Origin of the sequence: Tenacibaculum lutimaris (genome assembly GCF_003610735.1) — a bacterium.
Lineage (GTDB): Bacteria > Bacteroidota > Bacteroidia > Flavobacteriales > Flavobacteriaceae > Polaribacter > Polaribacter lutimaris.
In genome coordinates, this window is record NZ_RAQM01000008.1 from 115,344 (window position 1) to 173,014 (window position 57,671).

The following is a 57,671-nucleotide window of genomic DNA, read 5'->3' on the forward strand; positions in this document are numbered from 1 at the left end:
ATATGAACTGGCAGAAGCAGCAAGAAGACGTTATTTCTTCGGAAGAGCTTTCGGCGGAACTCAAGAACCTCCAATTTATAAAGTACAGGATGAAGGCTATATATCATATGGAAAAGCATACACAGTATTCATGGCATTGAGAGACTTAATAGGGGAACAGCAAGTAAATAGAGTATTAAAAACTATCACAGATCGATATCGATTTGAAAATTCTCCCAAAGCACATACTATTGAGCTATTAGATGAATTATATAAAATAGTTTCAGAAGAAAATCATCATTTGATAGATGATTGGTTTAAAAAGGTAATAACCTATGATTTGGCTGTAGAAAAAAGTATGTACAAACAGCTACCCAATGGTACCTATGAGGTTACTGCAACTATAAAAGCAAAACGAATTGAAACATTAGAAAATGGAGAAACTAAAGAAATAGGGATTAATGAACCAATTAAAATAGGAGCTTTTACAATCCATCCATCACTTGTAAAAGATGATAATACTATGCTGTACTATAAATCCAGTCGAATAAACAAAGAACTCACTGAAGTTAGGTTTATAATAAATAAAAAACCTAGTTATATTGCTATAGATCCTTACGGAACAAGAAATGATGAAAATTTAAGAGACAATATATTTAGTTTTTAATAACAAAAACCGCCTTAATTAAGGCGGTTTTTGTTATTAAGTGATGCTTTTATGCATTTAAAAAGTCTTTTAACTCTTGATAAGAGCTAATTTGTATAGCTTTCTTTTGTTTATCTATAACGGATACTATTTGTGATGGAGTTTCAACGGTTACCTCTAAAACATCTTCAACAACATCTAAAAACTTAACAGGATGGGCTGTTTCTAAGAAAATCCCGAATTCATTTTGTAACCCATATTCTTTCAACCCTAAATAACCAACAGCTCCATGTGGGTCGGCAATATAGGTTGAGGTTTGATAGATGTTTTTCATGGCTTCACGAGTTTCATCATCAGAAAAAGAAAAAGACGAAAAAGCGGTTTTTAAAGCTTCTAAATTATTGTTGAATAATTCTTGGATTCTAATAAAGTTACTAGGGTTTCCAACATCCATGGCATTCGATATAGTTGCTTTAGAAGGTTTTGGTTGATAATCTCCACTTTGTAAGTAATTAGGAACGGTATCGTTTACATTGGTAGCAGCCACAAAATGTTTAATAGGCAATCCTAATTTTTGTGCCATAATACCAGCACAAATGTTTCCAAAGTTTCCACTAGGCACCGAAAAGACAAATTCTTTATGTTGTTTATAAACTTGTTTATAGGCAAAGAAAAAATAAAACATTTGTGGTAACCAACGTGCAACATTTATGGAATTTGCTGAGGTTAACGTACGATTAATTTCCGCATCTAAAAAAGCAGTTTTTACCATGTCTTGACAATCGTCAAAAACACCATCTACTTCTAAAGCTTTAATATTTTGTCCTAAAGTTGTGAGTTGCTTTTCTTGAATATCACTTACTTTTCCACTAGGGTAGAGTATAACCACATCTACACCTTTAACTCCTAAAAATCCATTAGCAACAGCACCTCCTGTATCTCCTGAAGTTGCCACCAAAACTGTAACCTGTTGATTTTTATCACGGTTAAAATAACCTAAACAGCGCGCCATAAAACGAGCACCTACATCTTTAAAAGCCATGGTTGGTCCGTGAAATAATTCTAGTGTACCAATATTATCTTCAATGGGTACTACAGGAAACTCAAAATTGATTGTTTCTTTAATGATTTTTTGTAATACGTCTTTAGGAATTTCATCACCTACAAATTTTTGAATGGCTTCATAAGCAATTTCTTCATTAGAATACTCACCAATATTATCAATAAATTCTTTTGATAGTGGCGTAATATTCTCGGGGAAGTAAAGCCCTCTATCAGGAGCTAATCCGTTTACTACAGCTTCTTCAAAGCTAACTTTAGGTGATGTATGATTGAGACTATAATAGTTCATAATTTCGTATTTAGTGTTGTTCTAAAATTTTGATTCCTTTTGTATTAATTTTTGAAAGAATCATGTTAAAATCAATTTGTTTGTCTTGGTATGTGTTTTGAATTGCTTTGTAAACATTCTCAGCAGTTGCATCTCCTTTACATAAAGCAAAAATAGTTGGACCTGAACCTGAAATTCCTGCTCCTAAAGCACCTGCTTTTAAAGCCTCTTTTTTCACTAAATCAAAATGAGGAATTAGTGTTTTTCTAGCTGGCTCAACGATAATATCAATTAGGGAATCTGCGATTAATTGATAATCATTGGTGTGTAATCCACTAATTAATCCGCCTACATTCGCCCATTGGGTAACCGCATCTTTTAGCGGAATCTCTGTTGGTAGCACATCTCGAGCATCTTTTGTTTTTACTTCAACTTGTGGATGAATAGCTACCACTCTTAAATCAGCAGGAACAGGGATTTTTACAATACTCAAAGGCTCATAACTGCGTACCAACGTGAATCCACCATAAATAGCAGCAGAAACATTGTCAGCAATAGGGGTTCCGCAAGTAGCTTCTTCACCTAGCATAGCAAATTGTGTCAATTCAAGAGGGGAGTAGATGCCTCCTAACAGCTGATTTACACCAAAGGCAGCCCCTGCAGCACTGGCTGCACTACTTCCTAAACCACTTCCAGGAGTATATCCTTTGTGAATGGTAATATCGATACCAAAATCAGCAGGGTGTTTTTCTAGCATAGCTAAAGCAACTACTCCCGCAGCATTTATTTGTGTGTCTAAAGGTAAATCTGCTCCTGTTATTTGAGTGATTTTTATACCTTCTACATCCGTTTTTGTAAAAGTCATAGTATCTCCAACAGTTTCGAGAGCTAAACCTAAAGCGTCGAATCCGCAAGAAACATTAGCGACAGTTGCAGGTGAAAATATTTTTATATAATTCATTTTTTTGCGATTAAAAACAAGTCGGTATCACCACCTTCTTGATATAGTTTGGTGTAATTTTCTAAAATTTTTAATTCTTGTTCTTCTAGAGCTTCAATCAAATATGATGGTTCATGATAATGTATAAACATGGAGTTTTTTCCATCTGAACTAGTAGTTATACGAGAATCTTTTTCGTAATCACCAATCATGGTACTGATGTATAAAAGTCCATTAGAATTCAACAAAATTGAAGCTTCTTCAATAAGTTTTAAAACGTTGTCTTTGGTAAGATACGGAAAACAAAATCCGAAGATAATAACATCAAAACCTTGCTGTAAACTGTTAATTTCTCTACAATCCATCACTTTAAAGGAAGCTTTCGGATTGTTTTGTTTTGCCAAATTCACCATATTTTCTGCTGCATCAATTCCTAACACAGAAAGTGTAGGGGTTTGATTTAAAAGATAGTGAGTAATCTTTCCAAAGCCACAAGCTACATCCAACACATTTTTATGAATTGGTTTCATATGCTTCAGAAGTAAGTCATAACTGTGATTATATACTGTATCATTAGCAAACTTATCTTGATACTCTTGAGCTACGGTATTGTAAATCTGTATGATATTTTGATAACGCTTTTCCATACATTATTGATTTCCAATTCGTATTACATCAGCAAAAATCCCTGAAGCAGTTACTTCTGCACCAGCACCAGCTCCTTTTATTTGTAGTGGATTAACAGGATATCTATCCGTAAAAAATAATACGATATTGTCGCTACCTTCTAAATTATGAAAAGGATGGTCAAAAGGAATGTGTTGCAAGCCAACACTCGCTTTTCCATCATTAAATTCAGCAACATATTTTAAACGACAGTTTTTGTTGGAAGCTTCTTTATATATTTGTTGAAAATGGCTCTCAAATTCAATTAATGAAGTATAAAAATCTTCATTATTCGTAGTTTTTATACTCTTTTCAGGTAAAAAAGCATTGTTTTCGATGTCTGAAAGTTCTAATTCATAACCACTTTCACGTGCAAGAATTAATATTTTTCGAGCCACATCTACACCACTTAAATCAATTTTCGGATCTGGTTCAGTATATCCTTGTTCCTGTGCTTGTTGTACAACATCGTGAAAAGAAATATTCTCATTAAAGTTGTTGAACACAAAGTTTAACGATCCTGATAGCACTGCTTGTATTTTATGTACTCGGTCACCAGAAGCAATTAAGTTTTTAAGCGTGTCAATAATTGGTAAACCAGCACCTACATTGGTTTCAAATAAAAATGGAGTATTGTACTTATGAGATATATGCTTTAGTTTTTTGTAATTGTTCAGTTCAGAAGCACAAGCAATTTTATTACAAGTAACCACCCCTATATTATTGGCTAAATAACGCTCATATACTTCAGAAACTTGTTGATTAGCAGTATTGTCAATAAAAACTGAATTACGAAGGTTTAATGCTTTTATTCTTTGGAAAAAAAGGTCTAAAGAACTTGCTTCTCCGTTTTGCAATTGTTCTTTCCATGATTTTAAACTGATGCCACTTTCATCAAAAACCATTTTTTTAGAATTGGAAACTCCCACAACACGTACATTCAATTTCAACTGTTCTTTTAAGTATTTTTTTTGTTGATGTATTTGTGCTAAAAAGCGTTCACCAACATTTCCTACACCTGTAACAAATAGGTTCAGCTGTTTTACTTTTTCCTCAAAAAACTGTTCGTGTAAGGTATTCAACGCTTTTTTGGCATCTGAACTGTTGATAACTGCAGAAATGTTCTTCTCTGAAGCACCTTGGGCTATGGCACGAATATTTACGTTGTTTTTGCCTAAGGAACTAAACATTTGTCCGCTTAAACCTTGATGGTTTCTCATTTTATCACCTATCAAAGCAATAATGGCTAATCCTTGTTCTACAATAATTGGATCTATTTTATGACGCTCTATTTCTACAGCAAAAGCTTCATTAATTTTTAAAGCTGCTTTTTCAGCATCTTCATCATAAATTCCCACACAAATAGAGTGCTCTGAAGAAGCTTGTGTAATAAGTACCACATTGATATTGTGTAGCGATAAAGTTTCAAACAATCGCTTAGAAATGCCAGAAACACCTACCATGCCGCTTCCTTCTAGAGTTAATAAGGTAATATTCTCAATATGAGAAATACCTTTTACAGGCTTTCCATTTTCTGTAATTTTTGAAATGAGTGTTCCCGAATTTTCAGGGGCAAAAGTGTTTTTTATTCGAATAGGAATCTCTTTTTCCAACACAGGTTGAATCGTAGGAGGGTAGATAACTTTTGCACCAAAATGCGACAATTCCATGGCTTCTTGATACGAAATATGTGGAATAGGAAATGCTTGCTTTACTAGATGCGGGTTTGCAGTGTACATACCACTAACATCTGTCCAAATTTGTAATTCTTCAGCATTTATAGCAGCAGCATAAATAGCGGCAGAGTAATCAGAACCACCACGACCTAAGGTAGTTGACTTTCCTTCTTTCGTTTTAGCTATAAATCCAGGTAAGAGTGTTATTTGGTGTTTATTAGTTGCAAAAAACTCTTGACAATTAGCGTTAGTTAATTGAAAATCTACTTGTGCTTTATCAAAATCATTAGAAGTACTAATTAACTCTCTACTATCTTTATACACAACATCCAGTTCTTTACTAGCGATGTTTGCAATAATATAAGAAGATAGTAATTCCCCAAAACCGCTAATGGTAGCTAGTGTTTTAGGTGTAATTTCATTTAGTAAAAAACAACCTTCTAACAAGGTTTTTAGCTGTTTAAATAATGAGTTAATGTGATTTTTAACTTCTTCTTGCTGATTTTTAGGTACTAATTCATGAATTACCTCAAAGTGTACTAATTCAACTTCTTTAAAGTTTTCGAGATAATTAGCACTATTTTGAGCAGCTTGTTCTGCTGATGCAATCAATTTATTGGTAGTTTTTCCAAAGGCAGAAACCACCACAATTAGTTGGTTGTTTGCTGAAGCATTGGCAATGATTTGTACTACTTTTTCTATGTTTTGAGGGTTGGCTACTGACGAACCACCAAATTTTAAAACGTTCATTTTAAAAAGGATAATAAATTAAAAATAAGATTTTTTAAGCTATTTATCTGTTTTCAAGTCTTTTGAAAAAATAAATATATACGGAATGATGATATGTATAGAAATAACCCCTAAAGGGTTGTAGTAGTAATTGTAGTTGTTGTGCCAACAAAAGAAGCCGTAATACTTACAGCTGGAATAGAGATGATATTTCTTTTGTTGTTAAACATTAGTGTAAAATTATAAATTATTTTTAAAAAACAAGTACATATGTTCTTTTTTTACGAAAAACCTCTTTGTATAGTACACAAAATACAACTATATTGCTAAAAAAAATAAGAATAATAAAAATTACTAAAACTTGTTTTATCCCAAAATATTAAATGGATAATAGTAGTTTTTGTTCTCTTATAACACGTAGTAGGTAATTATAGAAAATGAGAGTCTTTAAATACAGAGGAGGAAATTTTGAACGAGATTTAGACTCTCTTGAAAGAAACTATTATTGGGCACCTAAATTTGATGATTTAAATGACCCTTTTGAAACTTTAATAAATACTGACCCTTTCAAAGTTCAATCTAGAACCTTTGCTAAACTATTTGGCAAAGAAAAATCGGAACAGTTTTCAGAAGTAGAAAAAGCTCTTCACAATCTATTTGATGTCAAAAAAAAAGGAATAGGAATATACTCTTTGTCTAAAACTTTTAAAGACGAATTACTTTGGGCACATTACGCAGATAGTCATAGAGGTTTTTGTATCGAATATGATTTGGAATTATTAGCAAACAGTTACAAATCTTTTGAAACCTTTTCATTTCCTGTTATCTATAATAAGAAACCGCCAGAATACGGAATACGAGATATAAATAACACTAAATCAGAACAAATCGTACAGAAATTAGCTGGCTACAAATCTAAAAGGTGGCAATACGAACAAGAACATAGAATTGTTACTGGCTTTTACGGAGAACACCCTTATGAACCAAGTTGTTTGAAGTCAATATATTTTGGTTTAAATATGAACGAAAAGGAAAAAGAATTAATGATTGATAGATTAAAAGGTAGGAATGTCCAATTTTATCAAATAATCCAAAAACATAATTCTTATGAATTTGATGCGGTTAAAATAAATGATTTAACTAAAGAAAAATATACATACCTAAAGGAAATACCTGAAGAAATAACTAAAGGCAAACCAATCAATTTCGTTATTAATAGTAAGCTCTATATTAGAGATATAAAGGGAATGGTAGAAATAGAGTTAGAGTCCAAAGTGAATAGAAAACAATTGGATTGGATTGCTCAACTACTAAAAAAGGATATATTCAGGAAAGTTGAAAGACTATTTGTTTCATATACAATAAAGGACGGTTCAAAAGGAGAAGGATATTGGGCTATGAGTACTTATGAAAAAGACAAATTAGAATCTAAAATAAACGGACTTACTCTTGAGCAAGAAAAGTCTCTTGTAAATATCTTGACTAATGATAAAAGAAAAAGCTTGGGAAAGTGGATTGATGAAACACCATATGTTAGCAGTGGAATTATTCTTGTAGAGGAAAATAAAGATTTATTTTTCGAGACTATTTATCATGATGGGAGTAAGTCTTCTACTAAAGTCACATCTACAAAACTAAATGGTGATTATAGATACGATGATTGCGAACCAAATATTCATGGTGAGTATTTTATAGTGAGCAATGATGGAAAATTAAATTTTTGTTCCAATGACGGAATATTTAGAACAATAAAACCTTTTGATAAAAATAACTACCTACAACACCGTGTATAGCTCATTGCGGCTGAATTCCTAATCGGAATTCATTGCAATTTGCTATCTTTCGGTTATGGCGGAAAATCATAGCTGATTTTCCGCAACGAGCCATACACAAACACGTTGTAGCCAATTAAATAGAAGAATAAATGGTCATATTAATAATTTTGATTCTTTCTATCCCTATCTATTTTTTATCCAAATGGATTTTAAAAAAGAGGAACTTTGGAAATGATAAAAACAGAAAATATTTAGCGATAATTCCAGCTGTAATTTTTAGTCCAATATTATATGTTGGATTAATTTATTTGTGGTTTTTTTCGGTTTCTTATTACCCAACAAAAGATTTTAACAAACAAGAGTGGGAATCGAATCCACAAGAGAGATATAAAATGTCAGAAAACATAATCGACAGTAAAATATTAATTGGAAAAACAAAAAAGGAAATAGTTAAACTACTCGGTAATGATTATTACTCTTATACTGAAAATCATATCGCATATGGACTTGGGTTTGTTCCTGGGCTATTCAATATTGACCCTGATGTTTTAGATATTTACTTTGAAAACGAAAAAGTGATTAAAGTTGGACAACATGAAACATAAAAAATAGCTAACCTAAGATGTAAAACTGTAATTGGATATATTTTCATTACAACTTATCCAACTCACTTACTATAAGATCACATCCTTTTTCTATTTCCTCGTCAGAAATAGTTAGGGGAGGAGTAATACGAATGGCTCTTCCTTCAAAAAGTAACCAGAATAAAATCAACCCTTTGTCTAAACAGTTTAAAATTACTTGTGAAGCTTCTTCAGGAGTATCCACTAATAAAGCAAGCATCAAACCCTTTCCTCTAATTTCTTTAACTTTTGGGTGATTTTTAAATTTATTACGGATTAACGTTTCTTTTCGTAAACTTTCTTCCATTAAGTTAGAGGAAGTAATCTCTTGTACCGTAGCTAAACCAGCACTTGCAATTACTGGATGTCCACCAAACGTAGTAATATGTCCTAATTTCGGGTGTTCTTTTAAGCAATCCATCACTTCAAAAGAAGCAATAAAAGCTCCGATTGGCATTCCGCCACCTAAACCTTTACCAGTGATAATAATATCTGGGGTAACGTTGTAATTTTCAAAACCCCAAAATGTTCCTGTGCGTCCAATACCTGACTGGATTTCATCTAAAATTAATAAGGCTCCAACTTCTTCACAGCGTTGTTTTACTTTTGCTAAATAATTATTTTTAGGCTCGATAAATCCAGCACCTCCTTGAATGGTTTCTAAAATGACTCCGGCAGTTTTTGAAGTGATTTTTTCTAAATCTAATTCGTTGTTATACTCAATGAATTTACTTCCTGGAATTAACGGGCGAAAAGCTCTATTTTGTTGTTCTGCACCACAAACGCTCATTGCTCCTTGGGTATTTCCATGATAAGCATTTTTAGCGGCAATAATTTCGCTTCTACCGGTAAAGCGTTTAGCTAACTTTAAAGCGCCTTCGGTAGCTTCAGTACCAGAGTTTACCAAATAAACAGACGAAAGGTTAGGAGGTAAAGTTGCTGCTAAAGCTTTACATAATTCTAACTGTGGTTTTTGAATGAACTCACCATACACCATTACGTGTGTATACTGCGCTAACTGATTTTTTATGGCTTCATTAACCTTCGGATGATTATGTCCTAAACTATTGGCAGAAACTCCAGCTACGAAGTCTAACATAGCTTTTCCGTTGCTGTCATAAATATAACTACCATTCGCATGTGAAATTTCAATAGCTAGAGGATGCGGAGTAGTTTGTCCTTGGTGTTTTAAAAAATCGTCTTTCACAGGAATTATTTTAATTCTTTAAGATTTAGTTTTTTTCGTTCTTTAGTCTCTTTTTTAGAAGATTCTTTTAAAAAGTTTTCTTTGGCTTCTTTTACAACATCTAATTCCTTTTTTTCTCTTGTAGGAGGAGTGCTAGTGGTGTCTTTTACAAAAATGTCTTCTACAGTTAAGGGTTGTTCATCACCACGCCACAAAAAACCTTTAAATTTATGTTCTTCTGAAGGGAATTCAGAAGGGGGATAGGTAGTTCCTTCCGACTTTTTAAAGTATTTAGTTTGCGCTATTTGTCCGTTTTCTAAAATAAATTCAATATCACTCGCTATTTCTTTGGTAATGGTTTCAAGCTTATGCGTTTCATCGTTATTATTAAAATATAACGATTCAGCATTACCAATAACCATCATCGTGCGTAGCTCATCATCTTCAAATTTTCCGTAAATATTTCTTCCTTTTATTTGGTTAAAATTTTCTTTGTGAATTGAATCTTGCTGAATCATAAAAGCATTTTGAAGCACTTTTAAGGAATCTAACTTATTGGTTTCTTTATTAGTTAATAATTGAATGCTATCGCCTGTAATTTGGCTGTTTTTAGACCATAAAATAGGTCTTTTAAACATTCTTGTCAATCCTGTTTCTTGGCTGGTATGAATGGAATCGCACTTTCCTTGTAAGTCAGATTTAAATATTTTTACGTTGTTAAAAATACGGGCAATTCGTTTTTCAGGTTTTCCTGTAAGTAAAATTTTATCACCAGCAACGTGCATTGAATCTTTTTCAAAAACAGAAATAGCAACGGCTCTATCAATAATGAATAAAGAATCTTTTTGTTCGTATAACTCAGCATAGTTTCCTTTAGCAACCATGTTCTGAACAGTATCTACCACCTTTATATTGTTGGTCGCAGAAGCAAATCCGTTACGTTTGTCATAGTATAAACTATCGGCAGAGACTGTACGTTCTTTTAAAAATAACTTGGCATTTTTTACGAAGTAAGAAATATCGGTATTTGTGTCGTAAAAACCTCTTTCAGAATATACTTTGGTACTGTCTTTTAAATTGGTAATGGTACTTGGCCCATATAAGTAGGCTAGTTGTGTGTTTGTATAATAATCTAAATGGTCAGATTCTAGGTGATTTTCTGGATTTACAACTGTTACTTTAGATTGCGCAGTGAATTTTTTATCTCTTAAAAGATAGGTTCCTTTTACACTTTTTAGGGTGTTTTTGGTATCTCTAATTGTCCCTCCGTTAGGATAATGTAGTACTTGGTTAACTCTGTCAAAATGAAGTGTATCAGTTTTTAACGTCATTTCTTTATCGTTAATTTCTACATTACCCCAAGATTTCGCTTTTTTCGTATTTCCGTTATAAGTAGCAAAATCACTGTATTGAATAATTGTGTCTCCTTGTTCAATTACTACTTCACCAATGGCTTTAAACAAGTTTTTATCCTTATATAGTAAGGCTCTTTGGCAATCTAACGTAGCGCCTTCGTGCGACATTTTTACCTTACCAATTAACAGTGTAGCTCCAGGATACTTGCTTTCATCAGCAGTACTTAATTCGGTAGAAAGGATTTTGATTTTTTTTGTTTGAGAAAAACTTACAACAGAGAATAATATAAAAGCTAGTAGAAATAGTTTTTTCAAAATAATACGATTTAATGCACAAAAATAATGAAAAGAACATGCCAAAAATCTTAATAAAGAAATAAAATTATCAAGATAAATAAAAGGCTGTCTTTTAGTAAATGGTTAATTTTGTAGCAAATTAAAAAAATATAAAGATATGAGCGCTCATTTTGATTTATCAAAAGAAGAGATGAAATCTTACGGATATAAAATAGTTGATATAATTGCTGAACATTGGGATACTTTAGACAAGCAAAAACCTGTTGCTAGTGCTACTAGAAAAGAAATGGATAGTATTTTTTTACAAGAAGCACCTGCAGAAGGCATGCCTGCTGAAAAAGTGTTAGACTTTGTGATGGATAATGTAATGCCTAATAGTACAGTTGTTTCGCACCCTAAAGCTTTTTCATTTGTACCAGGACCTAGCAATTTTATTAGTACTATGGCTGATAGTTTAGCTACTGGATTCAATATTTTTTCTGGTGGATGGATGGTTTCTCCTGCGGCTGCTGAGTTAGAAATTGTAACGATGAACTGGCTATTAAAAATGTACAATTTTCCTGTAGAAAAAGGAGGGGGAATTTTTACCAGTGGTGGTTCTATGGCAAATTTAACAGCTTTAGCTACAGCAAGACGTTTAAAGTGTGGAGATGATTTTTCGAAAGCTGTTATTTATTTGTCAGATCAAGCACACTCTTCAAATATTAAAGCAATTCGCGTTTTAGGATTTAAGAAAGAACAAATTCGAATTTTACCTACTGATATTGAATTCAGAATTAGTATCAACAAGTTAAAAAATGCCATAGCAAAAGACAGGTTAGAAGGATTACAACCGTTTTGTTATATCGCTTCGGCAGGAACAACCAATACGGGTACTGTAGATCCTTTAAATGATATTGCAGATATTTGTGAAGAAGAAAACCTTTGGTTTCATATTGATGGAGCTTATGGTGGAGCAGCAATTTTATCTGAAAAAGGAGCTAAAGCATTACGAGGTATTGATAGAGCAGATTCGTTAACAGTAGATCCGCATAAATGGTTTTATCAACCTTATGAAATAGGTTGTTTATTAGTGAAAGATTCTTCTTGGTTAAGCAATACGTTTAGTGAAAAACCTGAGTATTTAAGAGATATTGAAGGAAATGAATCAGAAATTAATTTTTATGATTATGGAATTCAGTTAACAAGACGTTTTAGAGCATTAAAGTTTTATATGTCTATTAAAACCTACGGATTAAATACTTTTAAAGAGGCGGTAAGTTATAATATTCAATTAGCTGATGATGTAGAAAAGATGCTGCGTAAAAGTAGAAATTGGGAAATTATTTCACCAGCTACGTTGGCAGTTATTAATTTTAGATATAATCCTATTGGGTTAAGCTTATCAGAAAAAGAATTAGATGAGTTAAATCAGAAAATATCTCAAAAGATAATGGAATCTAGAGAAGCATTATTAGTTACTACAATACTTAATAAGCAAGTAGTATTAAGAATGTGTTTAATAAATCCGAAAACTACGATGGATGATATTAAAAAAACTTTAGAGCTGTGTCATCAATTTGGAGAAGAAATTTTAAATGGCAAGAAATAAAATAAAAGGGAAGTTGATTAACTTCCCTTTTTAATTTGAGTTTTTTTCAAACTGAGCCTGTATAAACTCTTTTGATTTTCCTTTTGTTATAGAAGCTGTTTGCCATTTATCATTTAAAATCATCTTACCTACATAAGCTATTTGACCAATATGATAAGGAAAATGAGCCATTTGCCTAGTAATACTTTCAATTAGTTTAACCTGTTTATTTCTGATAAGAATAGGTTGATTGAAATTTTCTTCATTTAATGAATTTAAAGCAGAAAAAAGACAATTCCAACCCTTTTCCCATTGAGCAATTAATTCATTTTTAGATAAGTCATGAGTTTCAAATTCAGCATCTCTATCTCTCCAATCTTTTTCACCATCAGAAGTAAAAAAGTCTGTCCAACGAGATAACATGTTTTCAGATACATGTACAATAATAGCAGCAATGCTATTACTTTCTTCATTGTACTTCCAGTGTAAGTCCTTTTCTTCTAGTTGTGCAATCGTTTTATCAGCTACCTCTTTATACGATTTAAACTGTGCTGTGATATTATCTAAATATTCTTGTACCATCATAAAAAAAGGAGCTCTTTCGAACTCCTTCAGAATTTATCTGTTAATTGTCTGTTTTCTGTCTGGTCCAACTGAAACTATCTTTACAGGTACACCTGTTTCCTTTTCGATAAACGCAATGTAATCTAATAAGTTTTGAGGTAACTGATCAGCAGAAGACATTTTTGTTAAATCATCCTTCCAACCTTTAAACTCAGTGTAGTTTACAGATACATTTTCAGGTTCGATATTGTATGGAAAGTGAGAAATTTCTTCTCCTTTATAGTTGTAAGAAGTACATACTTTTAAAGTATCGAAGCCAGATAACACATCACCTTTCATCATCATTAACTGTGTTACTCCATTTACATCAACAGCGTACTTTAAAGCAACTAAATCTAACCATCCACAACGACGAGGACGACCTGTAGTAGCTCCAAATTCATGACCAACTTTAGCCATTGTAGCACCATCTTCATCAAATAGCTCAGTTGGGAAAGGTCCTGAACCTACACGAGTAGTATAAGCTTTAAAAATACCGAAAACCTCACCAATTCTGTTAGGAGCAACTCCTAAACCAGTACAAGCACCAGCAGCAGTGGTGTTAGATGAAGTTACGAATGGATAGGTTCCAAAATCAATATCTAATAATGATCCTTGAGCACCTTCAGCTAAAATAGTTTTACCTTCTTTAATAGCTTTGTTTAAAAACTCTTCAGAATCGATAAATTGTAATGTTTTTAATTTTTCAATACCTCTAGAAAACTCAGCTTCTAACTCATCTAAATCGTAATCAATTTGTACATCGAAGTATGCTAACATACTTAAATGCTTTTCAGTTAAAGCTCTATACTTATCTTTCCAGTTGTCTAATTCTAAATCTCCAACACGCATTCCGTTTCTACCAGTTTTGTCCATGTAAGTAGGACCAATTCCTTTTAGTGTAGAACCGATTTTTGCTTTTCCTTTTGAAGTTTCAGACGCAGCGTCTAATAATCGGTGTGTTGGTAAAATTAAGTGTGCTTTACGAGAAATTAATAATTTAGAAGTGTAATCAATGTTATGCTTATCTAAATTTTCTAATTCTTTTTTAAAGATAACAGGGTCAATAACCACTCCGTTACCTACTACATTTAAAGCTGTTTTATGAAAAATTCCTGAAGGAATTGTGTGCAATACGTGCTTGTTTCCGTCAAAAATTAAGGTATGACCTGCGTTAGGACCTCCTTGAAAACGAGCAATAATATCGTAGTTTTTTGTTAATACGTCTACAATTTTACCTTTTCCTTCGTCTCCCCATTGTAAACCAAGTAATAAATCTACTGCCATTTAGTGTGTTGTTAAGTGTATGTTTTTATTTGTTGTTTCTTTTTGTTCCGTAGAAATAAAGTGAATGATTGTGAATATCAATATCAAAAACATCTTCAATAGTTTTTTTGATAATTTGAATTCGAGGGTCGCAAAATTCTTTTACCTCACCAGTGTCTGTAAGAATTACATGATCGTGGTTTTTATCGAAGTAACTTTTTTCGTAACGCGCCATAGATTGTCCATCAAACTGATGTTTACGAACCAACCCACAATCTAATAACAAATCCATCGTATTGTATAGCGTAGCTCTGCTTACACGATAGTTTTTGTTTTTCATTTTAATATACAAAGATTCAATATCAAAATGCTCATCAGCATCGTAAATCTCTTGTAAAATAGCATAACGTTCTGGTGTTTTACGATGCTTGTTTTCTTCTAGAAAAGAAGTAAACACTTTTTTTACAATTTCTTGATTTTCTGCTGAATTACTCATTTATTTTAAAATTTTACTCACTAGGTGAGATATACGATTCAAATATTTGTACTTATTAAAATGTATCTTTAATAAAAATCACTTACGCTTATTTGCGATTTGAATTAAAGGGCAAATTTACGTTTATTTCTTGATAAAAAAACAACGATATTAAAATGATGTTTACAAAGTATTAACACGTTCAACTTTTTGTACACCATCAACTTTTTTCATGTTACCTATTAGCTTCTCTAATTGGTTTTTATTTTTTACACTTAACGATAGTTTTCCGTCAAAAACGCCATTATCTCCAGAGATGTTAATACTATGGATAAAAACATCCATACTGTTAGAAATTATCTTGGTAATGTTATTAACAATTCCTTTATTATCAATACCTGAAAGGTGTAAAATAGCAGTAAATTCTTGCTTGGTAGAATCAATCCATTTTGCTGGCATAATTCTGTATGCATAATTTGACTGTAAAGAAATTGCATTCGGGCAATCGTTTTTATGAACTTTAATTCCTTCATTAATGGTAACGAAACCAAAAACTTTATCACCAGGAATTGGAGAACAACATTTTGCTAATGTATAATCTAACGTTTGTTCTTCCTTACCAAAAACTAAAGCGTCGTATTTGTTTGTTACTTCTTCTTTTTCTAAAATTTCTTTGGAAGGAGTACGACGGAAAGTACTTTTGATAAAGCCCATAAAACTACTACTTCTCTGAGCAACAAACTGTTTAAGTTGAGTATTATCTATAGCACCATTACCAACACGGTAAAATAAATCGAAGCTAGTTTTTAATCCGAAATAACTGGCTAGTTCATGAATAACCTTCTCAGTAGCATTAATCTTTAAATGACGTAATTTTCGTTGTAAAATAGCTTTTCCTTCTTCAGCTATTTTCTTTTCTTCTGCTTTTAAGGCAGATTTAATTTTAGCACGAGCTCTGGCAGTTATTACAAAATCTAGCCAACGTACATTTGGTTTGTTATTAGATGCAGTAAGAACTTCAACTTGGTCACCACTTTTTAATTCATGACTTAATGGAACTAATTTTCCATTTACTTTTGCACCACGACATTTTAAACCTACATCGGTATGTACAGAAAATGCAAAATCTAATGCAGAAGCTCCTTTAGGAAGTGATTTTAAGTCTCCTTTAGGTGTGAATACATAAATTTCTTTAGCGTAGAGGTTAAGTTTAAAATCTTCAACAAAATCAACAGCATCTAAACTTTGATTCTCTAAGCTTTCTTTTAAACGGTTTAACCAACCTTCTAAACCATTTTCTTTAACGCTGCCTTGTTTGTATTTAAAATGAGCTGCGTATCCTTTTTCAGCAATCTCATCCATTCTATCTGAACGAATTTGTACTTCAACCCATTTTGCTTGTGGACCTATTACAGTAATATGTAAGGCTTCGTATCCGGTAGATTTTGGTTGAGAAATCCAATCGCGTAAACGAGCAGGGTTGGGTTTGAAAAAGTCTGTTACAATCGAGTATATTTTCCAAGCATCAAACTTTTCATCTCCGGAAGAAGGATGGTAGATGATTCTAATAGCAAACTTATCGTACACTTCATCGAAAGTTACGTTTTGTTTGCGCATTTTTCTACGAATAGAGAAAATAGACTTAAAACGACCTTTTATTTCATATTTAAAACCTTCTTTATCTAAAGCTTCTTTTAAAATACCAGTAAAGCTATCAATATACTTTTGTTGGTCTTCTTTGCTCTCTTTAATTTTAGTTAAAATGTCTTGGTAAACATCGGGTTCAGTATACTTTAAACCTAAATCTTCTAATTCAGTTTTAATATTATATAAACCTAAACGATGCGCAAGAGGAGCATAAATGTATAAGGTTTCAGATGCTATTTTTACCTGCTTATGAGGAGGCATCGAATCCATAGTTTGCATGTTGTGTAATCTATCAGCAATCTTGATAAGAATTACACGAACATCATCATGCAAAGTGAGTAACATTTTCCTGAAATTCTCTGCTTGTATAGAGTAATCTTGCTCTTGTTTTAAGTTAGATATTTTAGTTAAACCACTAACAATACGGGCAATGTTTTCTCCAAACAAACGCTCCATGTCATCAATAGTGTAAGGAGTATCTTCAACAACATCATGAAGTAAAGCTGCAGCAATAGAAGTAGCACCTAGGCCTATTTCATCAGCAACAATTTTAGCAACGGCAATAGGATGATAAATATATGGCTCTCCTGTTTTTCTACGCTGTTTAGAATGTGCTTCTACAGCAATATCAAAAGCTTTACGAATCAGTTTTTTATCGTCTTCAGATAAAGTTTGATACGTACCCTTTAATAAGTTTTTATACCTACTAGCTATCTCTTTGTTCTCTTCTTCTATCGTTACATTATAACTCATACACTAAAAGCTCTTGTTTGTTTTATTATGATCTAAAATAAAAGTAGTGCAAAGATTTATATTGAGCAAGTTTTAAGAGTAAATGTTTATAGTAAACTTATTACTTTTATAAGCCCAAAAACAAAGGAAATAGAAAAATATATTAAAGGATAAGAGATGAAAAAGTACGTTCTAAATTTTATAGTATTACTACTAACTTTTCAAATGTATAGCTTTCAGGAGGTTATTAAGGGAGAGGAGGTTGTAAAGCCGTTACAAGAAATAACAAAAGAAGAAAAACAAGAGCAACTTAGTCATCCAAAAAGTTTTATTCCACCAACATACAAACAAAAAGAAGTTTTTTCTATTAAAGAGGTTCCTAATCCGAAAAAGAATGGTGCTAACGGATTTATCTCTGACCCTAATAATTATATTAAAGCTCTTGAAGAACATGAGTTAAACTTGAAACTATGGGAGTTAGAACAAAAAACAACAGCTCAAATAGTCATAGTAATTGTTAAAAGCATAGGACAAGAAGTACCTAAAAATTTTGCTGTAAAATTATTTGAGGATTGGGGTATAGGAGATAAAGAGGTAGATAATGGTTTGTTAATTTTAACTGTGATAGATTAACGAAGAACAGAGTTTGAAGTAGGGTATGGTTTAGAGCCTATTTTAACGGATATCGTTTGCCATAGAATAGGAACTGATGAAGTTGTTCCTTATTTTAAACAAGGTGAATTTGGGAAAGGAATGTTAGCAGCTGTTTCTAGAGTTGAGGAAATAATAGATAATCCTGATGTTATTGATGAAATTTATGCTCAGAATATTAATTATTACAATGAAAATGAAACTAGCTTTTTTAAGAATCCATTTTTTATATACCTGTTTTTTTATTTGATAGTTAGCTTGTTTATAGGAGGTTGGTTTGTTATTAAAGCAAGGTCAATAGATGTGTCAAAAGAAGATTTGTATGACAAGTATCAAGATATGAGTAAACTAGGTTTAGGATGTTTACTTTTTCTATTTCCTTTGCCCTTGTATTTTATTAATAGATATGTAAAGTCTAAGCTTAAATTGTATCGTTTTTCTCCTCGTTTCAGTAAAAAGAACGGAAAACAATTTTATTTAAAAAGTGAATGGGCTGAAAACGATTTTTTAGAAAAAGCGCAAATTCTCGAAGAGAAAATTAAATCGAAAGAATATGATGTTTGGGTAACAGAAGATGAAAGCGATATTTTAATTCTCGAATATGAAGGTTCTAGTAGAAAATATACAAATTGCAAACAGTGTAGGTATAAAACCTTTGGAAGAATAAGCACAAAGATTATACATAAGGCTACTTATGATTCTAGTGGTGAAAAACGAGAAGATTATTTATGTAAGAATTGCAACTATCAAGAAAGCAAAACTATTATAATCCCAAGATTAGAAAGATCTAGTAGTTCTTCTTCTAGTTCAGGAGGATCATCATGGTCATCATCCTCATCGTCATCAAGTTTTGGAGGAGGAAGTTCAGGTGGTGGTGGAGCAGGTGTAAGCTGGTAAAACCATTTATTATTAAAATAATCTTAAAATTAGAAACATCTAGGTTTTTTCCTGTAAAAATATTTACAGAGATACTATAAATTTGTGATATAATTCAGAGGAGCTGACTTTAAAAGACAAGTCCCCCCCTGAAATATCATTTAAAGATGATATTCGAACCTCCAGCATTTAAAAAAAGCTGGAGGTTTTTTTCTTCAGGCAACCTTTTTTCAATTTTACTAGTCTATATATTTGTAAGGCAATAAAAACTATAAAAAGAAATTGAAAATTATTTCACTGCATAACAAACAAGCGAAGCTTATAAAAAAGGCAACTGAGCAGAACAGAGAAGCTCAACAGCAATTGTTTGAACAGTACTCACCCAAAATGTTAGGAGTTTGTAGACAATATGTAAAAGATTTACATCATGCAGAAGATTTGATGTTACAAGGTTTTTTTAAGGTTTTTACCAACTTACAAAAATTTAAAGGAGAAGGAAGTTTTGAAGGGTGGATTCGTAAAATTATGGTGAATACTTGTGTAAGTTATTTACAAAAAAAGAATCTTATTCAACTATCTGATGAGGAATTCGTTTTTAACGATGCTGCTACCGAAAGTTTAGAAAATACTTCGGTAGAAGATATTCAAAAACTCATAGATACACTTCCAGAAGGCTATAAGTTAGTATTTAATTTATATGCTATTGAAGGTTATAAACATTCAGAAATAGCCAAAAAGCTGCAAATTTCTGAAAGTACTTCAAAGTCGCAGTTGTTTAAAGCTCGTAAATGGTTGCAAACGAATTATTGTAAAATGAATCAAATTAAAGATGTCAACAAATAAAATAGATAAACAAATTGCTGATAAACTCAAAAATAGAGAGTTGTCACCTTCATCATCAGCTTGGGAACGTTTGAATTCTCAACTAGACGAACATCAAAATCAAAAGAAAAGAAATTGGTTTTTATATGTTGGTTATGCGGCAAGTTTAGCTTTGTTGTTGAGTGTAGGATTTTCTTTTTTTCTAAATTCTGATACTGAAAAATCAATAGAAACAATTGTTGAAACTTCTATAGATACCTTAAAAATGAATGATGTTAAAATGAAGGAGTTGATAAACGACACTGAAGAAGCTATTGTACAGGTTGAAGAAAAAAAAGAAGAAATTTTACCGAAGAAAGTCAACCAAATTCCAATTATAGATGATAAAACGGAAGTTGTTATTAGTCAATCTAAAGAAGAATTAGAGTTTAAACCAATTCAAGAAAAAAGTTTACCAAAAGAAATTGTAATAGCTTCTGTAGATAAAACTTCTTCAATAGAAGTTAAAAAGAATGATAATTCAAGAATAAAAGTAAATAGTGACGATTTATTGTTCGCTGTAACCCATAATTCAGAAGAAATTAAAGAATATTACGCAAGACATAAAGTGAAACGTGAAGATGTGTTAAAAACGATAGAGGATGAATTGAAAAGATCTGATTTTAAAATTAATCCTAATACGATTTTAGCAGAGGTAGAAAGAACAATTGATGATGAAGAGTATAACGGAGACTTCATGCAGAAACTAAAACTAAAAATATCAGACATTGCAGTAGCAATTGTTGATAGAAATAAATAAAGCGCTTACCAATTATCGATAATTAAATCACCAAAATTATTATCAGTTTAATTTAAAATTACAAAAATGAAAAGAATACTATTATTAGTGTTGTTTGTAACAACTATTGCCCATTCTCAAGAAAAAGTATTTGAAAAAGAAGTAAAAAAAATATCAAATACTATCGATAAAATCACACAACAACACAAAGACTCGTTAAAGTTGAAAATTAAAGATATTAACGCTCAATTAGAAAGTAATAAAATAACGCTTGATGAAGCTGTGAAGTTAAAAAAAGAAGCGGCTCAATATCATGCAGAACAAATTGAAAGAGAAGTTTCTGTTCAAGAACAAAACCTACAACAATTAGTACAAGATAAAATTGATGGAAAAGTATTAAGTAGTGAAGAAGATACCAATGTTGGTACTTTTAGAATTGCAGGAGCAGAGTTTAAATTAGATCTTTCTAAAGATGAAGTTGAAAAAGAAAAAAGAAGAAGAAAAAAAAGAACAACCTCACAAATAGTGTTTGCGCTAGGTGTAAATAATGTATTAACGAACAATGAGTTTAGTTCGTTAAATGATTCTGAGTACAAATTTTGGCAATCACATTTTTACGAATTAGGATTTACATTTAAAACACGTTTTACTAAAGAACCATCTAAAACGTATTTTAAATATGGGGTTTCTTTTTTGTGGAATAACTTAAGAGCAGAAAACAATCGATATCATGTAGTAAATGGAGATGAAACAAATTTGAGTATTCACCCTGATCAACTTTCAGAAAGTAGATTACGTCATGTACAAATGACATTTCCTATGCATTTGGAGTTTGATTTCTCTAAAAACAAAAAGTATTCTGATGGCGAAGTAGTAGATAGAACTCATAAAGCTTTTCGTTTAGGAGTAGGTGGTTTCTTCGGATTTAAATTAGGAACTCGTCAGTATTTAGAATATAGAAATGCCCAAGGAGTTATGATTGAAGAGGTTCAAAAAGATAACTTTAATATGAATACAATCAATTACGGATTAAGTGCTTTTGTAGCATACAAAGGTTATGGATTATATGCTAAGTATGATTTAAATCCGTTATTTAAAGATACAGATACAAGAAATATTTCATTAGGAGTTCGATTTGATATTAATTAAATAAAGAAGGGGAGGAATTTAAATTTCTCCTTTTTTATTTTTTTCCCATTCTTTACGTAAATCGGTAGAAAGTTTTCCTGTTCCGTCATGTTTCCATCCAGGAGGTTTTATAAAGTATAAAAGCCTTTTTCCAACAGAAGTTTTGCTTTTAAATACATCAGTAAACATATTATACCATTCAATAAAAGCAACTTTTATAGGATTATACGTATTGATATTTGTTACCAAACCATACACAGGTTTTTCAACTTCAGGTTCAAAAGTACCAAAGAGTTTATCCCAAATAATAAAAATTCCAGCATGATTTCTGTCTAAATATTGAGGATTGGTAGCATGATGCACTCGATGATGACTTGGTGTATTAAAAATAGCTTCAAACCATTTAGGCATTTTGTTAATAAGTTCGGTATGAATCCAGTATTGATATAGCAAACTAATACTCATTTGAGTTAAAATCATTAATGGATGAAACCCTATAATAGCCAATGGAGCCCAAAATATGAATGTATAAAAACTTCCTGACCAAGTTTGTCGTAAAGCGGTGCTTAAATTATATTTTGTTGAAGAATGATGTACCACATGGCTAGCCCAAAACAAACGACTTTCGTGTGCTATTCTGTGATTCCAATAGTATGCAAAATCTTCAGCAAATAATAAGATAATCCACGACCACCAGGCAAATGGAATGGTGAATAAACGATATTGATATAAAAACAGAAATATCCCTAAAATAATTCCTTTAGTAAGCAATCCTATAAAAACATTACCCAATCCCATAGTAATTGAAGTCGCAGCATCTTTAAATTCGTAATCTTCTAATTTTACTTTAACAGTTAAAATAACTTCAATAATTACTGTTAAAATAAAGAAAGGAATAGCATAGTGAATTAGGTTAGGGATTTCAGGAATTTGCATAGTATAAGGTCGTTTAGTTACAAACATACATAAAATCATGAAATTTTTTATAAGTTAAGAGTTTGTTTATGCAGTAAAAAGCAGTATATTTGCAAGCTTAAAAATAAATTTTAAATAATTTAATTATGAATCATTACGAAACTGTTTTCATTTTGAATCCCGTTTTATCTGAAACTCAGATAAAGGAAGCAGTAAAGAAGTTTGAGGACTACTTACTTTCTAAAGGTGCAGAAATGATTTCTAAAGAAGATTGGGGCTTAAAGAAGTTAGCTTATCCAATCGAGAAGAAAAAAAGTGGATTTTACCACTTATTTGAGTATAAAGTAGCAGGTGAAGCAATCGCTCCGTTTGAATTAGAGTTTAGACGTGACGATAGCGTTATGCGTTATTTAACTGTAAAGTTAGACAAGCATGCTGCAGCTTGGGCTGAAAAGAGAAGAGAACGTGTTAAATCTGCAAAAAAGTAAGAAATGGCATCTATAGAACAACAAGCAAAAGGAAATAAGCAAGGGGAAGTACGTTACTTAACTCCGCTTGATATTGAAACTAAGAAAGAAGCTAAATACTGTCGTTTCAAGAAAAACGGTATTAAATACATCGATTACAAAGATGCAGACTTCTTAATGTATTTAGTAAACGAGCAAGGTAAAATTTTACCAAGACGTTTAACAGGAACATCATTAAAATATCAACGTAAAGTGGCTCAAGCTATCAAAAGAGCACGTCACTTAGCTTTAATGCCATACGTTGGAGATATGTTAAAATAATAAAGAAGTAGAAACATGGAATTGATATTAAAACAAGACGTAGAAAACTTAGGTTTTAAAGACGATATCGTAACTGTTAAGAATGGTTACGGACGTAACTACCTAATACCTCAAGGATATGCAATTTTAGCTACTTCTTCAGCTAAAAAAGTATTAGCAGAAAACTTAAAGCAACGTGCTTATAAAGAAGCTAAATTAATAGAAGACGCTAACAAAGTAGCTGAAACTATTAAAGGTTATGAAATCAAGATAGCTTCTAAAGTAGGTTCAGGAGATAAATTATTTGGTTCAGTTAACAACATTGATGTTGCAGAAGCTTTAGTAAAAGCTGGTACTGAAATCGATAAGAAATTTATCAAAGTTACTGGAGGTAACGTAAAAAGATTAGGGAAATACAACGCTGCTGTACGTTTACACAGAACAGTTGTAGCTGACATCGTATTTGAAGTAGTTGCTGAATAGTAACTAAATTGTTAAATACCTGTTAATAAAGTATAAATCCGCTCAGTCGAGCGGATTTTTTTATTTCTTAAATTTGAGATGTAACATAAACAAAATCAGTACTATTATGAAAAAATTATTAGTATTCTCTTTTGTTTTTTTGAGTTTATCCATCTTTTCCCAGATAACTACATCAAAAATAAAAGGAATTGTAACAGACAGTCAAGGAGAACCATTGTTTGGTGCTAACATTGTAGTTTTGCATGAACCTACGGGTACTATATCAGGAGCTGTTGCTCAAGAAAATGGTAGGTACACCATTCCTAATTTAAGAGTAGGAGGACCTTATAAAGTAACATTTAGTTATATTGGGTTTGAATCTCAAGAGGTAACTAACGTTTACTTAACGCTGGGTAAGACCACCAATATAGATGGTATACTGGCTGAAGATGGAGAACAGTTAGAAGAGGTTGTTATATCATCAACCAGAAGTACAGTTTTTAATAATGATAGAACAGGAGCTCAAACTAGTGTGAGTGCTATTCAACTAAAAACCTTACCTACTATTTCACGTTCAGCAGCAGATTTTACTCGTTTAGAACCAACTGCTAGTGGAAATTCCTTCGGAGGGAGAAATGACCAGTTTAATAACTTCTCTTTAGACGGTTCTATTTTTAACAACCCATTTGGGTTAGATTCTCCAACACCAGGAGGACAAACAGGATCTCAACCAATATCACTAGATGCTATTGAGCAAATATCAGTATCTACTGCACCTTATGATGTAACATTATCAGGTTTTACAGGTGCTTCAGTTGATGCGGTTACTAAAAGTGGAACAAATGAATTTACTGGTACAGTATATGGTTTTTTTAGAAACCAAGATATGACAGGTGGCAAAATAAAAGGACAAGATGTTGTAAAACCTAAGTTGAGTCAAAGTCAATATGGAGCTAGTTTAGGAGGACCTATAGTAAAAGATAAATTATTCTTTTTTGCCAATTTTGAAAAAGATGATCGTGAAGATTTAGGTACTGCAGGATGGGTGCCAAACACTGGAAGTGGAGCTATTAATGAATCAAGAGTATCAGAGTCAGATTTAATGGCGGTTAAAAATGCTCTGTCTGCTTTAGGATATGATACAGGTGCTTATGAAGGGTTTACTTATGGTTCTGAATCTACCAAAGGAATTTTTAAGTTAGATTGGAATATTAATGATAAGAACAGATTAGCTTTAATTTACAATTTTTTAAGAGCATCAAAAGAAAAACCAGCGCACCCAACAGCTTTAGGTAGTAGAGGTCCAAGTTTTCAAACACTACAGTTTGAAAAATCTGGATATGAAATTAACAATAACTTAAATTCATTTCAGTTAGAATTAAACTCAAATTTATCAGAAACAACAACTAATAAATTACAAGTAGGTTATACTCATTTTGATGACTATAGAAATCCTATGTCGGCACCAGCTCCAGTAATTTCTATTCAAGATGGGAATGGTAGTAATTATATCATAGCTGGTCATGAACCATTTTCTATAAATAATAGACTAGATCAAAAAGTTTTTCAACTAACTAATAACATGAACTTTTTTCAAGGAGATCACACGTATACCGTTGGTTTTTCATTTGAAAAATTTGAGTTCAAAAACTCATTTAATTTAATAAACTATGAGTCGTTTAACTTTGGAATATTTCCATATTATGGATTATTCAGTCCGTACCCAGATGTAGCGACTTTTCTTTCTGAAGCACAACCAGGAGGTGTAGTGGAGCAATATTTAGCTGCAACACAAAACGCATACAATACATTTAATGCTAATGGAGCAGGAAATGATGGTGGTTGGAAGTTATCTGAACTAAACGTAGGTCAATTAGCTTTTTATGTACAAGATGAATGGGAAATGAATGATAAGTTTAAATTAACTTATGGAATTCGTTTTGATAAGCCTTTATATTTTAATACTTCAAGTCTAATTCAAAAATTTATAGATACTGATAATGGTGCAACAAGAGATAATTCAGTAACGTACTATAATCCTAATACAGGTAAAGAGCAAACATTACTTTCAACTAAAATGCCTACAAATCAGTGGTTAGTTTCACCTAGAGTTGGGTTTAATTGGGATGTGAAAGGAGATAACACAATGCAACTCCGAGGAGGGTCTGGAGTTTTTACAGGACGTTTGCCTTTTGTATGGATTGGAAATCAAGTAAGTGGTGCTGATGATGGCTTTTTTCAATTGGTTGATCCAGACTTCAAATTCCCACAAGTTTGGAGAACTAATTTAGGATTAGATTATAAGTTTGAAAATGGAATTATAGCAACAACAGACATTTCATATACTAAAGACATTAATGGTGCACATGTACAAAATTGGGGGCTTAGAGAACCAAGTGGAACTTTAAACACTTCTTTTGACAATAGAGGAGTATATATGTCTGGGGATAAAGGTAATAATGCATATGTGTTTACAAATTCAGACAAAGGACGTATTTGGAATGCTTCTCTAAAATTGCAAAAAACCTTTGACAATGGATTATATACAAGCATAGCTTACAACTATTTAAATGCTAAAGATGTAAATTCAATTGAAGCTGAAATTACTGGTGATGCATTTGATTTTAATCCTGTTGTGGGTAATGCAAACAACGATGTGTTGGCGTATTCTAAATACGGAGATACACATAGAATTATAGGAGTTGCTTCTAAAAAGTTTACGTATGGAGGTGATAAATTTGCTACTACTATTTCTACTTTCTTTGAATATGCTAAAGGAGGAAGGTTTAATTATACATATGCAGGAAATATAAATGGAGATTCTTCTATCCAAAATAATGATTTATTATACATTCCAACATCAAGTGAAGTACAACAAATGCAATTTGTAGTTAGTGGTCCAAATGGAGAAACAGCTCAAGAGCAAGCAGATGCTTTTGAAGCGTATATCCGTCAAGACGATTATTTAAGTGATAATAGAGGGCAATACATGGAGCGCTATGGAGCATTGGCTCCGTGGAGAGGAAGATGGGATTTAAAAATCTTACAAGATTTTAATTTCAATGTATCAGATAAAAAACAAAATACAATACAATTAAGTATTGATATATTAAATGTTGGTAACTTAATCAATTCTGATTGGGGAGTAGTTCAACAACCAAATAACTTATCTCCATTAGGTGTAAGATTCCCAGATGTAGACCCTATGAATACAGATCCAGCTAACTATATTCCTGACTATACTAAGGAACCAACTTATACATTTAATACTACTCAAAAAGAAACGTTTGGTTATGATTCAAGTCTATTATCTCGTTGGCAAATGCAGTTAGGTTTACGATATATTTTCTAAATAAAAACTTATAAATAACTTAATTTAACCATGAAACAGCTTTTAAAGTTAAAGGCTGTTTTGTGATTTTAGGGGGTTATTTTTATAGAAAAGGGGATTTTCCTATGATAATTATAAAATATTTCAATGATATTTGTAGTGTAAATAAAGATAGGGGACTTTAATTACAACGTTTTAAAATATAGTCTTTGAGGGGTTGATTATATTTTAAAAAAGCTCTGATCCAAAAAAGGTCAGAGCTTTTAATTTTTATTATAACGTAATGTTTTCTTGATTTCTAAGAATATCTTCAATAGTTTCCCTCTTTCTTATTAAGTAATCTTTTCCTTTATAAATCATTACTTCAGCAGGTTTGTATCTAGAATTGTAGTTAGATGCCATAGAAAAGCAATAAGCTCCGGCATTATGAAAACATAGAATATCTCCTTCTGAAATTTCATTAATCCTTCGGTTTGAACCAAAAGTATCAGTTTCACAAATATAACCTACCACACTATAAAAACGTTCTCTTCCTTTTGGATTAGAAATGTTTTCTATTTGATGGTATGAGTTATAAAACATTGGACGAATTAAATGATTTAAACCACTGTCAATGCCAGCAAATACAGTAGAAGTAGTCTGTTTAATAACATTTACTTTCGCTAAAAAATAACCAGCTTCACTTACCAGAAACTTTCCAGGTTCAAACATTAAGGTAACATCCTTACCATAATCTTTACAAAATTGATTAAACCTTGTAGATAATTTTTCTCCTAACTCTTCTATATTAGTAGAAATATCATCTTTTTTGTAAGGAACTTTAAAACCACTACCAAAATCTACGAAGTCTATATCTTCGAATTGCTTAGCTACGTCAAATAAAATCTCAGAAGCACGTAAAAAAGTATCAATATCTAAAATATCAGAACCAGTATGCATATGTATTCCATTAATATGCATTCCTGTATTTTCAACAACTCTTTTTATATGAGGTACTTGATGAATTGAAATACCAAATTTAGAATCAATATGTCCAACAGATATTTTACTATTTCCACCAGCCATAACATGGGGGTTGATACGAATACACACAGGTATTGTTGGATGTTTTTGTCCGAATAATTCTAAAATAGATAAATTATCAATGTTAATTTGAACACCTAACTTAGCTACATCTTCTATTTCTTGAAGAGAAACCCCGTTAGGAGTATAAATAATTTCATGAGGTTCAAATCCAGCTAATAAACCTAATTTAACTTCTTGAATAGAAACTGTATCTAATCCACTATTAAGCTTATTAAATACCTTTAATATATTAATGTTAGATAACGCTTTTACTGCATAATTAATTTTTACATTCTTCACTTTAGAAAATGCAGAAGTAATTTTCTTGTATTGAGAAATGATTTTTTCAGTGTCGTAAACATACAAAGGAGACTGATACTTATCTGTCAACTTTAAAAGGTCTCGTCTATTCATTTAATAATTATTTGCCGCAAAAATAGATAGGAGGTATTAGGCAAAAAATTAAATAAAAGAAATATACAAATTTGTGTTTTTTTGTGAAATAAGGGGTTTTTAAGATAGGTAAAAGGGAATTTTCCTGTTTCTAAACTTTTTAAAAAGGTACATATTTGCGGTGAAATAAAATTAAGGGGATTTATTTCAAACAAAATGATATTTTTTAAAGGGGTAAAAATATCATAAAAAAACTCTAGCTGCAGCTAGAGTTTTTGATTTTATAAATACGGTATGTAAAATTAATTAAATTTTACAGCTACTTTTTGAGCAATTCCAACAATTACTTCACTTGCTTTTACAATACTTTCAGCAGGAACATATTCATAACGTCCATGGAAATTATGTCCGCCAGCAAAAATATTAGGACAAGGTAATCCTTTGTATGATAATTGAGAACCATCTGTACCCCCACGAATAGGTTTAATTAACGGAGTAATTCCCATATCTTTCATTACCTCTTCAGCAATATCAACAATATGCATTACAGGAGTAACCTTTTCTTTCATGTTAAAATATTGATCTTTAATTTCAACAGAAACTAATTTTTGTCCACGTTTAGCATTCAACACTTCAGCTAAATCTAACATAGCTTGCTTACGATTGTTGAATTGATTCATGTCGTGATCTCTTATAATATAGTGTAAAGTTGTTTTTTCAACTTCACCTTGCATGTGATGTAAGTGGAAGAAACCTTCGTAACCTGTAGTTTTTTCTGGTACTTCGTCTTCAGGTAAAGCATTTATAAACTCACTAGCAATAAGCATAGAGTTAATCATTTTATCTTTCGCATATCCTGGGTGTACAATTTTACCTTGAATAGTAACTGTAGCACCAGCTGCATTAAAGTTTTCATACTCTAACTCACCAATTTGACTTCCGTCCATTGTATAAGCCCATTCTGCACCAAATTTTTCTACATCAAACATGTGAGCTCCTTTACCAACTTCTTCATCAGGAGTAAAGCAAATACGGATTTTACCATGCTTAATTTCTGGGTTTTGAATTAAGTATTCCATTGCAGAAACAATCTCAGTAACACCAGCTTTATCATCAGCACCTAATAAGGTAGTACCGTCGGTAGTAATGATAGTTTGACCTTTATACTGTAATAAATCTTCAAAATAATCAGGAGATAAAACGATGTTCTCTTCTTTGTTTAATAAGATGTCTTTTCCGTCGTAATTCTCATGAATTTGAGGCTTTACATTAGCTCCAGTAAAGTCTGGACTAGTATCAATATGAGCAACAAAACCAATAGTTGGTACTTCATAATCTAAATTACTAGGTAACGTTGCCATTAAATAACAATTCTCATCTAGTTCAACATCTTCCATTCCTATTTCCTTTAATTCTTTTTCAAGAACTTTGGCTAAATCCCATTGTTTTTCAGTACTAGGAAAAGCAGGGTTGTTAGGATCACTTTCAGTATCAATAGTTACATACTTTATAAATCGGTTGATTATATGTTGTTTGTTCATCGTAGTATTTTTAAAGCATCAAAAATAGCTATTTCAAATGTATTTAGAGAAGCGAAATAAGATGAATTTATGTTAATATTCATTTTTAAAATAAGCAATTAATAAATCGACAACGTAGCTATACGATTGTATTCCTTTTGATTGATTGTTTGCTTTTAAATAAGAATTGTATCCTTTCTTTAAATAAGGTTCTATTGGGTTTTTAAATTGCTGCCAATGTACATAACTAGCTTTGTAATCTTTATAAACCCCTTTATTTACTGTTTTAGCCAGTTCTTTCCCTAATTCTTCATCTCTTTTATATACTTGACGAATACAGTAGTTATAAGCCATACGGTAACCAGAGTATTTAAAGTAGAGATCATCGTTAGCTATCGACGCTAAAAACCCTACGAAATTAGCATCATTTTCTGCAGCCCAACCAATTTGATGAGCTATTTCATGACAGGTTGTAGCTGGATAGCTTGTTTTAGGAATCATATCATTTACCTGAGCTTCACCTGTTAAGGGATTAAGGTACCCTGAAGTTCCATTGTATGATTGAAATAAACTAACCAAAGAATTTTTTATTGATGAACTTTGATAGTTTAGTTGTGGATAAGTAGTAGATAGTAATCTGAAACCATTAGGAGCTAACTCATATATTTCTTTTTGAGAATAAGGAACTATTACTTTAACAGAATCGTTATTGGTAATTTGTAAGTGAATAGCGTTTAATTCTTTTATTATATGTTCTGTTGTAGAAACTAATTCTTCGGTAGTGTAGTTAGATTGTTGTAGCCCTAAGTTTTTTGCTAAAGGCTCTCTAAAATAATTTAATCCCCAAAAGGCATAAAAACAAAAATATATTATTGATAAAGTAATGATAAAATTTAGTAATTTAGAAAGCGAATTTTTAAATCGGTTTTTTATAAAACTGTATAAAGCCTTAATAAAAAAAACAATTAAAAATAAACCTAATGCGTCACCAAAAGAAAAAGGAATCCATCCCAAAATAGCACGAAAAAAAACAGAAAGGTAAGGGTAAATACCATTACTATAATATTGTTCAATCCACAGCGGTTTTTGACTTAAAAATTGTACCAAAACAATTTGAATTGGAAGTGTCAACACTATATAAAGATGTTTTTTTTGAAGCTTCATAAGCCCAAAAATAAGAAAGTTGATACGTTATCAACAAGTTAATAACAGTTTTGTTTACAAAACTTGTGTAAAAAGAAATTTAAAGAACTCACCTACAAATATCATCTTAAAAATATACATTTGCTGTCATGGAAAGAACCCAATCTCTCAAAGGAACAAAAATTGATAAAGCTAGAATAATTAGCTTAGAAAAAGGAAAATTACCACCACAAGCCTTAGAACTAGAAGAAGCTGTTTTAGGAGCTATGATGATTGATAAAAAGGGAATTGATGAAGTAATTGATATCTTACATCCTGAGGCTTTCTATGATAAAAGACACCAAGAAATTTACGATGCAATCTACGCATTATTTCAAAATTCAGAACCAATCGATTTACTTTCAGTTTCTAATCAATTAAAAAAGAACGGAAAGTTAGATATAGCAGGAGGAGATTTTTACCTAATTGGACTAACACAAAAAGTAGCCTCTTCTGCACACATTGAGTTTCACTCGAGAATTATTCTTGAAAAATATATTCAACGAAGATTAATAAGTATTTCTTCAGAAATTATTGAAAATGCTTATGATGAAACCATGGATGTTTTTGATTTGTTAGATGATGCTGAAGGAAAACTATTCGAGGTTACACAAGGAAATTTAAAAAAGGGAGCAGAGAGAGCCGATTCGTTAGTGCAACAATCCATTAATAAAATCCAAGAAATTTCTACCAAAGAAGGAATGAGTGGTTTGGCTACAGGTTTTACCAAACTAGACGCACTTACTTCTGGTTGGCAGCCTACCGATTTAATTATTATTGCAGCACGTCCAGGTATGGGTAAAACGGCATTTGTAATTTCGATGGCGAAAAATATGGCGATTGATTTTGGGCATCCTGTAGCATTATTTTCATTAGAGATGTCATCAGTACAGTTAATTACACGTATGATTTCTTCGGAAACAGGATTAACTTCTGAAAAGCTACGTAAAGGAAATCTTGAGCCACACGAATGGGAGCAACTAAACGTGAAGGTTAAAAACCTTGCAGAAGCACCTATTTTTATTGATGATACTCCAGCTTTATCTATTTTCGATTTACGTGCAAAAGCACGTCGTTTGGTGTCACAGCACGGAGTTAAAATCTTAATTATTGATTACTTACAGTTAATGACAGCAGGAGGAGCAGGAGGTAACCGTGAACAAGAAATTTCGACGATTTCGCGTAACTTAAAAGCATTAGGTAAAGAATTAAATGTACCAGTAATTGCACTTTCTCAGTTATCTCGTGCGGTTGAAACCCGTGGAGGAAGTAAACGTCCGTTATTATCCGATCTTCGTGAATCGGGAGCGATTGAGCAGGATGCTGATATTGTATCGTTTATTTATCGTCCTGAATACTATGGAATGACAGAATGGGATGATGATGATCACTCACCATGTGAAGGACAAGGAGAGTTTATTGTAGCAAAACACCGTAACGGTGGATTGGATAACATTCGTTTGAAATTTACAGGACACTTAGCAAAATTTTCAGATTTAGAAGAAGGATTTAGTAGTGAATTCCAGTCGAGTATGAACTCAGGATTTAATGATGAAGTAGCCTCAAATAACTTTGCTTCGCCAGAAGATGCTTTCGGACCAAGCGATGACGATGTTCCGTTTTAATCTTTAAATAAACCTTAAAATATACCTGAATACACAATTGCTTAAAAGTAATTGTGTATTTTAGTTTTTAATATGAAGCAAATTATATACATACTTGTCTTTTTTCTATTCTCAAATACCATTTGGGCATCGTTTATTTATTTGCCAATGAGTAACGAAAACCAGAAAAATCATTTAAAAGCGTATGGAATTGTGTATTATGCTCTTCAAAATGAGTTAAAGGCAAAATGGTTGTTAAATTATGATGGCGGGGCTTTTTTAATAGAAAATAACGAATCGATAGAAAAAGAATGCAAAATACGAGGTGTATCTTATCAAATCATTTCAGATGCTAAGTCAGCGTTGATTTTAGAAGAAATTTCATCACCATCTAAAAATCAAGAAGCGGTAACTTTAGAAAAAGCCCCAAAAATAGCTGTTTATTCTCCTAAAGATAAAATGCCTTGGGATGATGCAGTGACTATGGTGTTAACCTATGCTGAAATTCCGTTTGATGTAGTATATGATGAAGAAGTATTGAATGATAAATTGTTATTGTACGAATGGCTACACTTACATCATGAAGACTTTACAGGACAATATGGACGATTTTATGGTGCTTTTAGAACCGCACCTTGGTATATTCAACAAAAAAAAGATGCAGAAGCTCTAGCAAAGAAACTAGGCTTTGGCAAAGTGTCAGAAGAAAAAGGTGCTGTAGCTAAAAAAATACGTGATTACGTAGTTGGTGGTGGATTCATGTTTGCAATGTGTTCAGCAACCGATAGCTTTGACATTGCTTTAGCAGCAGATGGAGTAGATATTTGTGAAGCCATGTTTGATGGTGATGCTTCCGAGCCTAATTATCAATCTAAAATAGATTTTAATAAAACTTTTGCTTTTAAAAATTTTGAGCTGATTCGTAATCCAACCACTTATGAATTTTCTACAATCGATATGACTCGAAAAAGGAGAATTAATAAAGAGGTAGATTATTTTACGTTGAAGGAATTTTCTGCTAAATGGGATCAAGTTCCAACGATGTTAACACAAAATCACACAATGCTAGTAAAAGGTTTTATGGGACAAACCACTTCATTTGATCCGAATACTATAAAATCGACTATTGTTGTTTTGGGAGAAAACAAAACCAACAAAGAAGGTAGATACATTCATGGAACTAAAGGAAAAGGAATGTTTACTTTTTACGGAGGTCACGATCCTGAAGATTATCAGCATAGAGTAGGAGATCCTAAAACAGAATTAGATTTACATCCAACTTCACCAGGATACCGTTTAATTTTAAACAATGTACTGTTTCCTGCTGCAAAGAAGAAAAAGCAAAAAACGTAATAAAAGTAATTGCTCATTTTTACATAATCAGTTACATTTGTGGGCATAAAACAAAACAATAATGCCAACAACACAACAATTACAAGATTTTACACAACAAGTTCGTAGAGATATTGTACGAATGGTACATGCTGTAAATTCAGGTCACCCAGGAGGTTCTTTAGGATGTGCTGAATTTTTCACTTGTTTGTATCAAGAAATTATGGATTATTCTACTGATTTTACCATGGACGGTAAAAATGAAGATTTATTTTTCTTGTCAAACGGACATATTTCACCAGTATATTATAGTGTACTAGCTCATAGCGGATTTTTCCCTGTAGCTGAGTTGGCAACTTTTAGAAAGTTAGATTCTCGTTTACAAGGTCACCCAACTACGCATGAAGACTTACCAGGTATTCGTATTGCATCAGGATCGTTAGGACAAGGAATGAGTGTAGCTATCGGTGCTGCTGAAGCAAAAAAGTTAAACGGAGACAATAAAATTGTATATTCATTACATGGTGATGGAGAGTTACAAGAAGGTCAAATTTGGGAAGCTGCTATGTATGCTTCGGCTAAAAAAGTTGATAATTTAATTTCTACAGTTGATTTAAACGAGAAACAAATTGACGGTTCTACTGATGAAGTATTACCTATGGGAAGTTTAAAAGCTAAGTTTGAAGCTTTTGGATGGGATGTAGTAGAGATTAAAGAAGGAAATAATGTTGAAGCTATTTTACACGGAATGGCTGATGCAAAATCTCGCACAGGAAAAGGAAAGCCAGTTTGTGTTTTATTGCATACGGAAATGGGTAATGGTGTAGACTATATGATGCACACTCACGCGTGGCACGGTAAAGCACCAAATGATGAACAATTAGAATTAGCTTTAGCGCAAAACCCAGAAACGTTAGGAGATTATTAAATTACAGATAATTTATAGATTATAAACGCCATTACGAACCCCGTAATGGCGTTTTATTTTATGAAATTCTTTACAAATAAACGTAAGTAATACCGTAAATTTACGTCATTAACTATATTCTAAATCTAAAAATAATCAAACAGTAAACATGAAAATAGGAATTGTATGTTATCCAACCTTTGGTGGGAGTGGAGTTGTAGCAACTGAATTAGGAATGGCATTAGCAGATAAGGGACACGAAGTACATTTTATAACTTACAATCAACCTGTTCGATTAGATTTTTTTTCACACCGTTTACACTTTCATGAAGTTGTTTTAGAAGAATATCCACTATTTCAATACCAACCTTATGAATTGGCTTTATCAAGTAAAATGGTAGAAGTAGTAGCAAAGTATGAGTTAGAAGTTTTGCATGTGCATTATGCTATTCCACATGCCTATGCGGCTTATATGGCAAAAAAAATGCTAGAAGATAAAGGTATTGATGTAAAGGTAGTAACGACATTACACGGAACAGATATTACTTTGGTAGGAAGTCATCCAACGTATAAAACTGCGGTAGAGTTTAGTATCAATAAATCTGACGAAGTTACGGCAGTTTCTAACAGTTTAAAAGAAGATACGTTACGCTTATTTAATATTGAAAAAGATATTAAAGTAGTTTATAATTTTATAGATGGTGAAAAGTATGATAAAGCGCATGAAGGTGAATGTAAAAGAGAAGCATTGGCTAAACCACATGAACGAATTTTAACACATATCAGTAATTTTCGTCCTGTAAAACGTACTGATGATGTAATTCGAATTTTTAATAAGGTTCAAAAAGAAATTCCTTCTAAATTATTAATGGTTGGTGATGGTCCTGAACGTTTAAAAGCAGAAAATTTAGCTAAAGAGTTAGAAATTGAAGATAAGGTTCTTTTTATGGGAAACAGTACAGAAGTAGCTAAGATTTTGTGTTATACAGATGTATTTTTATTACCTTCGGAAACAGAAAGTTTTGGGTTAGCAGCTTTAGAAGCTATGGCAGCAAGCACTCCAGTAGTTTCAACTGATACAGGAGGTTTACCAGAAGTAAATATTAATGGTGTAACTGGGTTTTTAAGCGAGTTAGGTGATGTAGATGATATGGCTAATAATGCCATTTTTCTTTTAAAAGATGAAGTTGTTTTGAATAAATTTAAAGAAAATGCCAAAGAACATATTAAATTATTTTCATTAGATAATATTCTGCCAGCCTATGAAAGGCTTTATAAAAAGTGTTATGTAAGTTAAAAAATGAAAAAAAAAGATGATTAAAGAAAAATACCAATGCGCTCTTGAAAAATTAAAACATTTAGATCCGAATGTGCCTGTAAACCTAGTGCTTAGTGGAGGTGCAGAAAAGGGAGTGGCTCATATTGCTTTATTAGAAAAGCTAGAAGAACTGAATATTAAAATTAACGCAATTTCGGCTTGTAGTTCAGGTTCATTAGTTGGTTCTATGTATGCTTCTGGTATGAGACCACAAGAAATTTTAAAATTCTTTAAAACAACCGAAATATTTCAGTTTTCATGGATTACAATTGCGAAACCTGGAATTTTCAACTCTTCTAACTATGCTAGACTCATTGAAGATAAAATTAAACCTACATTTGAAGAATTAAACATTCCTTTAACGGTATCAACAACGAATTTAAATAAAGGAACTACACAGTATTTTTATGAAGGAGATTTGTTAAAACCTGTATTAGCATCATGTGCTATTCCTGGTTTATTTAATCCTATTAGGATAGAAGATATGCTATATTCGGATGGAGGAATTATAGATAATTTTCCAACAACACCTTTTAAAGATTCCGAATATCCAATAATTGGAAGTTATGTTGTGTATCCTTCTGAAAAAACAAATGAAGAATTAAATACAACTCTAAAAGTTTTAGCGCATACCTCTAAACTTTTGATGTTATCTTCTGAAGAACACAAATTTTTCAATACTTATGCTACAGTTTGTTTTCCATTAGGTGAATTTAGTGGTTTTAGCCCTAAAGAAGTAGATGCTATTTACGATACAGCTAAAAAGTATATAGAAGAAAAACTAAAATAAGACAAACAAAAAGAGCAACTTTAAGTTGCTCTTTTTTATGCGTTATAAAATGCTAAACTCTTTTTAATTAATTCTTCGGAAGCTTTGCAGTTTATTTTGAAGTCTTCGTAATCTTTTAGAAGTACAAAATTAATTTCACCAGCTACATTCTTTTTGTCGTGTTTCATTAACTCAAGAATAGCTTTAAAATCGTTTTTTTCAATAGCTATTTTACCATAAATCTTAATAATAGCTTCTTTTATTTCTGATACTTTTTCCTCTGGAAAACCTAAAATTTCAGATGATAAATAAGCTTCACATACCATTCCGATAGCAATGGCCTCTCCATGAGTTAGAGCTTCTTTTTTAGGATTCTCTAAAAAATACGATTCTACACCGTGTCCAATGGTATGTCCCCAATTCAATACTTTTCTTATATCTTGTTCTTTTGGATCTTCTAAAACAACTTCATTCTTTATTTCAATTGAACGGTGGATTAAATCCACAATATTTACCTGATCGTTGTCCTTAATTTCATTAAACAATCGAATGTCATGTGTCATTCCATATTTAATAATTTCAGCAGTACCAGAACGAATTTCACGAGTAGAAACTGTATGTAAGTATTCAGCATCAATCACAATCATTTCAGGGTTTGCAAAAACACCAATTTGGTTTTTTAATACTCCCAAATCAACTCCAGTTTTCCCTCCGACAGAAGCATCTACCATACTTAATAATGTAGTAGGAATATTAACAAAATCAATTCCACGCTTAAACGTTGAAGCAACAAAACCACCTAAATCGGTGATAACACCACCTCCTAAAGTAATAAGTAAGCTTTTCCTATCAGCACCTAATTCTGTCATAACATTCCAAACCCCCATGCAAGTTTCAATGTTTTTGTGAATTTCGCCAGCATCAATTTGAATGACTTCAATAGGTTTGTCCGTAGCAAATAATTGCATAAATCGAGGATAACAGTGTTCTAAGGTATTATCGTCAACTAGAATAAATATTGATGAGTAATTTTTTTTAGAAATTAAAGAGGTTAATTCGTTATAAGCTTTTTCATCAAAATGAATAGGGTATGTCGCTGCGTTAATTGTAGTCATTGTTATTAAAAATATACAGCGAAATTAAATAGAAAAAATTAAAATATATCACTCTACTCATTTATATTTGTCTTTAAATATAAGACATTAATATTACCTCGATAATGAGACTTTTTGACAACACAGAAACTGCTTTTAAATTAAAATCTGATTCAGAGCTAGAGCGTGCCTATTTTTTATTTAAAATGATTCAAAGCCAACCAATGGTACGTATTGGTACTGCGGTAACTAACTTTGCTTTGAAAGCTCATTTACCAGTTGAGGGTTTAATCCGCTCAACAGTTTTCGACCATTTTTGTGGAGGAGTTACAGAAGATGATTGTTTACCTAACATCGAAAAGATGTATGAAAAAGGAAACGTTCATAGTATTTTAGATTATTCTGTTGAAGGAAAAGAAGACGAAGCTCAGTTTGATGATGCTTTAAAAATGACCTTAAAAACAATCAATTTTGCTGAAGAAAAAGCAGCAATACCGTATGCTGTTTTTAAACCTACAGGTTTTGGTCGTTTTGCTTTATATCAAAAATTGACAGAAGGAAAAGAGTTGACTTCTGAAGAAAAAATAGAGTGGAATAGAGTAGTAGAACGTTTTCATACGGTATGTAAGGCAGCAGTAGCTAAAGATGTACCTTTATTGATAGATGCAGAGGAAAGTTGGATGCAAGGTGCTGCGGATGATTTGATTGAAGAATTGATGGAAATTTACAACAAAGAAAAAGCTATCGTTTTTAATACGTTACAAATGTACCGTCACGATCGTATGGATTATTTGAGAGACTTACATCAAAGAGCTCATCAAAAAGGATATCATATTGGTATGAAAGTAGTTCGTGGTGCATATATGGAGAAAGAGCGTGAGAGAGCTAATGAGAAAGGATACGAATCTCCAATTTGTGTAGATAAGCAAGCTACAGATGATAATTATAACGAAGCTGTTCGTTATATGATGGATCATAAAAATATGGCAATTTTTGCTGGGACTCATAACGAAGAAAGTTCATACTTGTTAATGGAATTAGCTAAAGAACACAACATTGCTGCCGATGATAAGCGTATGTGGTTCGGTCAATTATATGGAATGAGTGATCATATTAGTTTTAACTTGGCAAAAGAAGGTTATAACGTAGCTAAATATGTTCCTTTTGGACCTGTTCGTGATGTGATGCCATATTTAATTCGTAGAGCAGAAGAAAATACTTCAGTGGCAGGACAAACTTCAAGAGAGTTAAATTTACTGAAAACTGAAAAAGCCCGTCGTAAGCTGTAATGAATACAGTTGATGAAATAAAAGAGGCTATCTATAAAAATAAGAAAAGATTAGCTAAAGAGCTTAGAGAAAGCAAAGAGCTAGTCTTTCTTATTAGAAAATCATTGACTACATCGTTAACCGATGAAGAAAAGGCAAAAGTAAAGCAACAAACACTTGATATTTGCAAAGCAATACCTGCTTTTACTGTGTTTATGCTTCCTGGTGGAGCCTTACTTTTGCCTTTACTTATCAAATTAATACCCGATATACTTCCTAGTGCTTTTAGAGCAGATGATGAAGAATTAGAAGATACAAAACCAGAGTAGTATAACTCTAAACAACTAAAAGTAGAGTGTTTAATTCTTTTTAACTCTAGAAATAAAGCAATTAATTTAAACTACCAAAACCCTTTAAAAGAAAGGAGAAAGTATATAAAATTGTTATAAAAAAGTACTTTCTATAAAGCTTTAAATTGAATATTACGAATTCAGTAATAAAAATTAGTGAATCGTAAACAATAAAATACTACTTTTGCAGCTTCAAAATAAGCACGAATGCAATCAATAAGAAACATTGCTATTATAGCACACGTTGACCACGGAAAGACAACCTTGGTTGATAAAATTATAGATCAAGCTAAAATTTTAGACGAGCGTAAAGAGCGTACAGATTTATTGCTAGATAATAACGACCTAGAGCGTGAAAGAGGAATTACTATTCTTTCTAAAAACGTATCAGTAAATTACAAAGATGTTAAAATCAACGTAATCGATACTCCAGGTCACGCCGACTTTGGTGGAGAAGTAGAACGTGTATTAAAAATGGCTGACGGTGTTTTATTATTGGTTGATGCTTTTGAAGGGCCAATGCCTCAAACACGTTTCGTATTAGGAAAAGCAATCGAATTAGGATTAACTCCTATCGTTGTAGTAAACAAAGTTGATAAAGAAAACTGTACTCCAGATTTAGTACACGAAAAAGTATTCGACTTAATGTTTGCTTTAGAAGCTACGGAAGATCAGTTAGACTTTACTACCATTTACGGTTCTGCTAAGAATGGATGGATGAGTACAGATTGGCAAGATCCTAAAGAAGATTTAGTTGATTTATTAGATGCTGTAATCGAAACAATTCCTGAAGCTCCATATCGTGAAGGTTCTCCTCAAATGCAAATCACGTCGTTAGATTATTCTTCATTCAAAGGAAGAATTGCTATTGGTCGTGTTTTCCGTGGAGATTTAGAAAAGAATAAAGATTACATGCTTTGTAAAGCAGATGGGACTACTAAAAAAGTCCGTATTAAAGAATTACACGTTTTTGAAGGAATGGGTAAAGCTGAAGCAGATAAAGTTCGTAGTGGAGATATTTGTGCAGTAACAGGTTTAGATGATTTTGAAATTGGTGATACCATTGCAGATGTAGATAACCCAGAAGCATTACCAAGAATTGAAGTAGATCAACCTACTATGAGTATGTTATTTACTATTAACAACTCTCCATTCTTTGGTAAAGAAGGTAAGTTTGTAACTTCTCGTCACTTACGTGATCGCTTATTTAAGGAAATGGAGAAAAACTTAGCTTTACGTGTTGATGAAACTGATACAGAAGATAAATTCAACGTTTTTGGACGTGGTGTATTACACTTATCAGTATTAATTGAAACTATGCGTCGTGAAGGATATGAATTACAAGTAGGTCGTCCACAAGTAATTTTAAAAGATATTGACGGAGTTAAGAGTGAACCATACGAAACATTATCTATTGATGTTCCTGAAGATGTTGCTTCTAAAGCGATTAACTTAGTTTCTTTACGTAAAGGAGACTTATTAGTAATGGAGCCAAAAGGTGATTTACAACACTTAGAGTTTACAATTCCATCAAGAGGATTAATTGGTTTACGTAATAAAATATTGACAGCAACAGCTGGTCAAGCAATTATAAACCATAGATTTAGTGAATACGGACCATATAAAGGAGAATTTGCTGAAGAGTTAAAAGGTGCTATTGTTTCTTCTGAAACAGGAAAAGCAACCGCTTATGCAATTGACCGTTTACAAGATAGAGGACGTTTTTTTATTGATCCTAATCAAGAAATTTACAAAGGTCAGGTTGTTGGAGAAAACGCCAAAGCAGATGATATGGCTGTAAACCTAATTAAAGGAAAAAAATTAACTAACGTACGTTCTTCAGGTAACGATGATAGTGTTAAAATTGCTCCAAAAATCGATTTTTCTTTAGAAGAATGTATGGAGTATATTAGAGCTGATGAGTACTTAGAAGTTACTCCTGAAAGCTTACGTATGCGTAAAATTGATTTTAGATAATATTCTAAATATAGATATTGAAAACCACCTAATTTAGGTGGTTTTTATTTTTTATTAAAATTTATTTGCATAATTAAAAATAAAAAGTAAATATTTGTAAAACAAACACAAAGACATGAATTTTATTCAATTACATCATCATCATTTTCATACTTGCACTCAGGCGAGCTGAAAATGTATTGAATAAAATCAAGATATATTTTAAACCCGTTTGAGTAAATCAAACGGGTTTTTTATTTCCAAGGCGCCAGGAAACAAGCTTCTCAAAACGATTTACTCAAACCTATTCAAAACCAGAAATGAGTAAATTAAAAATAGCCATACAAAAATCAGGAAGACTTAATCAAGACTCCCTACAAATTTTAAAAGATTGTGGAGTTTCTATTGATAACGGTAAAGATCAATTAAAAGCTTCAGCAAGTAACTTCTCGTTAGAAATATTTTATTTAAGAAATGGAGATATTCCACAGTATTTAAAAGATGGAGTAGTTGACATAGCTATTATCGGAGAAAACTTGTTAATAGAAAAAGGAGAAGGAATTCAATTCATAGAAAAACTAGGTTTTTCAAAATGTAAAGTGTCCTTAGCAATTCCTAAAAATGAGGAATATACAGGAATAAACTACTTTCAGAATAAAAAAATAGCAACTTCATATCCAAACACAGTTTTAAAATTTCTAGAAGAGAAGAACATAAAATCACAATTACATATCATTAACGGTTCTGTAGAAATAGCTCCAAATATTGGTTTAGCAGACGGAATATGTGATATTGTATCTAGTGGTTCAACTTTATTTAAAAACAACTTAAAAGAAGTAGAAGTTCTATTAAAATCGGAAGCTGTATTGGCAGTTTCACCTAAGATTCAAGAAAAACAACAAGCAATACTTAACAAATTACAATTTAGGCTTCAATCAGTATTAAAAGCAAGACAATCAAGATATGTGTTACTAAATGCTCCGAATGAAAAACTAGACAAAATCATTGATATTTTACCAGGAATGCGTAGCCCAACAGTACTTCCTTTAGCAGAAGAAGGTTGGAGTTCGGTACATTCAGTACTTAATAAAAATGAATTTTGGGAGATTATAGACGAACTAAAAGCCAATGGAGCAGAAGGTATTTTGGTTTGTCCAATAGAAAAAATGGTTGTTTAACAAGATAAAATTAAAAGATGAAAATTATAAAAAATCCAGCAATACAAACTTGGAGTTCATTGTGTAAAAGAGCTGTTATTAATGAGAATAGTTTACAAGAAACCGTACGAACTATTTTAAACGATGTGAAAACTAATAAAGATAAAGCATTAGTAAAATATGCTCAGTTGTTAGACAATGTTTCTCTTGAATCTTTTAAAGTTACAGAGGAAGAAATAGAAAAAGCAAAAAGTTTAGTTTCTGAGGAGTTAAAAAAAGCTATTCAATTAGCAAAAAAGAATATTGAAACGTTTCACAACTCACAAAAAGAAGACCCTAAAAAAGTAACAACGGTAACAGGTGTTACTTGCTGGAGAAAAAGCGTAGCGATTGAAAAGGTTGGATTGTATATTCCTGGAGGATCAGCTCCATTGTTTTCTACCATTTTAATGTTGGGTATTCCAGCAAAATCAGCCGGTTGTAAAGAAATTATTTTATGTACACCACCTAACAAAGAAGGAGCCGTTAATCCTGCAATTTTATACACGGCCTCGCTAGTAGGAATCACGCAAATTTTTAAAGTAGGAGGCGCACAGGCTATAGGGGCTATGGCATACGGAACAGAAACAATTCCTCAAGTATATAAAATTTTAGGACCAGGAAATCAATTTGTAACTAAGGCAAAAGAGTTGGTACAACAGCAAGGAGCAGCTATTGATATGCCAGCGGGTCCTAGTGAAGTACTTGTAATTGCAGATGAAACTAGCAATCCTGTATTTGTAGCAGCTGATTTGTTGTCGCAAGCAGAACACGGAGCAGACAGTCAATCAGTATTGGTAACTACTAACGAAGAAGTTGCTAAAAATGTGGAAGTAGAGTTAAAGAAACAGTTAGAAGATTTACCTAGGAAAGAACTTGCAAAAAAAGCAATAGAAAATAGTTTTACAGTGGTTTTTAACTCTAAAGAAGAATGTATAAACTTTAGTAACGAGTATGCACCAGAACACTTAATTATAGCATCAGAAAAAGCTTCTGAATATATTGATGGAGTTATGAATGCAGGTTCAGTATTTTTAGGAAATTACAGTTGTGAAAGTGCTGGAGATTATGCTAGTGGAACCAATCATACATTGCCTACAAACGGTTATGCAAAAAACTACAGTGGTGTTTCATTGGATAGTTTTGTGAAGAAAATAACCTTTCAAGAAGTAACTAAAGAAGGTATAGACAACCTAGGTGAAGCTATAGAATTGATGGCAGAAGCTGAAGGTTTACAAGCACACAAAAACGCAATAACAGTTAGATTAAAAGAGCTTAATAATGTTTAATTTAGAAAAAATAGTACGACCTAATATTCAACAGCTAAAAGCCTATTCTTCTGCTAGAGATGAATTCAAAGGAATTGCTGAAGTTTATTTAGACGCCAATGAGAATCCATTTGGTACCTTGAATCGCTATCCAGATCCACAACAAATGGCAATTAAAAAACGATTGTCTGAAATTAAAGGTGTAAATGAGAATCAAATCTTTATAGGAAATGGAAGTGATGAAGTAATTGATTTAGCATTTAGAATATTTTGTAATCCAAGTAAAGATAAAGCGCTAACTTTTATCCCCTCTTATGGAATGTATAATGTTTCCGCAGCTATTAATAATGTAGAACTGATTGAATTAGCTTTAAATCAAGATTTTCAGATTAATACAGATGTTTTAGAACGTTATTTAGAAGATGAAAATTTAAAATTAATATTCATTTGCTCACCAAATAACCCAACAGGAAATTGTTTTAAAAATGAAACAATTGAGTTTATTCTTAGTAAATTCAAGGGAATTGTAATTATTGATGAAGCCTATATTGATTTTAGCACTAAAGAATCTTTTATAAATCAATTAAAAAATTATCCAAATCTAATTATCAGCCAAACCTTTAGTAAAGCATGGGGGTTAGCAGGTGTTAGAGTAGGAGTGGCATATGCTAATCAAGAAATTATTGATCTATACAACAAGGTAAAACCACCTTATAATATTAGTGCTTTAAATCAAGAAGCTGTACTTAATAAGCTAGATAATTTAGCTCAGTTTGAAATTGAGAAAAATATAATTCTGAATGAAAAGGAAAAATTAGAAAAGCGGTTAGAGGAACTTGAACTGGTTAAAAAAGTATATCCTTCAGATGCTAATTTTATATTAATAGAAGTTACCAGTGCTAATGAACTGTATGCTCAGCTAGTAGCTCGAAAAATTATAACGAGAAACAGGAGTAACTTGGTGCGTAATTGTATACGAATTACGGTAGGAAGCGAAAAAGAAAACAAAAGGTTAATAGAAACGCTTCAACAATTAAGTATTACATCAAGTGAAGTTGAAAACTCACTTTAAATTTTTAAAAAGACGATGAAAAAAATATTATTTATAGATAGAGATGGTACGTTAATCAAAGAACCAGCAGATGAACAAACAGATTCATTTGAGAAATTACAATTCTATCCGAAAGTTTTTCAAGGATTGAGTAAAATAGCCAAAGAACTTGACTTTGAATTAGTGTTAGTCACTAATCAAGATGGATTAGGAACGGAAGCATATCCAGAAAACACGTTTTGGCCAGTACACAACTTTGTGATGAATACCTTAAAAGAAGAAGGTATTGAGTTCGCAGAAGAAATCATTGACAGAACATTTGCTAAAGACAATCAACCTACAAGAAAGCCAAACACAGGCTTATTAACAAAATACTTCTCTAAAGAGTATGATATGAAAAATTCTTTTGTAATAGGTGACCGTTTAACCGATGTAGAACTCGCTAAAAATTTGGGTGCTCAAGGAATTTACATTAATGATGAAACGAATTTAGGAACTGATGAAATTACTGTAAAAAGAGAGGAACTAGACGATTTTATAGCTTTAGAGAGTAACGATTGGAACACGATTTATGAGTTTTTAAAGTTGGAAGAACGTTCTGCCTCTATTGAAAGAAACACCAATGAAACTCAAATAAAAATAGAAGTAAATTTAGATGGAACAGGAAAAAGTACGATTGATACGGGTATTGCTTTTTTCGATCATATGTTAGATCAAATAGCGCGCCATGGTCAAATGGATCTGAATATACAAGTAAAAGGGGATTTAGAAGTAGATGAGCATCATACTATTGAAGATACAGCGATAGCATTAGGAGAAGTGTTTTATAAAGCACTTGGGAATAAACTAGGGATTGAACGTTATGGATTCTGTTTACCAATGGATGATTGCTTAGCTCAAGTAGCTATTGACTTTGGTGGAAGAAACTGGTTGGTTTGGGAAGCTGATTTTAAACGAGAAATGATAGGTAAAATGCCTACGGAAATGTTTTATCACTTCTTTAAGTCGTTTACAGATGGTGCTAAATGTAACTTAAATATCAAAGCAGAAGGTACTAACGAACATCACAAAATAGAAGCTATTTTCAAAGCTTTTGCAAAAGCGATAAAAGTAGCTGTAAAAAGAGATGTAGAGAAGATGATTTTACCATCAACAAAAGGAGTTCTGTAATCAATTACGAATTAAAAACTATGAATTACTCAATAGTACGAGAAAATAATTTGTAATTAAAAATTCATCATTCATAATTAAAATATGATAGCTATTATAAAATATAATGCAGGAAATATACGATCGGTACAAAATGCTCTAACTCGCTTGGGGTACGAAAGCATTATCACAGATAATCCAGAAGAAATACAATTGGCAGATAAAGTCATATTTCCAGGGGTTGGAGAAGCTAGTTCAGCAATGAAATACTTAAAAGAAAGAAATCTTGATGAATTAATTGTTTCCTTAAAACAACCTGTACTAGGAATTTGTCTGGGACTACAACTAATGTGTACATATTCAGAAGAAGGAGATACCAAATGTTTGGGCATTTTTGATGCGCGTACAAAACAGTTCCCACCAAAAGAGAAAGTACCACATATGGGGTGGAATAATTTTTCTGAATTAAAATCATCTAAACTGTTTACAAACATAGCTCTAGAAGATGATGTATACTACGTTCATGGGTATTATGCAGAAGTATCTAAAAATACACTGGCAACCTGCGATTATATTCTTCCGTTCAGTACCGTTATGCAGCAAGATAATTTTTATGCAATGCAGTTTCACCCTGAAAAATCAGCCGATGTCGGGGAGCAATTATTGAATAATTTTTTAGAGTTATAAAAAGAGATTAAAAATGAGAATTATACCTGCAATAGATATTATAGAAGGAAAATGTGTCCGCTTAACTAAAGGCGATTATGACACAAAAAAAATATACAATGAAAATCCGTTAGAAGTAGCTAAAGAATTTGAGGCAAACGGAATAGAATATTTACATATTGTTGATTTAGACGGCGCAAAATCTAGTCGAATTATAAACCACAAAGTATTAGAACAAATAGCAACGAAAACCAATTTAAAAATTGATTTTGGAGGAGGTTTAAAGTCAGATAAAGATGCTCGAATCGCATTTGAAAGTGGAGCAAATCAAATAACAGGAGGAAGTATAGCGGTAAAGGATCCAGATGTTTTTATTGGATGGTTAACTAAATATGGTATGGATAAAATAATCTTGGGAGCAGATTGTAAAGACAGAAAAATTGCGACCAATGGTTGGTTACAAACCTCAGAAGTTGATGTTATTGAGTTTATAAGTGAATATCAAGAAATAGGTATTGCAAATACTATTTGTACAGATGTTGCTAAAGATGGAATGTTACAAGGTGCTTCTTTAGATTTATATTTAGAAATTTTGAGTAAAACCTCAGTAAACTTAATAGCGAGTGGAGGAGTAGCCAATATCAATGATTTACATCGATTAAAAGAAATTGGTTGTGAAGGAGCCATTGTAGGTAAAGCTATTTATGAAGGAAACATAAGTTTAAAAGAATTACAAGAATTTATAAGCTAAGAGATGTTAAAGAAAAGAATTATCCCATGTTTGGATATAAAAAACGGACGAACTGTAAAGGGAGTCAATTTTATAGATATTAAAGATGCTGGAGATCCAGTAGAATTAGCAAAACAATATGTAAAACAAGGAGCGGATGAATTAGTGTTTTTAGATATTACAGCTACACTAGAAAATAGAAAAACTTTGGTTGAATTGGTAAAAACAATTGCACAAGAAATTAATATTCCATTTACTGTTGGTGGAGGAATCAGTACTGTAGAAGATGCAGTCGCTTTAATTCAAGCAGGAGCCGATAAAGTAAGTATCAATTCTTCTGCAGTAAAAAATCCGCAATTAATAAGTGATTTAAAAAATCGATTTGGAAGTCAGTTTGTTGTGGTTGCCATTGATACTAAAAATGTAAATGGTAATTGGAAAGTGTTCACTGAAGGAGGCACTTTTGAAACCGAATTAGAGACTGTGAATTGGGCAAAAGAGGTAGAAAAATTAGGTACTGGTGAAATATTATTAACTTCTATGAATAGTGATGGTACCAAAAACGGATTTGACATTGAAGTTACCAAAGCAGTGAGTAAAACGGTAAATATTCCTGTAATAGCTTCAGGAGGAGCAGGAAAGGTAGAGCATTTTATAGAAGTTTTCACAAAAACAGAAGCCAGTGCAGGATTGGCTGCTAGTATCTTTCACTTTGGTGAAATACCTGTACCCGTACTAAAAAACGAATTAAAAAAACAAAACATAGCTATACGATGAATATAGATTTTTCAAAAGGAAATGGATTGGTTCCAGTAGTAATACAAAATAATACCACATTGCAAGTACTAATGTTAGGGTACATGAATGAAGAAGCTTTTACTAAAACGAAAAAAGAGGGAAAAGTTACTTTTTATAGCCGAAGTAAAAATAGACTTTGGACAAAAGGTGAGGAATCAGGAAATTTTTTATGGGTTAATGACATTCAAATAGATTGTGATAATGATACATTATTGATTAAGGCAACTCCTGAAGGACCAACTTGTCATAAAGGAACCACTTCTTGTTTTGCAGAAGAGACGCCCAAAGGTTTTTTGTATTCATTAGAAAGTATTATTTCTGACAGAATAGATAATGATGTTGAAACGTCTTATACTAATAAACTCTACAAAAGAGGAATTAACAAAGTGGCTCAAAAAGTAGGAGAGGAGGCTGTAGAAGTAGTTATAGAAGCGAAAGACAACAATGATGAATTATTTAAAAACGAGGCTGCCGATTTACTGTACCACTATTTAATTTTATTAAAAGCCAAAGGTTTTAGCTTAGTAGATATAGAAAATGTATTGAAAAGTCGCAATTAAAGTTGTAAATGATATTGGGCTTTTTTATAAAGGACTCATCAGATGAAAAAAATTACTGTTGCATTTGCTTAAAAAAGAATTTAATGACTTCAAAATTTACATCTGATGTTGTCCAATGTCCAATATTTTCATAAGCTTTAAACATTGGGTTTATATTATTTTTATGATAGATTCTTTGGCATTCAAGATATCTTTCATAAACATTCCTTCCTATATTGTCGTTAATTATTTGTCGTTCAGCGTTACTGTATGCATCATCAAATTGTACTGCATCATTTTCATCTAACTTACCCATATAAATAAATTGAGGGATGACTTTATAAGCTTCCAAATCAAATTCATGATTAAATAGTTCTTCTAAATCATTTATTCCGATTGGGTAATCTAATTCTATTTCGTTGATTTCTTTTTGAGGTAATAAAAGCTTACCATTAAATCCGCCTATAGCTAATGCTTTTATTTTATCAGGATGTATAAATGAAAATCTATTTGTAAATGTTGCAGATGCAGAAAAACCATTCATAAAAAATTTAGGAGCCACCTTAATTCTTAAAGTATTCAATCTAGATTTAGCATCATTTATCATTTCTAATAGTTGCAAATCTAAACGTTTAAGTTCTGGTGTTTCTTCTAGCATTACATCTCTATCTAAAGCATGTGTATAGGTCAATTCCTTTGATGTAGGCCTAGGAAATATAGGAACAAGTAAGGGTATTTTTAACATTGTAGAAATGTTGTTTCCTACAGAACTTACCGATGCTAAACTTATGGCGTATTTTTTATGAACTTCTATGCTATCAGATGTTCTTCCTGTATTGTTAGGCTCTACAAGAAGGAATATCTCTTTATTTTGTGGAGTTTCTTTAGGAATAAAGAGAATATAATCACTATAAAAACCCTTTTTAGGATTTTTTTCTACGATAATTAAACTATCCTTTTCAGTAGTTTGGGCTGTAGAAATTAAGTGTAAAACAGTAAAAAATAAGGTAAATATTGAGCGCATAAATATATTTTACAAATTATAATTAGCTAAGAATTACAAACTCTTCCTATTTTTCCATTGATATTTTTCTTTATGAGCATCATTCCATTTGGCTACTTTTAAAAGCATAGTATCGATTTTAGTTTTATCAAGCCATTTTCCATCAACAAATACACCAGATATTGTACGTGTGTTATTAATATTTTCTAATGGATTTTTGTCTAGTAAAATTAAATCAGCAAACTTTCCTGTTTCAATAGTACCAATTTTGTCGCCGATTTCTAGCCATTCAGCTGGCAAACGAGTTGCAGAAGCTAAGGCTTCTTTAGTTGTTAATCCAGCTTCTACTAATAGTTCCAATTCATCATGAAGAGAAAAGCCCCAAACGATTCCAGAAATACCAGCATCTGTTCCTGCGAGTATAGGCACACCTTCTTCTTTAAAAGCTTTAACAATCTGTTTATGAAATTCTTTTTGTTTGTTAAAGAATTCAATTAATTTAGGAGAAGATCCAGAAAAACGATTCGAGTTTAACCATTTACTCTGCATTAATGGGTGTACATACTTTAAACTTGGTAGGTTTTGAATTTTTTCTGGTGATTTAGCTTGATTTAAAATCCAAACCATGTTAGATAAATTCGGAATTAACCAAGTATTATTTTCTTTAGCTAAGCGAGCAAATTCTTGCGCTTTTTCATAACTAAAATCATTCGTTTGTTTAGATAATTCTTCAACATGTGCTATGAGTCCGAAATGTGGTACAAATAAGTCTTCAGCAGGTTTTCCTTCAAAAATTGTAGGAATGTGTCCAACAACTTTCATGTTTTGTTTTTCAGCTTCATCAATAACAGCTTTAAAAGTTTCTTCGCTCAACCAGGTATAAACTTTTATAAACCTATAACCTAAACCTTTAGCATTTCTAACCGATTGCCTTCCTTCAACAGGAGTCGTAGCTTTTATTTCATTGCCTTTACCATCAATTACAGCAGCTATTGCCATACGAGGTCCAATAACACTTTTTTCCATTATTTTATCTCTTTGTGAAAAGTGTCCAAGCCTTCCACTTAACTCAAATACTGTAGTCACTCCGTTTGCTATGTATGGAGTCATTAAGTTCTGTGTGTTAAAGTTTACTGTAGAACCTCTAGTTGCATATCCTTGAGAAAAACTTCCATTGCTCAGCGTATGTACGTGCATATCAATTAGTCCTGGAATAAGCCATTTATCTTTTCCGTCAATAATTGTTGCTTTAGAAGGGACAGAATCATTTATAGACTCTATTTTGTTATTGTGAATTACCACTGTAGCATTTTTAATGACATTATTATCTTCTGTCATTGGTATTACATTGACGTTTTTTATAACGTATGTGTTACTGTCTTCTTTAGTTTCTGGTTTGTTGTTTTTTGTACAGTTAAGAAATAAAAATGATACTGTTAGGAGTAATAATAAATTACTAATTTTTAGATATTTCATGCAGTTTAGTTTTCTTGTAGACGTTTTAGGGTAAAAAATGTTACAAGAAGTCAGTATTAAAAAAAAATGACTGAATTTTTAAATACTAAATTCAGTCATAGATTTACTTATGTGCTTATTATGTTATTTATTTTTTAGTTCAGCTATTTTGTTTTTCATTTGCTCATTATAATTCCATTCATTGTTTTCATTGAGTAGAATTGCTTTTTTATAGTTTTTAATTGCCTTAAGACTATCATTTTTCATTTCATAAGCTTCAGCTAAACTAGCTTTTGATACCCACCAATTAGGATTAACTTCGGCGTTAAATTTAAATACATCAATAGCATTTTCAATGTTATTTTTACTATAAATATAAGAATTACCTATACTGTTAATATTCCATTTTAAGTTATCAAAGTCTGAATTTGGATTTTCTTCTTTTAACTTTTTGAATGATTGAATAGCTTCGTTAAATTGATGACGAATAACAAAATTCATAACATCTTCCTCTTTTGCTAATTTTTTTGCTTTAAGTTCAGGGATTGAAATTCTTGCTATATCATTAATAATAATATCATAAGCAGGTATTTTATAACCGTTAGACAATAAAATAATCGTTGCATTATTATCTGTGAATTTTCTAAATGCAGCTAAATTTCCACCTGAAAACCCATAAGAATCCATCCCGTTTACTTGAATACTATTCCAACCATGTAAAAAATGGTCTTTTTTATTCGTGAAACTGAAAGGTTCCCACATTTCTGTTTTCACCTTATCACTTAACAAGATGTCGTCGTCCAATTTCTTGTTCCATTCAATAAATTTTTCAAGAGTGATGTTTAGCCCGTTTCCTGAATGTCCTCTTACACCACTATTATTTGTGTCTTTTTCAAATTCTTTTGTCTTTTCATTATAAAAATATCTTGTAGCACGATTTGGAATAGTTTCTTGTGAGTTAGAAGAAAATAAAACTTCATTTGTAGAATTATCAAACTGATTTTTAAGAATATAATCATCAAAAGACATTCCTGTAATTTTCTCTATAATTTGAGCGAGTAACCAATAATTTGTTTGATTGTATTGAAACTGTTTTCCTATAGCAAAATTCATTTTGTCATTGAATAGTTTTTCCATTAATTCCTCGTCAGTTAATGTACTTTTATATCTTATAATATCAGGTAAACCAGAAGAATGACTTAGCAAATTTTTAACTTTTATCTCTTGCCATTGTTGTGGTAAATCACTTATGTATTTTGAAATTTTGTCTTCTAAACTTAGCTGTTTGTTTTGTATAAGCTGAAATATTCCTGTGGAAGTTATAAGTTTTGTCGCTGAAAAAACTCTGAATAATGTATTTTCATCAACAGGTTTATTATTCTCTAATGATGATTTGCCTAAATAATTTTTATAAACTATTTTATCATTTTTAATTACTGCTAAAGCTAATCCAGGAATATTATGTAGCTCCATAGCTTTTGTTAAATAAGAGTCAATTTCATTTTTAATGGTAGCAGTATTGTTTTCCTTCTTTTGGTTAGAGCAAGAAAAACTAAATAATAATAGTAAAAGGGAAGAAAGTGTGATTAATTTTTTCATAGTATTTCATTATTTGTTTTAATAGAAACGATAACTTTTATTTAGCGTTGCAGTTTTAATGGAAATGATAGCACTTTTTATTTGTTACTAAACAAATTTGATTGTCTATTTTTGTAATATGAAAGAAGCCTTACATCAACTGTTTACTGAGTTTCAAAACAGCATACAAAAAAATGATTTTGTAAAATTAACTTTAAGTAAACCAATTCGTAAAAGTGATGAATTATCGAATGTATACGTTCGTCAAATAATGTTGAAAGGAGACATTTGTTTTCAATTTTTATATCGATATAAAACAAATGATCAAACAAAAAACTATTCGTTTGAAGAAAGTATTGAAGAACTTACTCATTTACTTTCAGAAAAGTTTAGAGCGGCGACATTATTTACGTTAGAAAACGATTTGCTAGTCTTTATTTCTAAAAAGAAAAAAGTAAGTTATAAAACTACACAGCCTAGTTTTAAAAACAAGTTACCAGAAACTCATGATAAGCCCAAAGAAAAAAGAGCTGAAAACAGCGAATATTTATATCATTTGGGGGTAACGGATAAAGAAGGAAAAGTAATTCCTAAAATGGCAGATAAATACCGCCAAATTAATAAGTATTTAGAGATTATTGAAGCGCAAATACAATCAGTTAAATTACCTAAGCATATCAATATTGTAGATATGGGCTCAGGAAAAGGCTATTTAACTTTTGCATTGTACGATTACTTGGTCAATCAAAAAGGATATACAGCCAGTGTAACAGGTATTGAGTTACGCCAGAGTTTAGTTGATTATTGTAATGATATTGCCAAAAAGTGTGATTTTAAAGGATTGCTTTTTGTAGCACAACCAATTCAGAAATACGATAACAATAAAATAGATATTTTAATCGCTTTGCACGCTTGTGATACGGCGACCGATGATGCTATTTACAAAGGTTTGGTTTCAAAAGCAGAATTGATTGTTTGTGCTCCGTGCTGTCATAAGCAAATCCGCCAGCAAGTAAAAGGAAAAGAGCAGGAGAGCCCTTTATTAAAATATGGAATTTTTAAGGAACGTCAGTTTGAAATGGTTACCGATACCATTCGTGCTTTAATTTTAGAGAAAAACAATTATACTACCAAGGTTTTTGAGTTTATAAGCAATGAGCACACGCGTAAAAATGTAATGCTAATTGGTGCTAAGTCATCTAAAAAAGTAGATAAAAAACGTATTGAAGCTAAAATTTCAGATTTAAAAGAAACTTATCAAATTGAGCAACACTATTTAGAAGGATTACTATAATGTTTTTATAATGAGTACATCTGTAAGTAATGTATTTAAAAATCTTCAGCTAGAAAATGAAGAATTAAAAGTAGTTGAGAGTATTTTTTCGGAGGTAACGTATAAAAAAGGCGATACCATATTACAAACGAATGAAAAAGTATACTACCAATATTATGTGGTAAAAGGGTGTTTACGAACATTTTTTATGGATGCTAAAGGAAAAGAGCACACGATACAATTTGCTATTAACGACTGGTGGATTAGTGATTACATAGGTTATTTTTCCGAATCAGAATCTGTACTTTCTATTGAGTGTATTACAGATGCTACTGTGTTAAAAGTAGCCAAGAGTGATTTGGATAGTATCTATGAAAAAGTACCCAAAATAGAACATTTTTTTAGAAAAAAGTTAGAACGCTCAACAGTAAGGTTTCAAAAAAGAATTTTAAACAACTTAGTATTATCAGCTAAAGAAAGGTATCATTTATTTTTACAAACCTATCCAAATATAGAGCAGCAAATTAAAAATTACCATTTAGCATCTTACCTAGGAATAACAACAGAAAGTTTAAGTAGAATACGAAAAGAAACTTTATAAAGGTCTTTATTACCATACATCAATTTTTCTTCACCTTTCATATACTAATTTTGAGGTAACTTAAAAATAGAAATAATATGAAAAAAGTAGTATTTGTACTTACTAGTCATGAAGAATTAGGGAATACAGGAGAAAAAACAGGATTTTGGATTGAAGAATTTGCAGCACCTTATTATTTATTAAAAGATAAAGGAGTAGAAGTAACTTTAGCATCTCCAAAAGGAGGACAACCACCAATTGATCCAAAAAGTAACGAACCAGATTTTCAAACACCAGCTACACATCGTTTTAATAAAGATGAAGAACTTCAAGCTGTAATGGCAAACACAATGAAATTGAGTGAAGTTAAAGAAGGTGATTATGATGCAATTTTTTACCCTGGAGGACATGGACCTTTATGGGATTTAGCTGAAAATAAAGATTCTGTAGCTTTAATAGAAACTTTTTATACAAACAATAAACCAGTAGGAGCAGTTTGTCATGCACCTATTGTATTAAAAGACGCTAAAGTAAATGGAGATCCTTTAGTTAAAGATAAAAAAGTAACAGGTTTTTCTAATACAGAAGAAGATGCGGTGCAATTAACTTCAATTGTACCGTTTTTAGTAGAAGATGAACTGAAAAATAATGGTGGTATTTATAGCAAAGCAGGAGATTGGCAAGAATATGTGATTGAAGACGGAAACTTAATCACCGGACAAAATCCAGCATCATCTGAATTAGTAGCAGAAAAATTATTTGCAAAATTATAACTATTAAATAGTGAGTGTTTAATAAAAAATCGTTTGAAAATATTTTCAAACGATTTTTTCTTTTTCAAGAACAAGCAAAAAGGTTTTATCGTACTTTTAGCACATTAGAATATAGATAAAATGAAAGAATCTAAACCGCTTGTTATAGCTGCTTTTATAGCTATTTATGTTATTTGGGGATCAACCTATTTGCTAAATAAAATTGTTGTTACTGAGGTTTCTCCACTGTTATTAGCAGCCATTCGTTTTTCTATATCGGGAGCGCTAATCATGCTAATAGCTAAACTTTTAAAAAGAGAAATAAAAGTGACTAAAAAGCAACTTTTAAATTCTGCGATAGCTGGTTTTCTTTTTTTAGTGTATGGAAACGGGATGTTTGTGTGGGCATTAAAATTTGTAGATAGTGGTTTTGGTGCTTTATTAGCGGCTACACAGCCTTTATTTGTATTGTTACTACTACGTTTAATTGATGGAAAAAAAATGCAAAGACAATCTATTATTGGAGTTGTTTTAGGGATTATAGGAATGTATTTGTTAGTAAGTCAAAATGAAATTACGACATCAAAAGATATGCTAATAGGAATCTTTATGATTTTTTCATGTGTATTAAGTTGGAGTTACGGTAGTGTTTTTGTAGCCAAAGCTAAGCTTCCTAAAAACTTCTTTGTAAGTACAGGTTATCAAATGCTTTTTGCAGGACTTTTTCTCTTTATAGGTTCTGTTTTATTAAAAGAAACTTGGTCTTCTCCTTTAGATTGGTCTTTTAAAGCGCAAGGAGCTATGTTTTTGTTAATTGTTTTCGGAAGTATTGTTGCATTTACATCTTTTAATTATTTATTAAAAATTGTTCCAACAGAAAAAGTATCAACATCAGCGTATGTAAATCCAGTTGTAGCCTTATTTTTAGGCTGGTATTTTTTGGATGAAACCTTAACAACACAATCAGTAATAGCTTCTATTGTATTATTATCAGGTGTTTATTTTATAACATCAAGAAAACGAATATCAAAACTTAAAGTAACTTCTAAACCACAAAAAGTTTGATTTAGTTTTAATAATAGGCATTAATTAATCAAGTATTTAAAATTATATTCCTTCACCTGATAAGTTAATTACCAATTCTCCTAGCTCGTGCTTTATTACAATAATTACATTTCTAGTACCTATATGTGTAGGAGTAAAAACAACATCAAAGTAAGTAGCTGTTGTTATATTTGTACCTATTGATAGACCTTTAACCTGGAAGTCTTCACGGTGTTGACCTTCAACTTTTATTCCAGTAACTCTTGTATCTAAGTCACATTCATTTATTATGTTAACTTCTATATACTTACTAGAATAAACTTCAGCTTCTAATTTATAATAATCATTTTCAAAAGCTATGTCGACATCAACACAAGAAAGTATGTTTTCTTCGACTTCAAAACAAGATGTGAATGTGATTAAAGTAAATAGAAGTAAAAAAGAGAGTTTGAAATATTTCATAGATTTTTAGTAAGCAAATTTAATAAGTAATTTGAAATACACTAATTATCCCACCAAACCACAAAAAATTTAAGAAGTTCTCCATTTGGTTTTTTCAACCAACAAAGAGGGGCGTTTTCTTCATTTAAAAACTGTTGAATTTTA

General features: G+C 31.6%; 51 protein-coding genes and 1 pseudogene (2 of these 52 cut by a window edge). 32 read left to right on the plus strand and 20 right to left on the minus strand.

All coding sequences use genetic code 11. The annotated features are described in order from the left end of the window. A protein-coding gene (locus C8N26_RS06895) for an ABC transporter permease/M1 family aminopeptidase (RefSeq protein ID WP_120186664.1) crosses the window boundary here: on the plus strand, positions 1-646 show its final stretch. It extends 2,912 nt beyond the left edge of the window; 646 of the gene's 3,558 nt are visible here — the last part of the coding sequence; its start codon lies off the left edge, out of view; it ends in the stop codon at positions 644-646. A 49-nt stretch (positions 647-695) separates the two neighbouring features. Here C8N26_RS06895 and thrC read toward each other — a convergent pair whose 3' ends face one another. From thrC to thrA, 4 genes are read right to left on the minus strand one after another with little or no spacing between them, the layout of a single operon-like run. Beyond that, positions 696-1,976, minus strand: coding sequence for a threonine synthase (thrC, locus tag C8N26_RS06900; protein WP_120186665.1), 1,281 nt, complete (start codon positions 1,974-1,976; stop codon positions 696-698). A 10-nt stretch (positions 1,977-1,986) separates the two neighbouring features. Then, a complete protein-coding gene (locus tag C8N26_RS06905) occupies positions 1,987-2,916 on the minus strand; it encodes a homoserine kinase (RefSeq protein WP_120186666.1) in 930 nt (309 codons plus the stop codon). Beyond that, positions 2,913-3,542 carry a class I SAM-dependent methyltransferase gene (locus C8N26_RS06910; RefSeq protein ID WP_120186667.1) on the minus strand — a complete coding sequence of 210 codons (630 nt, stop codon included), beginning with the start codon at positions 3,540-3,542 and terminating at the stop codon, positions 2,913-2,915. Before C8N26_RS06910 ends, C8N26_RS06905 begins: the two co-directional genes overlap by 4 nt. Before the next feature lie 3 nt (positions 3,543-3,545). Then, entirely contained in the window at positions 3,546-5,987 is a 2,442-nt protein-coding gene (gene thrA, locus C8N26_RS06915) for a bifunctional aspartate kinase/homoserine dehydrogenase I (protein WP_120186668.1), read from the minus strand. 416 nt (positions 5,988-6,403) lie between these two features. Between thrA and C8N26_RS06920 the strand changes: the two genes are divergently transcribed. Together C8N26_RS06920 and C8N26_RS06925 are read left to right on the plus strand one after the other, a co-directional pair. Then, positions 6,404-7,759, plus strand: coding sequence for a DUF2971 domain-containing protein (locus C8N26_RS06920; RefSeq protein ID WP_051435877.1), 1,356 nt, complete (start codon positions 6,404-6,406; stop codon positions 7,757-7,759). 131 nt (positions 7,760-7,890) lie between these two features. Next, entirely contained in the window at positions 7,891-8,346 is a 456-nt protein-coding gene (locus C8N26_RS06925) for a hypothetical protein (protein WP_028892061.1), read from the plus strand. Between the two features lie 46 nt (positions 8,347-8,392). Here the strand turns inward: C8N26_RS06925 and C8N26_RS06930 are convergent, their stop codons facing one another. Together C8N26_RS06930 and C8N26_RS06935 are read right to left on the minus strand one after the other, a co-directional pair. Next, a complete protein-coding gene (locus C8N26_RS06930; protein ID WP_120186669.1) occupies positions 8,393-9,571 on the minus strand; it encodes an aspartate aminotransferase family protein in 1,179 nt (392 codons plus the stop codon). A gap of 5 nt (positions 9,572-9,576) precedes the next feature. After that, a complete protein-coding gene (locus C8N26_RS06935; protein ID WP_120186670.1) occupies positions 9,577-11,220 on the minus strand; it encodes an OstA-like protein in 1,644 nt (547 codons plus the stop codon). 139 nt (positions 11,221-11,359) lie between these two features. On the opposite strand from C8N26_RS06935, the gene C8N26_RS06940 reads away from it, so the two are divergent. Continuing rightward, positions 11,360-12,793: a pyridoxal phosphate-dependent decarboxylase family protein gene (locus C8N26_RS06940; protein WP_120186671.1), complete on the plus strand. Its 1,434-nt coding sequence runs from the start codon at positions 11,360-11,362 to the stop codon at positions 12,791-12,793. A 30-nt stretch (positions 12,794-12,823) separates the two neighbouring features. Here C8N26_RS06940 and C8N26_RS06945 read toward each other — a convergent pair whose 3' ends face one another. The 4 genes from C8N26_RS06945 to C8N26_RS06960 all read right to left on the minus strand — a co-directional run bounded on the left by C8N26_RS06945 (position 12,824) and on the right by C8N26_RS06960 (position 17,516). Continuing rightward, positions 12,824-13,357 carry a DUF1572 family protein gene (locus C8N26_RS06945; RefSeq protein ID WP_317124621.1) on the minus strand — a complete coding sequence of 178 codons (534 nt, stop codon included), beginning with the start codon at positions 13,355-13,357 and terminating at the stop codon, positions 12,824-12,826. A gap of 33 nt (positions 13,358-13,390) precedes the next feature. Next, on the minus strand, positions 13,391-14,662 hold the full coding sequence (locus C8N26_RS06950) for an adenylosuccinate synthase (RefSeq protein ID WP_120186672.1): 1,272 nt from the start codon (positions 14,660-14,662) through the stop codon (positions 13,391-13,393). A 25-nt stretch (positions 14,663-14,687) separates the two neighbouring features. Continuing rightward, on the minus strand, positions 14,688-15,137 hold the full coding sequence (locus tag C8N26_RS06955; protein ID WP_028892056.1) for a Fur family transcriptional regulator: 450 nt from the start codon (positions 15,135-15,137) through the stop codon (positions 14,688-14,690). Between the two features lie 162 nt (positions 15,138-15,299). After that, entirely contained in the window at positions 15,300-17,516 is a 2,217-nt protein-coding gene (locus tag C8N26_RS06960) for a RelA/SpoT family protein (RefSeq protein WP_028892055.1), read from the minus strand. A 204-nt stretch (positions 17,517-17,720) separates the two neighbouring features. Between C8N26_RS06960 and C8N26_RS13665 the strand changes: the two are divergent. From C8N26_RS13665 to C8N26_RS06985, 4 genes and pseudogenes are all read left to right on the plus strand, one after another. Further along, positions 17,721-19,043, plus strand: a pseudogene (locus C8N26_RS13665) (TPM domain-containing protein). 261 nt (positions 19,044-19,304) lie between these two features. After that, positions 19,305-19,865 carry an RNA polymerase sigma factor gene (locus tag C8N26_RS06975; protein WP_028892053.1) on the plus strand — a complete coding sequence of 187 codons (561 nt, stop codon included), beginning with the start codon at positions 19,305-19,307 and terminating at the stop codon, positions 19,863-19,865. Then, a complete protein-coding gene (locus C8N26_RS06980; RefSeq protein WP_120186675.1) occupies positions 19,852-20,643 on the plus strand; it encodes a hypothetical protein in 792 nt (263 codons plus the stop codon). Before C8N26_RS06975 ends, C8N26_RS06980 begins: the two co-directional genes overlap by 14 nt. A gap of 66 nt (positions 20,644-20,709) precedes the next feature. Then, complete coding sequence (locus C8N26_RS06985) at positions 20,710-21,771, plus strand: hypothetical protein (protein ID WP_211327791.1); 1,062 nt, start codon at positions 20,710-20,712, stop codon at positions 21,769-21,771. An 18-nt stretch (positions 21,772-21,789) separates the two neighbouring features. Here the strand turns inward: C8N26_RS06985 and C8N26_RS06990 are convergent, their stop codons facing one another. Beyond that, on the minus strand, positions 21,790-22,686 hold the full coding sequence (locus C8N26_RS06990) for a sterol desaturase family protein (protein WP_120186899.1): 897 nt from the start codon (positions 22,684-22,686) through the stop codon (positions 21,790-21,792). 125 nt (positions 22,687-22,811) lie between these two features. Between C8N26_RS06990 and rpsF the strand changes: the two genes are divergently transcribed. The 4 genes from rpsF (at position 22,812) to C8N26_RS07010 (ending at position 27,246) form a co-directional block, all read left to right on the plus strand. Then, complete coding sequence (gene rpsF / locus C8N26_RS06995) at positions 22,812-23,153, plus strand: 30S ribosomal protein S6 (protein ID WP_028892049.1); 342 nt, start codon at positions 22,812-22,814, stop codon at positions 23,151-23,153. Between the two features lie 3 nt (positions 23,154-23,156). Further along, complete coding sequence (rpsR, locus tag C8N26_RS07000) at positions 23,157-23,453, plus strand: 30S ribosomal protein S18 (RefSeq protein WP_028892048.1); 297 nt, start codon at positions 23,157-23,159, stop codon at positions 23,451-23,453. 15 nt (positions 23,454-23,468) lie between these two features. Then, positions 23,469-23,915, plus strand: a complete 447-nt coding sequence (rplI, locus tag C8N26_RS07005) for a 50S ribosomal protein L9 (RefSeq protein WP_028892047.1) — start codon at positions 23,469-23,471, stop codon at positions 23,913-23,915. 106 nt (positions 23,916-24,021) lie between these two features. Then, entirely contained in the window at positions 24,022-27,246 is a 3,225-nt protein-coding gene (locus C8N26_RS07010) for a TonB-dependent receptor (protein WP_211327792.1), read from the plus strand. A gap of 252 nt (positions 27,247-27,498) precedes the next feature. On the opposite strand, the gene lysA is transcribed toward C8N26_RS07010, so the two are convergent. From lysA to C8N26_RS07025, 3 genes are all read right to left on the minus strand, one after another. Beyond that, complete coding sequence (lysA, locus tag C8N26_RS07015; RefSeq protein WP_120186677.1) at positions 27,499-28,704, minus strand: diaminopimelate decarboxylase; 1,206 nt, start codon at positions 28,702-28,704, stop codon at positions 27,499-27,501. A 281-nt stretch (positions 28,705-28,985) separates the two neighbouring features. Beyond that, the gene (gene pepT / locus C8N26_RS07020) at positions 28,986-30,224 is read right to left on the minus strand and encodes a peptidase T (protein ID WP_120186678.1); all 1,239 of its coding nucleotides are present in this window, start codon (positions 30,222-30,224) and stop codon (positions 28,986-28,988) included. A gap of 72 nt (positions 30,225-30,296) precedes the next feature. Then, positions 30,297-31,367, minus strand: a complete 1,071-nt coding sequence (locus tag C8N26_RS07025; RefSeq protein ID WP_120186679.1) for a DUF3810 domain-containing protein — start codon at positions 31,365-31,367, stop codon at positions 30,297-30,299. Positions 31,368-31,495: 128 nt separating this feature from the next. Here C8N26_RS07025 and dnaB point away from each other — a divergent pair, with 128 nt between their 5' ends. From dnaB to C8N26_RS07050, 5 genes are all read left to right on the plus strand, one after another. Continuing rightward, a complete protein-coding gene (gene dnaB / locus C8N26_RS07030) occupies positions 31,496-33,010 on the plus strand; it encodes a replicative DNA helicase (protein WP_028892042.1) in 1,515 nt (504 codons plus the stop codon). A 147-nt stretch (positions 33,011-33,157) separates the two neighbouring features. After that, entirely contained in the window at positions 33,158-34,342 is a 1,185-nt protein-coding gene (locus C8N26_RS07035; protein ID WP_028892040.1) for a hypothetical protein, read from the plus strand. A gap of 61 nt (positions 34,343-34,403) precedes the next feature. Beyond that, entirely contained in the window at positions 34,404-35,249 is an 846-nt protein-coding gene (locus tag C8N26_RS07040; RefSeq protein WP_120186680.1) for a transketolase, read from the plus strand. Positions 35,250-35,397: 148 nt separating this feature from the next. Next, entirely contained in the window at positions 35,398-36,525 is a 1,128-nt protein-coding gene (gene bshA, locus C8N26_RS07045; RefSeq protein ID WP_120186681.1) for an N-acetyl-alpha-D-glucosaminyl L-malate synthase BshA, read from the plus strand. Between the two features lie 16 nt (positions 36,526-36,541). Next, on the plus strand, positions 36,542-37,336 hold the full coding sequence (locus C8N26_RS07050; protein WP_051435876.1) for a patatin-like phospholipase family protein: 795 nt from the start codon (positions 36,542-36,544) through the stop codon (positions 37,334-37,336). 35 nt (positions 37,337-37,371) lie between these two features. Here C8N26_RS07050 and aroB read toward each other — a convergent pair whose 3' ends face one another. Continuing rightward, complete coding sequence (aroB, locus tag C8N26_RS07055; RefSeq protein ID WP_120186682.1) at positions 37,372-38,430, minus strand: 3-dehydroquinate synthase; 1,059 nt, start codon at positions 38,428-38,430, stop codon at positions 37,372-37,374. A gap of 104 nt (positions 38,431-38,534) precedes the next feature. Here aroB and C8N26_RS07060 point away from each other — a divergent pair, with 104 nt between their 5' ends. The 11 genes from C8N26_RS07060 (at position 38,535) to hisIE (ending at position 49,401) form a co-directional block, all read left to right on the plus strand. After that, entirely contained in the window at positions 38,535-39,698 is a 1,164-nt protein-coding gene (locus C8N26_RS07060; protein ID WP_038005781.1) for a proline dehydrogenase family protein, read from the plus strand. Then, positions 39,698-40,006: an LETM1 domain-containing protein gene (locus C8N26_RS07065; protein WP_120186683.1), complete on the plus strand. Its 309-nt coding sequence runs from the start codon at positions 39,698-39,700 to the stop codon at positions 40,004-40,006. The genes C8N26_RS07060 and C8N26_RS07065 overlap by 1 nt, the downstream gene beginning before the upstream one ends. Before the next feature lie 228 nt (positions 40,007-40,234). Then, positions 40,235-42,004, plus strand: a complete 1,770-nt coding sequence (gene typA, locus C8N26_RS07070) for a translational GTPase TypA (protein WP_120186684.1) — start codon at positions 40,235-40,237, stop codon at positions 42,002-42,004. A gap of 299 nt (positions 42,005-42,303) precedes the next feature. Continuing rightward, a complete protein-coding gene (gene hisG, locus C8N26_RS07075; RefSeq protein ID WP_120186685.1) occupies positions 42,304-43,161 on the plus strand; it encodes an ATP phosphoribosyltransferase in 858 nt (285 codons plus the stop codon). A 17-nt stretch (positions 43,162-43,178) separates the two neighbouring features. Then, a complete protein-coding gene (gene hisD / locus C8N26_RS07080) occupies positions 43,179-44,468 on the plus strand; it encodes a histidinol dehydrogenase (RefSeq protein ID WP_120186686.1) in 1,290 nt (429 codons plus the stop codon). Continuing rightward, positions 44,461-45,519, plus strand: coding sequence for a histidinol-phosphate transaminase (gene hisC / locus C8N26_RS07085; RefSeq protein ID WP_120186687.1), 1,059 nt, complete (start codon positions 44,461-44,463; stop codon positions 45,517-45,519). The genes hisD and hisC overlap by 8 nt, the downstream gene beginning before the upstream one ends. A 15-nt stretch (positions 45,520-45,534) precedes the next feature. Next, positions 45,535-46,668, plus strand: a complete 1,134-nt coding sequence (gene hisB, locus C8N26_RS07090) for a bifunctional histidinol-phosphatase/imidazoleglycerol-phosphate dehydratase HisB (RefSeq protein ID WP_120186688.1) — start codon at positions 45,535-45,537, stop codon at positions 46,666-46,668. 84 nt (positions 46,669-46,752) lie between these two features. Continuing rightward, the gene (gene hisH, locus C8N26_RS07095) at positions 46,753-47,334 is read left to right on the plus strand and encodes an imidazole glycerol phosphate synthase subunit HisH (RefSeq protein ID WP_120186689.1); all 582 of its coding nucleotides are present in this window, start codon (positions 46,753-46,755) and stop codon (positions 47,332-47,334) included. Positions 47,335-47,347: 13 nt separating this feature from the next. Beyond that, positions 47,348-48,064, plus strand: coding sequence for a 1-(5-phosphoribosyl)-5-[(5-phosphoribosylamino)methylideneamino]imidazole-4-carboxamide isomerase (gene hisA, locus C8N26_RS07100; RefSeq protein ID WP_120186690.1), 717 nt, complete (start codon positions 47,348-47,350; stop codon positions 48,062-48,064). Between the two features lie 3 nt (positions 48,065-48,067). Continuing rightward, on the plus strand, positions 48,068-48,820 hold the full coding sequence (gene hisF, locus C8N26_RS07105) for an imidazole glycerol phosphate synthase subunit HisF (RefSeq protein WP_120186691.1): 753 nt from the start codon (positions 48,068-48,070) through the stop codon (positions 48,818-48,820). After that, positions 48,817-49,401, plus strand: coding sequence for a bifunctional phosphoribosyl-AMP cyclohydrolase/phosphoribosyl-ATP diphosphatase HisIE (gene hisIE, locus C8N26_RS07110; protein ID WP_120186692.1), 585 nt, complete (start codon positions 48,817-48,819; stop codon positions 49,399-49,401). Before hisF ends, hisIE begins: the two co-directional genes overlap by 4 nt. Positions 49,402-49,453: 52 nt before the next feature. Here hisIE and C8N26_RS07115 read toward each other — a convergent pair whose 3' ends face one another. The 3 genes from C8N26_RS07115 to C8N26_RS07125 form a co-directional block, all read right to left on the minus strand. After that, entirely contained in the window at positions 49,454-50,404 is a 951-nt protein-coding gene (locus C8N26_RS07115; protein WP_120186693.1) for a hypothetical protein, read from the minus strand. 33 nt (positions 50,405-50,437) lie between these two features. Next, positions 50,438-51,859: an amidohydrolase family protein gene (locus C8N26_RS07120; protein WP_120186694.1), complete on the minus strand. Its 1,422-nt coding sequence runs from the start codon at positions 51,857-51,859 to the stop codon at positions 50,438-50,440. A gap of 123 nt (positions 51,860-51,982) precedes the next feature. Further along, on the minus strand, positions 51,983-53,437 hold the full coding sequence (locus C8N26_RS07125) for a serine hydrolase domain-containing protein (RefSeq protein WP_120186695.1): 1,455 nt from the start codon (positions 53,435-53,437) through the stop codon (positions 51,983-51,985). Between the two features lie 118 nt (positions 53,438-53,555). Here C8N26_RS07125 and C8N26_RS07130 point away from each other — a divergent pair, with 118 nt between their 5' ends. From C8N26_RS07130 to C8N26_RS07145, 4 genes are all read left to right on the plus strand, one after another. After that, complete coding sequence (locus C8N26_RS07130; protein ID WP_120186696.1) at positions 53,556-54,710, plus strand: class I SAM-dependent methyltransferase; 1,155 nt, start codon at positions 53,556-53,558, stop codon at positions 54,708-54,710. Between the two features lie 10 nt (positions 54,711-54,720). Next, positions 54,721-55,290, plus strand: coding sequence for a Crp/Fnr family transcriptional regulator (locus tag C8N26_RS07135; RefSeq protein WP_120186697.1), 570 nt, complete (start codon positions 54,721-54,723; stop codon positions 55,288-55,290). Between the two features lie 77 nt (positions 55,291-55,367). Beyond that, positions 55,368-56,042, plus strand: a complete 675-nt coding sequence (locus C8N26_RS07140; RefSeq protein WP_120186698.1) for a type 1 glutamine amidotransferase domain-containing protein — start codon at positions 55,368-55,370, stop codon at positions 56,040-56,042. A gap of 120 nt (positions 56,043-56,162) precedes the next feature. Then, the gene (locus tag C8N26_RS07145) at positions 56,163-57,086 is read left to right on the plus strand and encodes an EamA family transporter (RefSeq protein WP_120186699.1); all 924 of its coding nucleotides are present in this window, start codon (positions 56,163-56,165) and stop codon (positions 57,084-57,086) included. A 42-nt stretch (positions 57,087-57,128) separates the two neighbouring features. Here C8N26_RS07145 and C8N26_RS07150 read toward each other — a convergent pair whose 3' ends face one another. Beyond that, the gene (locus C8N26_RS07150; RefSeq protein ID WP_120186700.1) at positions 57,129-57,527 is read right to left on the minus strand and encodes a hypothetical protein; all 399 of its coding nucleotides are present in this window, start codon (positions 57,525-57,527) and stop codon (positions 57,129-57,131) included. Positions 57,528-57,568: 41 nt separating this feature from the next. Beyond that, positions 57,569-57,671: the end of a DUF1853 family protein gene (locus tag C8N26_RS07155; protein ID WP_120186701.1), read on the minus strand. It continues 719 nt past the right edge of the window; the window shows 103 of its 822 coding nt (coding positions 720-822); the start codon falls outside the window, past its right edge — the gene reads right to left on this strand; the stop codon is at positions 57,569-57,571.

Bases quoted from the DNA above. Each gene is read 5' to 3' on its own strand.
- thrC (WP_120186665.1), bottom strand. From the start codon at position 1,976: ATGAACTATTATAGTCTCAATCATACATCACCTAAAGTTAGCTTTGAA.
- C8N26_RS07125 (WP_120186695.1), bottom strand. From the start codon at position 53,437: ATGAAAAAATTAATCACACTTTCTTCCCTTTTACTATTATTATTTAGT.
- rplI (WP_028892047.1), top strand. From the start codon at position 23,469: ATGGAATTGATATTAAAACAAGACGTAGAAAACTTAGGTTTTAAAGAC.
- C8N26_RS07115 (WP_120186693.1), bottom strand. From the start codon at position 50,404: ATGCGCTCAATATTTACCTTATTTTTTACTGTTTTACACTTAATTTCT.
- C8N26_RS07040 (WP_120186680.1), top strand. From the start codon at position 34,404: ATGCCAACAACACAACAATTACAAGATTTTACACAACAAGTTCGTAGA.
- thrA (WP_120186668.1), bottom strand. From the start codon at position 5,987: ATGAACGTTTTAAAATTTGGTGGTTCGTCAGTAGCCAACCCTCAAAAC.
- C8N26_RS07025 (WP_120186679.1), bottom strand. From the start codon at position 31,367: ATGAAGCTTCAAAAAAAACATCTTTATATAGTGTTGACACTTCCAATT.
- hisIE (WP_120186692.1), top strand. From the start codon at position 48,817: ATGAATATAGATTTTTCAAAAGGAAATGGATTGGTTCCAGTAGTAATA.
- hisA (WP_120186690.1), top strand. From the start codon at position 47,348: ATGAGAATTATACCTGCAATAGATATTATAGAAGGAAAATGTGTCCGC.
- C8N26_RS07130 (WP_120186696.1), top strand. From the start codon at position 53,556: ATGAAAGAAGCCTTACATCAACTGTTTACTGAGTTTCAAAACAGCATA.
- C8N26_RS07150 (WP_120186700.1), bottom strand. From the start codon at position 57,527: ATGAAATATTTCAAACTCTCTTTTTTACTTCTATTTACTTTAATCACA.
- pepT (WP_120186678.1), bottom strand. From the start codon at position 30,224: ATGAACAAACAACATATAATCAACCGATTTATAAAGTATGTAACTATT.
- hisF (WP_120186691.1), top strand. From the start codon at position 48,068: ATGTTAAAGAAAAGAATTATCCCATGTTTGGATATAAAAAACGGACGA.
- rpsF (WP_028892049.1), top strand. From the start codon at position 22,812: ATGAATCATTACGAAACTGTTTTCATTTTGAATCCCGTTTTATCTGAA.
- C8N26_RS06940 (WP_120186671.1), top strand. From the start codon at position 11,360: ATGAGCGCTCATTTTGATTTATCAAAAGAAGAGATGAAATCTTACGGA.
- C8N26_RS07010 (WP_211327792.1), top strand. From the start codon at position 24,022: ATGAAAAAATTATTAGTATTCTCTTTTGTTTTTTTGAGTTTATCCATC.
- C8N26_RS06950 (WP_120186672.1), bottom strand. From the start codon at position 14,662: ATGGCAGTAGATTTATTACTTGGTTTACAATGGGGAGACGAAGGAAAA.
- hisG (WP_120186685.1), top strand. From the start codon at position 42,304: ATGAGTAAATTAAAAATAGCCATACAAAAATCAGGAAGACTTAATCAA.
- C8N26_RS06945 (WP_317124621.1), bottom strand. From the start codon at position 13,357: ATGATGGTACAAGAATATTTAGATAATATCACAGCACAGTTTAAATCG.
- C8N26_RS07065 (WP_120186683.1), top strand. From the start codon at position 39,698: ATGAATACAGTTGATGAAATAAAAGAGGCTATCTATAAAAATAAGAAA.
- hisB (WP_120186688.1), top strand. From the start codon at position 45,535: ATGAAAAAAATATTATTTATAGATAGAGATGGTACGTTAATCAAAGAA.
- C8N26_RS07120 (WP_120186694.1), bottom strand. From the start codon at position 51,859: ATGAAATATCTAAAAATTAGTAATTTATTATTACTCCTAACAGTATCA.
- lysA (WP_120186677.1), bottom strand. From the start codon at position 28,704: ATGAATAGACGAGACCTTTTAAAGTTGACAGATAAGTATCAGTCTCCT.
- hisH (WP_120186689.1), top strand. From the start codon at position 46,753: ATGATAGCTATTATAAAATATAATGCAGGAAATATACGATCGGTACAA.
- C8N26_RS07060 (WP_038005781.1), top strand. From the start codon at position 38,535: ATGAGACTTTTTGACAACACAGAAACTGCTTTTAAATTAAAATCTGAT.
- C8N26_RS06925 (WP_028892061.1), top strand. From the start codon at position 7,891: ATGGTCATATTAATAATTTTGATTCTTTCTATCCCTATCTATTTTTTA.
- C8N26_RS06990 (WP_120186899.1), bottom strand. From the start codon at position 22,686: ATGCAAATTCCTGAAATCCCTAACCTAATTCACTATGCTATTCCTTTC.
- C8N26_RS07050 (WP_051435876.1), top strand. From the start codon at position 36,542: ATGATTAAAGAAAAATACCAATGCGCTCTTGAAAAATTAAAACATTTA.
- C8N26_RS06955 (WP_028892056.1), bottom strand. From the start codon at position 15,137: ATGAGTAATTCAGCAGAAAATCAAGAAATTGTAAAAAAAGTGTTTACT.
- C8N26_RS07140 (WP_120186698.1), top strand. From the start codon at position 55,368: ATGAAAAAAGTAGTATTTGTACTTACTAGTCATGAAGAATTAGGGAAT.
- dnaB (WP_028892042.1), top strand. From the start codon at position 31,496: ATGGAAAGAACCCAATCTCTCAAAGGAACAAAAATTGATAAAGCTAGA.
- hisC (WP_120186687.1), top strand. From the start codon at position 44,461: ATGTTTAATTTAGAAAAAATAGTACGACCTAATATTCAACAGCTAAAA.
- C8N26_RS06920 (WP_051435877.1), top strand. From the start codon at position 6,404: ATGAGAGTCTTTAAATACAGAGGAGGAAATTTTGAACGAGATTTAGAC.
- C8N26_RS07135 (WP_120186697.1), top strand. From the start codon at position 54,721: ATGAGTACATCTGTAAGTAATGTATTTAAAAATCTTCAGCTAGAAAAT.
- C8N26_RS07035 (WP_028892040.1), top strand. From the start codon at position 33,158: ATGAGTAACGAAAACCAGAAAAATCATTTAAAAGCGTATGGAATTGTG.
- C8N26_RS06910 (WP_120186667.1), bottom strand. From the start codon at position 3,542: ATGGAAAAGCGTTATCAAAATATCATACAGATTTACAATACCGTAGCT.
- C8N26_RS07145 (WP_120186699.1), top strand. From the start codon at position 56,163: ATGAAAGAATCTAAACCGCTTGTTATAGCTGCTTTTATAGCTATTTAT.
- rpsR (WP_028892048.1), top strand. From the start codon at position 23,157: ATGGCATCTATAGAACAACAAGCAAAAGGAAATAAGCAAGGGGAAGTA.
- C8N26_RS06960 (WP_028892055.1), bottom strand. From the start codon at position 17,516: ATGAGTTATAATGTAACGATAGAAGAAGAGAACAAAGAGATAGCTAGT.
- C8N26_RS06905 (WP_120186666.1), bottom strand. From the start codon at position 2,916: ATGAATTATATAAAAATATTTTCACCTGCAACTGTCGCTAATGTTTCT.
- C8N26_RS06980 (WP_120186675.1), top strand. From the start codon at position 19,852: ATGTCAACAAATAAAATAGATAAACAAATTGCTGATAAACTCAAAAAT.
- typA (WP_120186684.1), top strand. From the start codon at position 40,235: ATGCAATCAATAAGAAACATTGCTATTATAGCACACGTTGACCACGGA.
- aroB (WP_120186682.1), bottom strand. From the start codon at position 38,430: ATGACTACAATTAACGCAGCGACATACCCTATTCATTTTGATGAAAAA.
- hisD (WP_120186686.1), top strand. From the start codon at position 43,179: ATGAAAATTATAAAAAATCCAGCAATACAAACTTGGAGTTCATTGTGT.
- bshA (WP_120186681.1), top strand. From the start codon at position 35,398: ATGAAAATAGGAATTGTATGTTATCCAACCTTTGGTGGGAGTGGAGTT.
- C8N26_RS06985 (WP_211327791.1), top strand. From the start codon at position 20,710: ATGAAAAGAATACTATTATTAGTGTTGTTTGTAACAACTATTGCCCAT.